Source organism: Pseudomonas sp. CP-1 (genome assembly GCF_021213715.1).
GTDB lineage: Bacteria > Pseudomonadota > Gammaproteobacteria > Pseudomonadales > Pseudomonadaceae > Pseudomonas > Pseudomonas aeruginosa.
This window is the reverse complement of sequence record NZ_JAJQKY010000027.1, coordinates 1-57,671: the sequence shown is the minus strand read 5'-3', so window position 1 is coordinate 57,671 and position 57,671 is coordinate 1. Positions and strand designations below refer to the sequence as shown.

The 57,671-nt window shown below is 68.4% G+C and carries 47 protein-coding genes and 2 pseudogenes (1 of these 49 running past the window's edge); 34 read left to right on the top strand and 15 right to left on the bottom strand.

The features are described from left to right. Positions 1-1,149, bottom strand: the 5' portion of a protein-coding gene (locus tag LT948_RS30540; RefSeq protein WP_016252977.1) for a TonB-dependent receptor. It extends 936 nt beyond the left edge of the window; 1,149 of the gene's 2,085 nt are visible here — the first part of the coding sequence; the start codon lies at positions 1,147-1,149; the stop codon falls past the left edge of the window. 255 nt (positions 1,150-1,404) lie between these two features. On the opposite strand from LT948_RS30540, the gene LT948_RS30535 reads away from it, so the two are divergent. Beyond that, the gene (locus tag LT948_RS30535; protein WP_003119004.1) at positions 1,405-2,193 is read left to right on the top strand and encodes an IclR family transcriptional regulator; all 789 of its coding nucleotides are present in this window, start codon (positions 1,405-1,407) and stop codon (positions 2,191-2,193) included. A gap of 6 nt (positions 2,194-2,199) precedes the next feature. On the opposite strand, the gene LT948_RS30530 is transcribed toward LT948_RS30535, so the two are convergent. After that, the gene (locus tag LT948_RS30530) at positions 2,200-2,997 is read right to left on the bottom strand and encodes an ABC transporter ATP-binding protein (protein WP_003093530.1); all 798 of its coding nucleotides are present in this window, start codon (positions 2,995-2,997) and stop codon (positions 2,200-2,202) included. A 125-nt stretch (positions 2,998-3,122) separates the two neighbouring features. Between LT948_RS30530 and fepB the strand changes: the two genes are divergently transcribed. The 5 genes from fepB to LT948_RS30505 all read left to right on the top strand — a co-directional run bounded on the left by fepB (position 3,123) and on the right by LT948_RS30505 (position 8,407). Further along, positions 3,123-4,028, top strand: coding sequence for a Fe2+-enterobactin ABC transporter substrate-binding protein (fepB, locus tag LT948_RS30525; RefSeq protein WP_003093531.1), 906 nt, complete (start codon positions 3,123-3,125; stop codon positions 4,026-4,028). Between the two features lie 30 nt (positions 4,029-4,058). After that, a complete protein-coding gene (locus LT948_RS30520) occupies positions 4,059-5,081 on the top strand; it encodes a FecCD family ABC transporter permease (RefSeq protein WP_003118181.1) in 1,023 nt (340 codons plus the stop codon). Next, complete coding sequence (locus LT948_RS30515; RefSeq protein WP_003129378.1) at positions 5,078-6,109, top strand: FecCD family ABC transporter permease; 1,032 nt, start codon at positions 5,078-5,080, stop codon at positions 6,107-6,109. Before LT948_RS30520 ends, LT948_RS30515 begins: the two co-directional genes overlap by 4 nt. A 200-nt stretch (positions 6,110-6,309) precedes the next feature. Further along, positions 6,310-8,019: an amidase gene (locus LT948_RS30510; protein ID WP_023092402.1), complete on the top strand. Its 1,710-nt coding sequence runs from the start codon at positions 6,310-6,312 to the stop codon at positions 8,017-8,019. A gap of 61 nt (positions 8,020-8,080) precedes the next feature. Beyond that, complete coding sequence (locus LT948_RS30505; protein ID WP_003093540.1) at positions 8,081-8,407, top strand: gamma-glutamylcyclotransferase family protein; 327 nt, start codon at positions 8,081-8,083, stop codon at positions 8,405-8,407. Positions 8,408-8,422: 15 nt separating this feature from the next. On the opposite strand, the gene pdxR is transcribed toward LT948_RS30505, so the two are convergent. Next, complete coding sequence (gene pdxR, locus LT948_RS30500) at positions 8,423-9,913, bottom strand: MocR-like pyridoxine biosynthesis transcription factor PdxR (RefSeq protein WP_033995791.1); 1,491 nt, start codon at positions 9,911-9,913, stop codon at positions 8,423-8,425. A gap of 131 nt (positions 9,914-10,044) precedes the next feature. Between pdxR and LT948_RS30495 the strand changes: the two genes are divergently transcribed. Next, positions 10,045-10,503, top strand: a complete 459-nt coding sequence (locus LT948_RS30495) for a GNAT family N-acetyltransferase (RefSeq protein ID WP_003110534.1) — start codon at positions 10,045-10,047, stop codon at positions 10,501-10,503. 49 nt (positions 10,504-10,552) lie between these two features. On the opposite strand, the gene dkgB is transcribed toward LT948_RS30495, so the two are convergent. Beyond that, positions 10,553-11,371 carry a 2,5-didehydrogluconate reductase DkgB gene (gene dkgB / locus LT948_RS30490; RefSeq protein WP_019484598.1) on the bottom strand — a complete coding sequence of 273 codons (819 nt, stop codon included), beginning with the start codon at positions 11,369-11,371 and terminating at the stop codon, positions 10,553-10,555. Between the two features lie 342 nt (positions 11,372-11,713). On the opposite strand from dkgB, the gene LT948_RS30485 reads away from it, so the two are divergent. Next, a complete protein-coding gene (locus LT948_RS30485) occupies positions 11,714-14,122 on the top strand; it encodes a TonB-dependent siderophore receptor (protein WP_033995793.1) in 2,409 nt (802 codons plus the stop codon). Between the two features lie 64 nt (positions 14,123-14,186). Here LT948_RS30485 and LT948_RS30480 read toward each other — a convergent pair whose 3' ends face one another. Further along, on the bottom strand, positions 14,187-14,615 hold the full coding sequence (locus tag LT948_RS30480) for an Rrf2 family transcriptional regulator (RefSeq protein ID WP_023092400.1): 429 nt from the start codon (positions 14,613-14,615) through the stop codon (positions 14,187-14,189). 83 nt (positions 14,616-14,698) lie between these two features. On the opposite strand from LT948_RS30480, the gene LT948_RS30475 reads away from it, so the two are divergent. The 3 genes from LT948_RS30475 (at position 14,699) to xth (ending at position 17,153) form a co-directional block, all read left to right on the top strand. Beyond that, complete coding sequence (locus tag LT948_RS30475; protein WP_004346014.1) at positions 14,699-15,631, top strand: NAD(P)/FAD-dependent oxidoreductase; 933 nt, start codon at positions 14,699-14,701, stop codon at positions 15,629-15,631. A 135-nt stretch (positions 15,632-15,766) separates the two neighbouring features. Continuing rightward, complete coding sequence (locus tag LT948_RS30470) at positions 15,767-16,330, top strand: DJ-1/PfpI/YhbO family deglycase/protease (RefSeq protein WP_023092399.1); 564 nt, start codon at positions 15,767-15,769, stop codon at positions 16,328-16,330. 22 nt (positions 16,331-16,352) lie between these two features. After that, positions 16,353-17,153 (top strand): exodeoxyribonuclease III, encoded by an 801-nt coding sequence (xth, locus tag LT948_RS30465; protein WP_003110540.1) that lies wholly within the window; start codon positions 16,353-16,355, stop codon positions 17,151-17,153. A gap of 31 nt (positions 17,154-17,184) precedes the next feature. Here the strand turns inward: xth and LT948_RS30460 are convergent, their stop codons facing one another. Continuing rightward, positions 17,185-17,583: a RidA family protein gene (locus tag LT948_RS30460; protein ID WP_003101334.1), complete on the bottom strand. Its 399-nt coding sequence runs from the start codon at positions 17,581-17,583 to the stop codon at positions 17,185-17,187. A 140-nt stretch (positions 17,584-17,723) separates the two neighbouring features. Here LT948_RS30460 and LT948_RS30455 point away from each other — a divergent pair, with 140 nt between their 5' ends. After that, complete coding sequence (locus LT948_RS30455) at positions 17,724-18,647, top strand: LysR family transcriptional regulator (protein ID WP_023092398.1); 924 nt, start codon at positions 17,724-17,726, stop codon at positions 18,645-18,647. A 532-nt stretch (positions 18,648-19,179) separates the two neighbouring features. After that, positions 19,180-20,568 (top strand): protease IV, encoded by a 1,389-nt coding sequence (gene piv, locus LT948_RS30450; RefSeq protein WP_023092397.1) that lies wholly within the window; start codon positions 19,180-19,182, stop codon positions 20,566-20,568. A gap of 320 nt (positions 20,569-20,888) precedes the next feature. On the opposite strand, the gene LT948_RS30445 is transcribed toward piv, so the two are convergent. Beyond that, the gene (locus LT948_RS30445; protein ID WP_003093561.1) at positions 20,889-21,170 is read right to left on the bottom strand and encodes a peptidylprolyl isomerase; all 282 of its coding nucleotides are present in this window, start codon (positions 21,168-21,170) and stop codon (positions 20,889-20,891) included. A 142-nt stretch (positions 21,171-21,312) separates the two neighbouring features. Here LT948_RS30445 and LT948_RS30440 point away from each other — a divergent pair, with 142 nt between their 5' ends. The 3 genes from LT948_RS30440 (at position 21,313) to LT948_RS30430 (ending at position 24,090) form a co-directional block, all read left to right on the top strand. Continuing rightward, positions 21,313-21,714, top strand: coding sequence for a GFA family protein (locus LT948_RS30440; protein WP_033995796.1), 402 nt, complete (start codon positions 21,313-21,315; stop codon positions 21,712-21,714). 99 nt (positions 21,715-21,813) lie between these two features. Beyond that, positions 21,814-22,557, top strand: a complete 744-nt coding sequence (gene eftM, locus LT948_RS30435; protein WP_003093564.1) for a class I SAM-dependent methyltransferase EftM — start codon at positions 21,814-21,816, stop codon at positions 22,555-22,557. Positions 22,558-22,794: 237 nt separating this feature from the next. After that, positions 22,795-24,090 (top strand): OprD family porin, encoded by a 1,296-nt coding sequence (locus LT948_RS30430; RefSeq protein ID WP_003093566.1) that lies wholly within the window; start codon positions 22,795-22,797, stop codon positions 24,088-24,090. A 42-nt stretch (positions 24,091-24,132) separates the two neighbouring features. Here the strand turns inward: LT948_RS30430 and LT948_RS30425 are convergent, their stop codons facing one another. Then, the gene (locus LT948_RS30425) at positions 24,133-25,776 is read right to left on the bottom strand and encodes an acetolactate synthase large subunit (protein WP_003093568.1); all 1,644 of its coding nucleotides are present in this window, start codon (positions 25,774-25,776) and stop codon (positions 24,133-24,135) included. Between the two features lie 299 nt (positions 25,777-26,075). Here LT948_RS30425 and LT948_RS30420 point away from each other — a divergent pair, with 299 nt between their 5' ends. Both LT948_RS30420 and LT948_RS30415 read left to right on the top strand, forming a co-directional pair. Then, positions 26,076-26,795: a B3/B4 domain-containing protein gene (locus LT948_RS30420; protein WP_003093570.1), complete on the top strand. Its 720-nt coding sequence runs from the start codon at positions 26,076-26,078 to the stop codon at positions 26,793-26,795. A gap of 27 nt (positions 26,796-26,822) precedes the next feature. Beyond that, a complete protein-coding gene (locus LT948_RS30415; protein ID WP_003137510.1) occupies positions 26,823-27,461 on the top strand; it encodes an FMN-binding negative transcriptional regulator in 639 nt (212 codons plus the stop codon). Between the two features lie 3 nt (positions 27,462-27,464). Here LT948_RS30415 and LT948_RS30410 read toward each other — a convergent pair whose 3' ends face one another. Together LT948_RS30410 and LT948_RS30405 are read right to left on the bottom strand one after the other, a co-directional pair. Next, positions 27,465-27,932, bottom strand: coding sequence for a VOC family protein (locus LT948_RS30410; protein ID WP_003118992.1), 468 nt, complete (start codon positions 27,930-27,932; stop codon positions 27,465-27,467). A gap of 25 nt (positions 27,933-27,957) precedes the next feature. After that, a complete protein-coding gene (locus LT948_RS30405; RefSeq protein ID WP_033995798.1) occupies positions 27,958-28,980 on the bottom strand; it encodes a GlxA family transcriptional regulator in 1,023 nt (340 codons plus the stop codon). Between the two features lie 307 nt (positions 28,981-29,287). Between LT948_RS30405 and LT948_RS30400 the strand changes: the two genes are divergently transcribed. From LT948_RS30400 to pqsL, 6 genes are all read left to right on the top strand, one after another. Continuing rightward, positions 29,288-30,016, top strand: coding sequence for a GntR family transcriptional regulator (locus tag LT948_RS30400; RefSeq protein ID WP_033995800.1), 729 nt, complete (start codon positions 29,288-29,290; stop codon positions 30,014-30,016). A 92-nt stretch (positions 30,017-30,108) separates the two neighbouring features. Then, on the top strand, positions 30,109-31,428 hold the full coding sequence (locus LT948_RS30395) for an NAD(P)/FAD-dependent oxidoreductase (protein ID WP_033995801.1): 1,320 nt from the start codon (positions 30,109-30,111) through the stop codon (positions 31,426-31,428). Positions 31,429-31,563: 135 nt separating this feature from the next. Next, the gene (locus tag LT948_RS30390) at positions 31,564-32,892 is read left to right on the top strand and encodes an MFS transporter (RefSeq protein WP_003101374.1); all 1,329 of its coding nucleotides are present in this window, start codon (positions 31,564-31,566) and stop codon (positions 32,890-32,892) included. 64 nt (positions 32,893-32,956) lie between these two features. Beyond that, positions 32,957-33,868: a dihydrodipicolinate synthase family protein gene (locus LT948_RS30385; protein ID WP_033995802.1), complete on the top strand. Its 912-nt coding sequence runs from the start codon at positions 32,957-32,959 to the stop codon at positions 33,866-33,868. Then, positions 33,861-35,351 carry an aldehyde dehydrogenase gene (locus LT948_RS30380; RefSeq protein ID WP_033995804.1) on the top strand — a complete coding sequence of 497 codons (1,491 nt, stop codon included), beginning with the start codon at positions 33,861-33,863 and terminating at the stop codon, positions 35,349-35,351. The genes LT948_RS30385 and LT948_RS30380 overlap by 8 nt, the downstream gene beginning before the upstream one ends. A 167-nt stretch (positions 35,352-35,518) precedes the next feature. After that, a complete protein-coding gene (gene pqsL / locus LT948_RS30375; RefSeq protein ID WP_033995806.1) occupies positions 35,519-36,724 on the top strand; it encodes an FAD-dependent monooxygenase PqsL in 1,206 nt (401 codons plus the stop codon). Between the two features lie 4 nt (positions 36,725-36,728). Here the strand turns inward: pqsL and bfiR are convergent, their stop codons facing one another. Both bfiR and bfiS read right to left on the bottom strand, forming a co-directional pair. After that, positions 36,729-37,373, bottom strand: coding sequence for a two-component system response regulator BfiR (gene bfiR / locus LT948_RS30370; RefSeq protein ID WP_003129339.1), 645 nt, complete (start codon positions 37,371-37,373; stop codon positions 36,729-36,731). 2 nt (positions 37,374-37,375) lie between these two features. After that, a complete protein-coding gene (gene bfiS, locus LT948_RS30365; RefSeq protein ID WP_033995809.1) occupies positions 37,376-39,652 on the bottom strand; it encodes a two-component system sensor histidine kinase BfiS in 2,277 nt (758 codons plus the stop codon). A 245-nt stretch (positions 39,653-39,897) separates the two neighbouring features. Here bfiS and LT948_RS30360 point away from each other — a divergent pair, with 245 nt between their 5' ends. The 3 genes and pseudogenes from LT948_RS30360 (at position 39,898) to LT948_RS30350 (ending at position 44,590) form a co-directional block, all read left to right on the top strand. Continuing rightward, positions 39,898-41,520 (top strand): acyl-CoA synthetase, encoded by a 1,623-nt coding sequence (locus tag LT948_RS30360; protein WP_003093598.1) that lies wholly within the window; start codon positions 39,898-39,900, stop codon positions 41,518-41,520. Between the two features lie 117 nt (positions 41,521-41,637). Next, positions 41,638-43,516 (top strand): annotated as a pseudogene (locus tag LT948_RS30355) (acyl-CoA dehydrogenase C-terminal domain-containing protein). Positions 43,517-43,723: 207 nt separating this feature from the next. Beyond that, on the top strand, positions 43,724-44,590 hold the full coding sequence (locus LT948_RS30350; protein WP_003093600.1) for an MBL fold metallo-hydrolase: 867 nt from the start codon (positions 43,724-43,726) through the stop codon (positions 44,588-44,590). Positions 44,591-44,629: 39 nt separating this feature from the next. On the opposite strand, the gene LT948_RS30345 is transcribed toward LT948_RS30350, so the two are convergent. After that, positions 44,630-45,670, bottom strand: a complete 1,041-nt coding sequence (locus LT948_RS30345; RefSeq protein WP_003093601.1) for a D-alanine--D-alanine ligase — start codon at positions 45,668-45,670, stop codon at positions 44,630-44,632. 95 nt (positions 45,671-45,765) lie between these two features. After that, positions 45,766-46,821, bottom strand: coding sequence for a nitronate monooxygenase (nmoA, locus tag LT948_RS30340; protein WP_033995811.1), 1,056 nt, complete (start codon positions 46,819-46,821; stop codon positions 45,766-45,768). A 107-nt stretch (positions 46,822-46,928) separates the two neighbouring features. On the opposite strand from nmoA, the gene nmoR reads away from it, so the two are divergent. The 6 genes from nmoR (at position 46,929) to opmD (ending at position 55,808) form a co-directional block, all read left to right on the top strand. After that, positions 46,929-47,783 (top strand): LysR family transcriptional regulator NmoR, encoded by an 855-nt coding sequence (gene nmoR, locus LT948_RS30335; protein ID WP_003093603.1) that lies wholly within the window; start codon positions 46,929-46,931, stop codon positions 47,781-47,783. A 79-nt stretch (positions 47,784-47,862) separates the two neighbouring features. After that, complete coding sequence (gene ppgL / locus LT948_RS30330) at positions 47,863-49,029, top strand: gluconolactonase PpgL (RefSeq protein WP_031685331.1); 1,167 nt, start codon at positions 47,863-47,865, stop codon at positions 49,027-49,029. Between the two features lie 650 nt (positions 49,030-49,679). After that, positions 49,680-50,126 carry a multidrug efflux RND transporter inhibitory subunit MexG gene (mexG, locus tag LT948_RS30325; protein ID WP_003093607.1) on the top strand — a complete coding sequence of 149 codons (447 nt, stop codon included), beginning with the start codon at positions 49,680-49,682 and terminating at the stop codon, positions 50,124-50,126. A 7-nt stretch (positions 50,127-50,133) separates the two neighbouring features. Continuing rightward, positions 50,134-51,246, top strand: coding sequence for a multidrug efflux RND transporter periplasmic adaptor MexH (gene mexH, locus LT948_RS30320; RefSeq protein WP_003093609.1), 1,113 nt, complete (start codon positions 50,134-50,136; stop codon positions 51,244-51,246). A 12-nt stretch (positions 51,247-51,258) separates the two neighbouring features. Next, positions 51,259-54,348, top strand: coding sequence for a multidrug efflux RND transporter permease MexI (mexI, locus tag LT948_RS30315; protein WP_003093610.1), 3,090 nt, complete (start codon positions 51,259-51,261; stop codon positions 54,346-54,348). Next, positions 54,345-55,808: a multidrug efflux transporter outer membrane subunit OpmD gene (gene opmD / locus LT948_RS30310; RefSeq protein ID WP_033996266.1), complete on the top strand. Its 1,464-nt coding sequence runs from the start codon at positions 54,345-54,347 to the stop codon at positions 55,806-55,808. The genes mexI and opmD overlap by 4 nt, the downstream gene beginning before the upstream one ends. A gap of 10 nt (positions 55,809-55,818) precedes the next feature. Here the strand turns inward: opmD and phzM are convergent, their stop codons facing one another. Beyond that, positions 55,819-56,823, bottom strand: coding sequence for a phenazine-1-carboxylate N-methyltransferase PhzM (phzM, locus tag LT948_RS30305; protein ID WP_003093617.1), 1,005 nt, complete (start codon positions 56,821-56,823; stop codon positions 55,819-55,821). A gap of 695 nt (positions 56,824-57,518) precedes the next feature. Between phzM and phzA the strand changes: the two are divergent. Next, positions 57,519-57,671, top strand: a pseudogene (gene phzA, locus LT948_RS30300) (phenazine biosynthesis protein PhzA); the annotation flags it as partial.

Below are 57,671 nucleotides of genomic sequence, written 5' to 3'. Positions count from 1 at the left end.
GCGCAGGTGCAGCGTCTCGTCGGTGCGGGTACGGGCGTAGTAGACCCCGCCCATGCCGCTGACCCGGTCCTCCTGCTCGCCGAAGCTGATCCGCGATTCGTTGGAGGCGTTCTTCTGGCGGATGTCGGCGTCGCCCTCGCCGCCCGCGCCGGTGGTGCGGTGCACCGAGGACAGCGAGTACTGCGCCTGGTTGAACAGGCGGATGCCGTTGTCGAGGTCATAGGCGACGTCGAGGATGCTGGTGTTGGTGTCCTGCTCCCAGCTGGGCATGGTGGTCGAGCGATGGTCGAGCTTGTCGAACGGGCGGGTCGCCGCTTCCTGGGTCGGGCGGTTGCTGTCGTTGTGGGAGAAGGTGAACTTGCTCTCCAGGCCCGGAATTCCGCTGGGCAGCCAGAGCAGCTTGGCGCGCGCGTTGAGGGCGCGGAAGTCCTGGTCGGTACCGCTGTCCTGGAACTTCGGGTTGTCGTAGTCGATGAAGGTGTCGCGGCCCGCGTAGTCCACCGCCAGGCGCCCGGCGAAGTCCTGCGCCAGCGGGCCGGACACTGCGATCGAGCTGCGCCGCGAATGGTAGCTGCCGATCTCCGCCTGGTAGGCAGCCTCGGGGCTGAAGGTCGGGTCCTTGGTGTTGACGATGATCGCCCCGGCGATGGCGTTGGCGCCCTGGGAGGTGGTCTGCGGGCCGCGGAACACCTCGATGCTGTCGACGTCCCAGACCGAGGTCGCGCCGAAGAACATCTCGTTGTAGTTCAGGTAGTGGCCATCGAGGTTGATCGTCGCCCGCGGCACGGTGCCGCCCCAGAACACGTTCTGCCCGTTGTTCGGGCCCTGGGTGTCCTGGCCGCGGATGATCGGCGCGCCCACCGAGTCGGTGTAGACCACGTTGGGACTGCCATTGATCACCTCGGCGACCGAGGCGTTGCCGGTCTGCTTGCGGTCGATGTCGCGGGCGCTGGTGAGCGATACCGAGGACGCCGTGTCCTTCAGCGAGCGTTCACGTTTCTCGCCGGTCACGACCAGCGCCTCGAGGGCGGCGGGTTCGTCCTCGGCGGGCGGGTTTTCCCGGGCCAGTGCCGATGGCGAGGCGAGCAGGGTGGACAGCGTGACGACGCCGATTCCCCGGTTGAGCGTGCGGTGCGTGCGGGCGTTCAAGGATCTTCTCCAAATGGGAATGACTCTCTTTTCCATTCAGGCTATCACGCCGCCAGATCATTCCTCAATGGGGAATACATTCCTCATTGCGAAATATGAAATCTCCTACGCCCGTCCCTTCCGCGGCGCCCCACCGCCCCGGGGAATCGGTATCATGGGCGCCGCCCGCGCCACCGCAGCGCGGACCGAAGCCTATGGATCAACCGTGGTGAGGAGACCGAGCCGTTGAATACTTCGCAGCCCCCGGCGGACGAGATGCCGGACGCCCCGGGCGAAAAGCGCTCCGGCACCATCCAGTCGGTGTCCATCGCCGCGCGCTTCCTGAAGACCCTGGCCAACGCCGAAGGCGAGCTGGCCCTCGGCGAAGTGGCCCGGCGCACCGGCACCGGCGGCTCCACCGCGCACCGCTACCTGCAGAGCCTGGTGAAGGAAGGCCTGGCCCGCCAGGACCCGCTCAGCGGTCTCTACGACCTCGGGCCGGCGGCGCTGAGCATCGGCATAGGCGCGCTGAAGCGGATCGACGCGGTGGATATCGCCGCCCGCCACATGAAGGCCCTGGCCCAACGGCATGCCGCCAGCGGCGGGGTGGCGATCTGGACCGAGCGCGGCCCGACCCTGGTGCGCTGGTACCGCAGCGCCTATTTCTCGATCAACCCGCTGGCCCTGGGCGATATCCTGCCCATCGACAATACCGCTTGCGGCCTGGTGTTCCAGGCCTTCCTGCCGAAGGCCGTGGTCGACGCCGCGCGCAAGCAGCAACCGGCGCACTTCCGCGGCAGCCCGCCGAGCCGCGCGCTGCTCGACGAGGTGCGCGAGCGCTGCTGGGCCGAACTGACCAGCCACCTGCTGTCGAACGTCACCGGCCAGGCGGCGCCGGTGTTCGACGCCCAGCAGGAGATCGTCTGCGCCATGACCACGGTGACCGATCTCGGCCAGTTGCAGTCGGCGGAAGACCGCGACGCGCTGTTCCACGAGGCGCTGCAGGTCAACCAGTCCACCGGCGGCCTGGTCCTCCATCCCGGCATGCGGCCGCCGCCGCGCTGAGCCACCTCAGCCCGGCGCGTCGGCGGCGATCCCGCGCGGCACCAGCAGCGGCGTGCCGCTGACCGGGTCGGCGATGATCAACGAGCGCAAGCCGAACACCTCCTCCACCAGACGCTCGGTGAAGATATGCGCCGGCGCGCCCTCGGCGAGGATCGCGCCGTCACGCATGGCGATCAGGTGCGAGGCATAGCGGCAGGCCTGGTTGAGGTCGTGCAGCACGGCGACGATGGTGCGCCCCTGGCGATTCAGCTCGGCGAGCAGTTCGAGCAATTCGATCTGGTGGACGATATCCAGGTAGGTGGTCGGCTCGTCGAGCAGCAGCAACGGGGTTTCCTGCGCCAGCACCATGGCGATCCACACGCGTTGCCGCTGGCCGCCGGAGAGCGCGTCGAGCGGTCGCTCGGCCAGGCCGTCGACCCGCGTGGCGCGTAGCGCCGCCGCTACCGCGCGCTCATCCGCCGGCGACCACTGGCGCAGGAACGACTGGTGCGGATAGCGTCCGCGCGCCACCAGCTCGGCCACCGTGATGCCATCCGGCGCCAGCGCGCTCTGCGGCAGCAGGCCGAGACGCCGCGCCACTTCCCGCCCCGGCAGGCTGTGGATATCCCTGCCATCCAGCACCACCCGGCCCTCGGCCGGCGCCAACAGACGCGACAATGCCGCCAGCAGGGTCGACTTGCCGCAGGCGTTGGGCCCGACGATCACACTGAACGAACCCTCGGGGATGGCCAGCGAGAGATTCCGCGAAACGGTCCGCGCGTCGCGACGCAAGGTCACGGCGTCCGCGTGCAGGCGATGGGTCATGGGAGGTTCCTGGATGAGATGGCTCGAATATGTGGAATCGATTCTACATTATGGAATAGACTGCATGAGAAGCATTATCATATGAATCCGTCCGCCCGGCTTCCCCTACAGCGAAAACAGCCTTCATGCCGACCCGCCGCCGCTCCGCCCTGCCATTACTCGCCCTCGCCCTGAGCCTGTTCGCCACCCTCGCCGCGGCCGGGGAGCCGAAGCCGGCGCGGATCGTCTCCACCACCCCGAGCGTCACCGGCATCCTGCTGGCGATGGACGCGCCGCTGGTGGCCAGCGCCGCCACCACGCCAAGTCGCCTGACCGACGCCAAGGGCTTCTTCTCGCAATGGGCGAAGGTCGCCGACCAGCGTGGCGTCGAGGTGCTCTACCGCAACCTGCGCTTCGACATCGAAGCGGTGATCGCCCAGGATCCGGACCTACTGGTCGCCTCCGCCACCGGCGCCGACAGCGCCGCGCCATACCGTGCGGAGCTGGAGGCGCAGGGCGTACCGACGCTGGTGGTCGACTACTCGAAACACAGCTGGCAGGAACTGGCTACCGAGCTGGGCCGGCACACCGGCCTGGAACGCCAGGCGCAGGCCGCCATCCAGCGCTTCGACGCCTACACCGCCGAAGTCGCCGCGGCCATCGCGCCGCCGCAGGGCCCGGTCAGCGTGGTCGGCTACAACATCGCCGGCAGCTATTCCATCGGCCGCCAGGCCAGCCCCCAGGCACGCCTGCTCGAAGCCCTCGGCTTCCAGGTGGCGGAACTGCCGGAGGCGCTGGCGGGCAAGGTGACGCGCGCCTCGGACTTCCAGTTCATCTCGCGGGAAAACCTGCCCGCCGCCATCGCCGGCGACAGCGTGTTCCTGCTCGGCGCCAGCGACGACGACGTGCAGGCGTTCCTCGCCGACCCGGTGCTGGCCAACCTGTCGGCGGTGCGCGAAAAGCGCGTGTACGCCCTGGGCCCCAGTTCCTTCCGCATCGACTACTACTCGGGGCGGCAGATGATCGACAACGTCGCCCGCCATTTCCGCTGAGCCATGCGCCCGTTCGCCGGAAGTCCGCTCATGCAGGCGTCCCCGATGCGCCGCCGGCGCCTGCGCGCCTGGGGCCTGCTCGCCGGCGCGCTGCTGCTCGCGCTGGCGGCCCTGGCCAGCCTGGCGCTGGGCTCGCGGCCGGTGCCCCTGGCGGTCACCCTGGATGCCCTGCAAGCCGTCGATCCGCACGATGATCGCCACCTGGTGGTACGCGAACTGCGCCTGCCGCGCACCCTGGTGGCGCTGCTGGCCGGTGCAGCACTGGGAGTGGCCGGCGCGCTGATGCAGGCGCTGACGCGCAATCCGCTGGCCGAACCCGGCCTGCTGGGAATCAACGCCGGCGCGGCGCTGGCGGTGATCGTCGGGGTCGCGCTGTTCGACCTGGCGAGCATGGGCCAGTACCTCGGTTGCGCCTTCCTCGGCGCCGGCCTGGCCGGCATCGCCGTATTCCTTCTCGGCCAGGCCCGCGAGACCGGCACCAACCCGGTGCGCCTGGTGCTGGCGGGTGCCGGCTTGTCGGTGATGCTCGCCTCGCTGACCGGGATCATCGTGCTGAACGCCCCGCCGGAAGTCTTCGACCGCTTCCGCCACTGGGCCGCCGGCTCGCTTTCCGGCAGCGGCTTCGCCCTGCTCGGATGGCCGGGCCTGGCCATCGGCGCCGGGCTGGCCGCCGCCTTCGCCCTCGCCGCCAGGCTCAATGCCCTGGCCCTGGGCCAGGAGATCGGCCGGGCGCTCGGCGTCGACCTGCGCCTGACCTGGCTGCTCGCCTGCCTGGCGGTGATGCTGCTGGCCGGCGCGGCCACCGCCCTGGCCGGGCCGATCGCCTTCGTCGGGCTGGTCGCCCCACACCTCGCGCGACTGCTGGCCGGACCGGACCAGCGCTGGATCCTGCCTTTCTCGGCGCTGATCGCCGCCGGCCTGCTGCTCGGCGCCGACATCCTCGGGCGGCTGCTGGCGGCGCCGGCGGAGATCGCCGCCGGAATCGTCGCGTTGCTGCTCGGCGGGCCGGCCTTCATCGTCCTGGTCAGGCGCTTCCGCCTGAGCCGCCTGTGAACGGTCTCCACGCCCTGCGCCTGGGTTCCCTGTCGCTGCGTTGGCGGCCACGGGCGGCGCTGGCCTGCCTGGTCCTCGCGGGGATCGGGCTGGCGCTGGCGGCGGCCCTGCTGGGGACCGGCAGCCTGGCGCTGGGCCCGGCAGAGGTGTTCGCCAGCCTGCTCGGCCAGGGCCAGGACCCCACCGCCCAGCGCATCGTCCAGCGCGTGCGCCTGCCACGGGTGCTCACCGCCTGCCTGGTTGGCGCCGCGCTGGGCATGGCCGGGGCGATCTTCCAGTCGATCTCGCGCAATCCGCTGGGCTCGCCCGACGTCATCGGTTTCACCACCGGCGCCGCCAGCGGCGCCATCGTGCAGATCATCCTGTTCGATGCCGGCCCGCTGGCCACCTCGCTGGCGGCGCTGGCCGCCGGCCTCTGCACGGCGCTGGCGGTGGTGCTGCTGGCGCGCCGGGGCGCCACCGCCGGCGGCTACCGCCTGGTGCTGGTGGGCATCGGTGTCGGCGCCAGCCTGTCGGGCCTGAACAGCCTGCTGCTGGTCACCGGCAACCTCGACCAGGCGATGTACGCCCAGCTCTGGCTGGCCGGCTCGCTGAACACCCGGACCTGGTCGCACGTCGTCCCGGCAGCGCTGGGCCTGCTCGCCAGCGTGCCGCTGGCGCTGTACCACGGTCGTCGCCTGGAAGTGCTGGAGCTGGGCGATGCCAGCGCCGCCCAGCTCGGCGTGGCGGTGGAGCGCGTGCGCTTGCAGATGGTCCTGGTCGCCGTCGGCATGACCGCCATCGCCACCGCCGCGGCCGGCCCCATCGCCTTCATCGCCCTGGCCGGCCCGCAACTGGCCCGGCGCCTGACCCGCTCGGCCGGGGTGCCGTTGCTGTCCGGCGCATTGATGGGCGCGGTCCTGCTGCTGGCCGCCGACCTGCTCGGCCAGCGCCTGGCATACGTCGCCAACCTGCCGATCGGCCTGATGACCGGCCTGCTCGGCGGTTTCTACCTGCTCTGGCTACTGCTGCGCAGCCGCCGGATCTGAGCCCTGGCCTCAACGACCGCCCAGGCTGCCGTTGCCGCGCCCCCGCCAGGGAAGCCGCGAACGCCGGCCAGGATGTACACTGCATCCCCTGTATCGACCCGGCCGCCTCGCGGCCCCCGTCGCAGCAAGCAGAGAACAAGAGGAACGATGATGAGCGTCGCTAACGGTCTCCCCGTCTCCATTCGCCAGGCGGTGACAGCATGATCGAGGTCACCGAGGTTTCCATCGCCGAGCTGCGTGACGCGCTCGAGTCCGGTCGTACCACGGCGGTCGAACTGGTCCAGGCCTACCTGGCGCGGATCGACGCCTACGATGCACCCGGCACGCCCACCGCGCTGAACGCGGTGGTGGTGCGCAATCCCGATGCGCTGGCCGAAGCGCAGGCCTCCGACGCCCGCCGGGCGCGTGGCGAGACCCTCGGTCCGCTGGACGGCATTCCCTACACCGCCAAGGACAGCTACCTGGTCAAGGGCCTCACCGCGGCTTCCGGCAGCCCGGCGTTCAAGGACCTGGTGGCCCAGCGCGATGCCTTCACCGTCGAGCGCCTGCGCACCGCCGGGGCGATCTGCCTGGGCAAGACCAACATGCCGCCCATGGCCAACGGCGGCATGCAGCGCGGCGTCTACGGCCGCGCGGAGAGCCCGTACAATGCCGCCTACCTCACCGCGCCCTTCGCCTCGGGGTCCTCCAATGGCGCCGGCACCGCCACCGCGGCCAGCTTCGCCGCCTTCGGCCTGGCCGAGGAAACCTGGTCGAGCGGGCGCGGCCCGGCGTCGAACAACGGCCTGTGCGCCTACACCCCTTCGCGCGGGGTGATCTCGGTGCGCGGCAACTGGCCGCTGACGCCGACCATGGACGTGGTGGTGCCCTATGCGCGGAGCATGGCCGACCTGCTGGAAATCCTCGACGTAGTGGTCGCCGACGATCCCGATACCCGCGGCGACCTCTGGCGCATGCAGCCCTGGGTGCCGATCCCCAAGGCCTCCGAGGTACGCCCGGCGAGCTACCCGGCCCTGGCCGCAGGCGCCGAGGCCCTGGCCGGCAAGCGCTTCGGCGTGCCGCGCATGTTCATCAACGCCGACCCCGATGCGGGCACCAGCGAGTCCCCCGGGATCGGCGGCCCGACCGGCCAGCGCATCCATACCCGGCCCTCGGTCATCGCCCTCTGGGAACAGGCGCGCAAGGCCCTGGAAGCCGCCGGCGCCGAAGTGATCGAGGTGGACTTCCCGCTGGTGTCGAACTGCGAGGGCGACCGACCCGGCGCGCCCACCGTGTTCAACCGCGGCCTGGTGTCGAAGGAATTCCTCCACGACGAGCTGTGGGAACTCTCGGCCTGGGGCTTCGACGACTTCCTGCGCGCCAATGGCGATCCGAAGCTGAACCGCCTGGCGGATGTCGACGGCCCGCAGATCTTCCCCCACGACCCCGGCACCCTGCCCAACCGCGAGGGCGACCTGGCCGCCGGCATGGACGAATACGTGCGGATGGCCGAGCGCGGCATCAAGCCCTGGGACCGGATCGCGACCCTCCCCGATGGCCTGCGCGGCCTCGAGGAAACCCGGCGGATCGACCTCGAGGAGTGGATGCGACGCCTGCGCCTGGACGCCGTGCTCTTCCCCACCGTCGCCGACGTCGGCCCGGCGGACGCCGACGTCAACCCGGCCTCGGCCGACATCGCCTGGAGCAACGGTGTCTGGGTCGCCAACGGCAACCTCGCCATCCGCCACCTCGGCGTGCCGACGGTCACCGTACCGATGGGGGTGATGGCCGACATCGGCATGCCGGTGGGCCTGACCTTCGCCGGCCGCGCCTACGACGACTCGGCGCTGCTGCGCTTCGCCGCGGCCTTCGAGTCGACCGGCTCGCGGCGTATCGTGCCGCCGCGTACTCCACCGCTGGCAAGCAAGTGAAAGGCGCGGGCGGAAGGCTTCACGTCTTGCGCCCACGCTGTTCCGTTCAAGGGAGTTATCGATGCAGCGACTCTTCGTCTACGGCAGCCTCGGCCCCGGCCGTCCCAACGAACACCTGATGCAGAAGATCGGCGGGCAATGGCAGGCGGCCAGCCTCCGCGGTCGCCTGCTGGAAAAGGGCTGGGGCGCCGGGATGGGCTTTCCGGGCCTGGCGATCGACGCCGACGGCGAGGAAATCCACGGCCATGTGTTCGTCTCCGACCGCCTCGCCGAGCACTGGCCCGCGCTGGATGAATTCGAAGGCACCGAATACCGGCGCGTGGCGACCCGGGTAACGCTGGCCGACGGCGCCCAGGTCGATGCCTACGTCTACGCCCTGCGCGACTGAACGCTTGCCGGCGACCTAGGGATTCGCACGCAAAGCGCGCAGGGTCTTCGCGAGGACCCCGACCGCCGCCTCCAGCTCGTCCGTGGTGTAGGCGGCGAAGCCCATCAGGAAACCCGCTCGCGGTGGCGCGGCGAGATGCAGGGCGCTGAGCCCGACCAGCTCGACACCGGCGCGGTATGCCGCCGCGATGGCGCGCGTTTCGTCGATTTCCGCGCAGAGCAGCCCGGGCATCTGTAGCCCGCCGGCCGGCACGCGCGGCTCGACCAGGCCGCCCAGACGCTTGCCTACCCGCTCCGCGAGGAATCCCAGGCGCTCGCCGTAGAGGTTGCGCATGCCGCGCACGTAGGCGCCGAAGTGGCCGCCGGCGATGAAGCGCGCCAGGGTCAGTTGCGCCAGCGAGGCGTTGTGCCCGTCCTGCAGGGAGCGGGCGACGGTCATCGGTGCCACCAGCGCCGGCGGCAGGACCATGTAGCCGATGCGCAGGCCGGGAAACAGCGACTTGGTGAACGTGCCGATGTAGAGCGTCCGCTCGTGGACGTCCAGGCCTTGCACGCAGGCGGTGGGCCGGCCGGCGTAGTGGAACTCGCTGTCGTAGTCGTCCTCGATGATCCATGCCTGCTGCCGCTGCGCCCATTCGATCAGCGCCAGGCGACGCTCCAGCGACAGGGTCACGCCGGTCGGGTAATGGTGCGACGGGGTCAGGCACAGCGCCCGCGCCGCCTGCGGCTGGGCGAGGATCGGCTCGGGCCGCAGGCCCTGTTCGTCGACCGGGACCGGCAGGCACTCCAGGCCTGCGGCCTCGAAGGCCTTGCGCGCGCCGTAGTAGGCCGGGTCCTCGACGAATATCCGCTCGCCGGCGTCGAGCAGCACGCTGGCGCAAAGACCCAGCGCCTGTTGCGAACTGGTCAGCACCAGTACCCGGTCGGCCGTGGCGCGTGCGCCACGCTCCAGGTTGACGTAGTCGGCGATCGCCTGGCGCAGCGGTTCGGCGCCCTGCGGGTCGCCGTGGGTCAGGGCGCGCGCGCCATATTCCTTGAGGACCTGGCGCTGCAGGCGCTCCCAGGTCGCCAGGGGAAAGGTGCGGGTCTCCGGCACGCCGGGAGCGAAGGGGCGCGGGACGAGCTGCTCGCGAACCCCGCCGCCAGCCTGCATCGCCTCGCCACGCCGGCTCAGTCGCGGCGCGCCGCCGACCCGTCGTGGAGCGCCCGCACCGCGCCGGCCGGGGGACAGCCGGGTAGCCGCGGCCACCACGCTGCCGCTGCCGACCCGACGCTCGATGAAGCCCTCGGCATGCAGGTGCGAATAGGCCGCTTCGACGGTGTCGCGGGATACCCCCAACGACTGCGCCAGCGCCCGCGAGGCCGGCAACGGATTGCCCGGCGCCAGGGCACCGTCGAGGATCAGTTGGCGGATCGCGCGCTGGATTCGCGCATGCAGCGGCAGGGCCTGGAGCTGTGGATGGAGGAGTCGCGCCTTGACCGATTCGAGCAGTGATTGCCTGAACAAATGGTCTGCCCTCGATCATCTAATTGGTGGGATATGGCAAGCCATTAGGCAGCTATAAAAACACCCGGGTCAAGACCCTCGGTCCCGGCCTACGCCGGATCGCCCCATCAAGCCAAAGAAGGAAGCACTGGATGCAATCCCTGCACACACTGGTATCGGTACGCCCCGTGGCACACGAGGACTTCGAGCAGTGGCTCGAACACTGGAAGGCCTACCAGGCGTTCTATGAAGTCGAACTCTCGGCACAGACCACCGAGGCCACCTGGCGGCGCTTCTTCGACGAGGGCGAACCGATGCACTGCGCCGTGGCCAGCGACGGTCGCCGCCTGCATGGCATCGTCAACTTCCTCTACCACCGCTCGACCTGGGCGGCACAGGACGTCTGCTACCTGGAAGACCTCTATGTCTCGCCCGACGTGCGCGGCCAGCAGATCGGCAAGCAGTTGATCGAGTACGTCCGCCGGCAGGCCGAGGAACGTCGCTGCGCGCGGCTCTACTGGCATACCCAGGAAAGCAACCACAGGGCGCAGCGCCTGTACGACTGGGTGGCGGACAAGCCGGGCGTGATCGAATACCGCATCGAGCTCTGAACCGACCGCGCGACCGGAGCCTCGGCGCGGCGGACCCTCGACGCGGTTCTCAGTCCCAGGCCGGCGCCAGGCCCTGCGGACTGACCTCGCGGCCGTTACGCTCGAGGCCGGCGATGCGCGCCATGTCCTCGGCGTCCAGGCGCAGGTCGCGCGCCAGCAGGTTGCTGGCGAGGTTCTCGCGGCGGGTCGAGGACGGAATCACCGCGTAGCCCAGTTGCATCGCCCAGGCCAGCGCCACCTGGGCGACCGTGGCCCGGTGCCTGGCGGCTATCCCGGCCAGCGTCGGGTCCTTCAGCACCTTGCCGTAGGCCAGGGTCATGTACGAGGTGACCGCGATGCCCTGCTCCTCGAGGAAGGCGGTCAGCGCGCGGTTCTGCAAGTAAGGGCTGAGTTCGATCTGGTTGGTGGATATCTCGCCCGCACCGACCGCGGCGATGGCCTGGCGGGTCAGCTCGATGTTGAAGTTGGAGACGCCGATCCGCCGGGTCAGGCCCAGGGACTTGGCTTCCGCCAGCGCCGCCATGTACTCCGCCAGCTCGACGCCGTTGCCGGGTGCCGGCCAATGGATCAGGACCAGGTCCAACCGGTCGGTGCGCAGTTTCTCCAGACTCTCGCGCAGGCTGGCGAGCAGCTTTTCGCGGGCGTAGTTGTCGACCCAGACCTTGGTGGTGAGGAACAGCTCGGAACGCGGTACGCCGCTCTCGGCGATCGCCCGGCCGATATCCGCCTCGTTGCCGTAGATCTGCGCGGTATCGATGGCGCGATAACCCAGCTCGAGGGCGCTGCGCACCGAGTCGACGACGACCTGGCCGGTGAGGCGGAAGGTGCCGAGACCGAAGGACGGGAGGGGGTGGATGGTGGAAGACATGGCTGCGCTCCGTGGGCGGGATGACTCGAAGGAAGCGCAGTGTGGCGGCTTACATCTCTTCGATTAAGACCCGAATCGAGCAAATTCATTTGCGCTGGAATCACGAATCCAGGCGGCCTTCACGGGAGGTATCCAGCGGAAATCCCCGTCAGCCGCTGGCAGGACGCAGTTCATCGGATTTCTACGAATACTACTGATAACGATAATCTCTATCATTTACTCCATTTTTACATTTACATACACTTGCCCCGCCGCGAATTCCTACGCCGGTTTCCCACATAAACAAGAAACGCAGCCGGTCGCGCCAACGGCCTGCCTGCGCCGCCATCCAGGACACTGCAGATGAAATACGTCGTTTCCAGTGCGTTATTGCTCGGTCTCTCCTCGCTTTCCCTGGCCGCCCAGGCCGCTCCCATCGCCCTTGACCTTCCCGCTCAGCCCCTGGCCGCATCCCTCGAGCAATTGCAGGGCGCCAGCGGCCTGCGCATCCGTTTCGACCGCGCGACCGTGGCCGACCGGCGCGCACCGGCCCTACGCGGCACGCTGGAGCCGAGCGAGGCACTGCAGCGTCTGCTCGCAGGTTCCGGACTGAGCGGGGAGGTACGGGGCGGCGACGCCTGGGTCGAGGCCGCTGCGACAGGTGCCGGCATCGCCCCCGGCGACAGCGTCGACCTCGGCGCGCTCAGCGTGGTCGCCACCCAGGACCCGGCCACCGCCGCCATCACCGAAGACAGCGGCTCCTACACCACCCGGGCGATGCGCACCTCGACCAAGCTGGCGATGTCGATCCGCGAGACCCCTCAGTCGGTCAGCGTGGTCACCCGCCAGCGCATGGACGACCAGGGCATGCGCGACCTAAACGACGCGGTGAAGGGCGTCACCGGCCTCACCGTGCAACAGTACGGGCCGGCCCGGGTGAAGTACGCGGCGCGCGGCTTCGACGTCGACAACATCATGTACGACGGCCTGCCGACGAGCATTTCCACCTATACCCAGGACGTCATTTCCGCCGCCGACCTGGCCATGTTCGACCGCGTCGAAGTGGTGCGCGGTGCCACCGGCTTGATGCAGGGCGCAGGCAACCCGGCGGCGGCGATCAACATGGTGCGCAAGCGTCCGACCCAGGACTTCCGCGCCTCCCTGCAAGGCAGCGTCGGCACCTGGGACCGCTATCGCAGCGAGGCCGACGTTTCCGGTCCGCTGAACAGCGAAGGAACCCTGCGCGGCCGCGCGGTGGTCGCCTACCAGAAAGGCAACAGTTTCCAGGACCACGTCAGCAGCGAACGCGGCGTGTTCTACGGAATCGCCGAAGCCGACCTGAGCCCGGACACCACCTTCGCCATCGGCGCCTCGAACCAGAACGACAACCGCAACGACAACTGGGTAGGCCTGCCCAGCCCGCTGGGCGGCCGCCACCTGGACCTCAAGCGCTCGTCCTACTACGGCGCCGACTGGTCCTACTGGGATACCGACACCACCCACCTGTTCAGCGACCTGACCCACCGCTTCGCCAACGGTTGGCAGATGAAGCTGGCCGCCGACAAGCTGTGGGCGCGAATCAACATGCTCGGGCTGTACAACGACTGCTACTACTCGACCACCGGCTGCGCCAGCATGACCCAGAACCCCGGCGACTACAGCTACACCGACGACCACGACAGCTATGACGCCTATGCCAACGGTCCCTTCCAGTTGCTCGGCCGCGAGCACGAGCTGGTGGTCGGCGCCAGCTATCGCCAGGAACGCTTCGACGGCCACGGCGGCTGGGGCAGCCTGTTCAACAAGGACGGCACCCCGACCGGGCCGATGGACCCGACCCAGTGGGACCCGAGTTCGACCCTCAAGCCGAGGCTGAACACCAGCCTGTGGGGCATGAAGCTCGACCAGGAACAGAAAGGCGCCTACCTCACCACCCGGTTGAACCTCGCCGACCCGCTGAAAGTGATCCTCGGCGGGCGCCTGGACTGGTATAAGGCCGACGCCGATACCGACAGCTACAAGGTCACCCGCAACGTCACCCGCTATGCCGGGGTGATCTACGACCTGAACCAGACCTACTCGGTCTACGCCAGCTATACCGACATCTTCAAGCCGCAGAGCAACTTCGACGCCGGCGGCGGCCTGCTCGACCCGATCACCGGCAAGAACTACGAGATCGGCCTGAAGGGCGAACACTTCGGCGGCGCGCTCAATTCGCAGATCGCGCTGTTCCAGATCGACCAGGAAAACCGCGCCACCGAGGACGTCGGCGGCCCCTCGCCATGCCCCTTCAGCCCCACCTCGCGCTATTGCTCGCGCGCTTCGGGCAAGGTCCGCAGCCAGGGCGTCGACCTGGAGCTGAGCGGTGCGCTGAGCGACGACTGGCAGATGATGGCCGGCTATACCTACGTCGACGCCAAGTACAAGCACGACAGCAACAAGGCCAACGAGGGCAAGCCATTCGACGCGGCCAAGCCACGCCACCTGTTCAAGCTCGCCACCAGCTACACGCTACCCGGCGAACTGCACAAATGGCGCGTCGGCGGCGACCTGGCCACCCAGAGCAAGACCGAGGACAGCAGCACCGGTTTCCAGCAGGGCGGCTACACCGTGGTCAACGCCATGCTCGGCTACAAGGTCAGCGAACGGATCGACACACGGCTGAACTTCAACAACCTGTTCGACAAGTACTATTACAGCGGCATCGACTTCGGCAACCTCAACTACGGCGAGCCGCGCAACCTGATGTTCACGGTGAAGTACTCGCTCTGATCCCGGACCGCCGGCGTGCCTCCGCAGGTGCGGCGGCGGTGTCCGAACGGCCCTTCGAGGCGCCTCAGCAGGGCCGATAGCGGCGCTCGAACTCGCTCGCCAACTGCTCCAGCGTGACGCTCCCCAGGCGCTCCAGGAGCAACGCCTGCGCCGCCTCGAACGCCTCGCCGAGCGCTTCGTTGACCGCCTGCTCGACCAGGCATTCCGGATGATCGGTAGACAGGCCGATGGCGAAGATCGAGGACGCTCCCAGCGCCTGGTGGATATCCAGCAAGGTGATGTCCGCCAGCGGCTTGGCCAGCCGCCAACCGCCGCGATGGCCCTTCTCCGAACTCACGTAGCCTTCGTTCTTCAGCAGCGCCATGGTCCGTCGCACCACCACCGGGTTGGTGCCGAGCATCTGCCCGATGGCTTCGGAAGTCGCCGGCCCTTCCTGGCGGGCCATATGGATCAGCACATGGAGCATGCGCGAGAGGCGGGTGTCGTTTCTCATGGACGGCGGACTCGTGGAGACGGAAAAGCCATGAGTATCTCTCGCTACAGAAAAAGTTACGAGAGCGTTGACAAACGCCGTTCATGAAACTTACGTTGTTGCGTGACTATCCGAATGGGAGATACGCCATGACTTTCGACGTGATCATCGTGGGCGGCAGCTACGCCGGCATCTCCGCGGGCATGCAACTGGCGCGGGCGCGGCGCAGGGTGCTGGTGATGGACACGGGACTGCGGCGCAACCGCTTCGCCCGGGCCTCCCACGGCTTTCTCGGCCAGGACGGCCGCGACCCGGCGGCCATCGTCGATGACGCCCGCGCCCAGTTGCTGGCCTATCCCAGCGTCGAGTGGCTGTCCGAAGCCGCCGTCGCGGCGAAGAAGGAGGCTGACGGTTTCGTGGTGAAGGCCGCCAACGGAGAACGCTTCACCGCGCACCGGCTGATCCTCGCCAGCGGGGTCGCCGACGAGCTGCCGGAGATCCCCGGTCTTGCCGAGCGCTGGGGACGGCACGTGTTCCATTGCCCGTATTGCCACGGCTACGAACTGGACGGCGGGCCGATTGGCGTACTGGCGGCCTCACCGCTGGCCATCCACCACGCCCTGATGTTGCCCGACTGGGGAGCGACCACCTTCTTCCTCAACGGCGTCTTCGAACCGGATGCCGAGCAAATGTCCAGGCTGGACCGGCGCGGCGTGGCGATCGAGCGCGAAGCCGTGGTCGCGCTGGGCGGCGCGCGCGCCGACGTGACCCTGGCCAGCGGCCGCACGATTACGCTCGCGGGGTTGTTCACCCAGCCGCGTACGCGCATGGCCAGCCCGCTGGCGGCGTTGCTCGGCTGCGAGTTCGAGGACGGGCCGAGCGGGCCGTTCATCAGGACCGACGGCATGCGCGAAACCAGCGTTCCCGGCGTCTTCGCCTGCGGCGACGCGGCGCTGGCGGCCGGCAACGTCGCCATCGCGGTGGGCGACGGCGCACGCACCGGTGGCGCGGCGCATCATTCGCTGCTGTTCCGCTGACGCCGGAGGCTGACAGGCCAAGGATCCGGCCCACCGCCCGGCAAATCTTTCGAACTCCCCGGCGTTCCGGCTTTCCACTCTCCTGCATGTCACGCCACGGCGCCCGCTACGAGCGCCCCAGCAGAGGAGAAAACCATGAGCGCGAAGCTGCAAGGCAAGAACGTCCTGGTCATCACCGCCAACACCGGCATCGAGCGCGACGAGCTGCTCGAACCGCTGAAGACCCTGAAGCGACAGGGCGCCACGGTCACCCACGCGACCATCGAGGGCGGCGAAGCGCAGACCTGGGTGCACGACAGCGAGAAGGACCTGATCGTCAATTCCGACGCCAGGCTGCAAGGCCTGCGCGCCGAGGACTACGACTTGCTGCTGGTCCCCGGCGGCACGGTGAATGCCGACACCCTGCGCCAGGACAGCGAGGCCCGGCGCCTGGTCAGGGAATTCAGCGACGCAGGCAAGACGGTCGCCGCCATCTGCCACGGCCCCTGGCTGCTGATCGACGCCGGTGTCGCCCGCGGCAAGACCCTGACCTCCTATTCCAGCGTGCGTATCGACCTGACCAACGCCGGCGCGGACTGGGTCGACACGCGGGTGAAAGTCTGCCCGGCGCACGGCTGGACCCTGATCACCTCGCGCAACCCGGGTGACCTGCAGGCGTTCAACGAAGCCATCGGCGAAGCCCTGCAGGCGGCCGCCTGATCGTCATTCGCGGAGACAAGCGGTGGACACCCTGAAGATCGCCACCTTCAACGTCAACGGCATCCAGACCCGGCTGGCCGCGCTGCTGGCCTGGCTGGAGCGGGAAGCGCCGGACATCGTCTGCCTGCAGGAACTGAAGACGCCCGACGCGCGCTTCCCCGCCGCGGCGCTGGAGAGGGCCGGATACGGCGCGATCTGGCAGGGCCAGTCGGCGTGGAACGGCGTCGCCATCCTCGCCCGCGACAGCCAGCCGCTGGAGGTACGCCGCGGCCTGCCGGGCAACGCCAGCGATCCCCACAGCCGCTACCTCGAAGCGGCCGTCGACGGCCTGCTGGTGGCCAGTCTTTACCTGCCCAATGGCAATCCCCAGCCGGGACCGAAGTTCGACTACAAGCTGGCCTGGTTCGAGCACCTCATCCGCCACGCCGCCGAGCTGATGGAGAGCGGCCATCCGGTGGTGCTGGCCGGCGACTTCAACGTGGTGCCCAGCGACTTCGATATCTACGACACCCGCTCCTGGAAAAAGGACGCCCTGCTCCAGCCGGAGTCCCGCGAGTGCTTCGAGCGCCTCCTGCGGCAGGGCTGGGTGGACGCGCTACGCCAGCGTTTCCCCGACCGGCGCCTCTATACCTTCTGGGACTACTTCCGCCAGCACTGGCAACGCGACGCCGGGCTGCGCATCGACCACCTGCTGCTCAGCGCCAGCCTGGCGGACCACCTGGAAGACGCCGGGGTGGATCGCTGGGTGCGCGGCGAGGAGCACGCCAGCGACCACGCGCCGGCCTGGGTAAGCCTGCGGCGTCCCTCAGAGCCCCGGCGCTAGCCGAGCTGGCCCCGGCACTGCGCATCGGCTCTCACCGCCCCTCCGGCAACCTCGCCACCACCTTGATCTCGAAGCTGAAGCCATACAGCCAGTTCACCCCCACCGCCGTCAGCGTGGGGTACGGCGCCTCGCCCCAGTACTCCGGGACGATCTTCCAGATGCGCTCGAAGTTGGCCTCGGCGTCGACCATGAACACGGTGACGTCGAGCACATCGTCGAACCCGCAACCGGCCGCGGCGAGCACCGCATTCAGATTGTCGAAGGCGCGGCGGACCTGGGTCTCCAGCTCGGGTTCGGGAGAGCCGTCGTCGCGGCTGCCGACCTGGCCGGAGACGAACAGCAGGCCGTCGCTGCGGACCGCCGGGGAATAGCGGTTGCGCTCGTAGAGGGCCTGGCGGCCGGCGGGGAAAACCACGTCGCGTACAGTCATGCGATACCTCCATCCTGGGGCTCCCGGCCCCGTCATCGTCGATGGAAGAACGGTAAGGTCGTGCGCGCCGTGGATAAACGCGCAACCCTGGCCATGACTGTTTGTAGAATCCAAACAATCCCCGACGACCCGGAGTCCCGATGGACCGTTTCGATGCGATGCAGGCCTTTGCCCGTGTGGTGGAGACCGGCAGCTTCACCAAGGCGGCGGAGACGCTGCACATGAGCCGCACCAGCGTCACCCAGTTGGTCCAGCAACTGGAAGCGCGGCTGCGGGTACGCCTGCTCAACCGCACCACGCGCAAGCTCAACCTGACCGCCGACGGCACCGCCTACTACGAGCGGGTGATACGCCTGCTGGCGGAACTGGACGATGCCGAGACCAGCCTCTCCAGCGCCGCCCTGGCGCCCCGCGGGCGTCTCCGGATCGACGTGCCGAGCCCGCTGGCGCGGCTGCTGCTGATCCCGGCGTTGCCCGAGTTCCATGCGCGCTATCCGGATATCCAGATCGACCTGGGCGTGAGCGATCGGCTCGTCGACCTGATCGACGAGAACGTCGATTGCGTCATCCGCGGCGGCGAACTGCGCGACCAGTCGCTGATGGCGCGGCGGGTCGGCGACCTGCAACTGGGGGTCTACGCGGCACCGGCCTACTTGCAGCGCGCCGGCGTGCCGAGCCACCCGCGCGAACTGGAGGACAGCCACCAGCGCATCGTCGGCTTCCTCTGGGCGCGCACCGGCAAGGCCCTGCCCTACGCCATGCACAGGGGCGAGGAAAGCCTGCGGGTGGCGGGCCGCCATGTGCTGGCGGTGGACGACGGCAACGCCTACCTGGCGGCCGGGCTGGCCGGCCTGGGCATCCTCTGGCTGCCGCACTACATGGCGCGTGAGCCCCTCGCCCGCGGCGAGCTGCTGCCGCTGTTCGAGGACTGGAGCCTGGAGCCGATGCCGCTGTACCTGGCGTTCCCGCCGAACCGCCACGTCAGCGGCAAGCTGCGGGTGTTCATCGAGTGGGTCGCCGAACTGATCGCGCGGCATGCGCCGCCGTTGCATCCGCCGCTCTGAAACAAAGACGGAGGCGTATCCTGGAAAACCCTGGAGTAATGGTAAGCGGCCAGGGCTCTATATATGCCCCGCGATTATAAAGATGACTGATACGACCATAAGCCGGATATCCTGGAATTCAACCAAGCCGACATCGGAACGGTTTCCGAGCGATGAATGAAAGATTCACTCAGCCTTATATTCAGGACTGGTCAAACCGGATAACTTGAAAATCCGGATTTCGTTAACCCGATCACATCGATAGATGCACCAGCAAAGCACTCGCGCACTACACCCTGCACCTCTCTGAAGCAAGCCGAAGGCTCTATAGCGGCACTCCAGACCAAACTTTAGTTGGTAGATAGAGCACTCCAACATCAATGACAAGTGAGGGGAATAGCTATCTATTCTGCTATCCATAAACGCTTCTTCATATTTAATAGCTAGCAGAAACGAATATAAAAAATATTTGAATGACTCCGTCACCCCTGCATATCTTTCGCCACGCGAACGATTAAGGAAGTTGCCCTCCCCAAACTGAAGGAGTCGATTCATGCATAAGAGAACGTACCTGAATGCATGCCTGGTTCTCGCGCTGGCTGCGGGCGCGAGCCAGGCCTCGGCCGCGCCCGGTGCGAGCGAAATGGCTGGCGACGTCGCCGTGCTCCAGGCTTCTCCGGCGAGCACCGGCCACGCCCGCTTCGCCAACCCCAACGCGGCGACCTCGGCGGCCGGCATTCACTTCGCCGCGCCCCCCGCCCACCGCGTGGCCCGCGCCGCGCCGCTGGCGCCGAAACCGGGTACGCCGCTGCAAGTAGGCGTGGGCCTGAAGACGGCGACTCCGGAAATCGACCTGGCAACCCTCGAATGGATCGACACCCCGGACGGGCGCCACACCGCGCGCTTCCCGATCAGCGCCGCGGGGGCCGCCAGCCTACGCGCCGCGATTCGCCTGGAAACCCGCAGCGGCTCGCTGCCCGACGACGTGCTGCTGCACTTCGCCGGCGCCGGCAAGGAAATCTTCGAGGCCAGCGGCAAGGACCTCTCGCTCAACCGTCCCTACTGGAGCCCGGTCATCGAGGGCGATACCCTGACCGTCGAACTGGTGCTGCCGGCCAACCTGCAACCGGGCGACCTGCGCCTGTCGGTACCCCAGGTATCGTATTTCGCCGACTCCCTGTACAAGGCCGGCTACCGCGACGGCTTCGGCGCCAGCGGCAGTTGCGAGGTGGATGCGGTCTGCGCGACCCAGAGCGGCACGCGGGCCTACGACAACGCCACAGCCGCGGTGGCGAAGATGGTCTTCACCAGCTCGGCGGACGGCGGCAGCTACATCTGCACCGGCACCCTGCTGAACAACGGCAACTCGCCCAAGCGCCAGCTGTTCTGGTCGGCCGCGCACTGCATCGAGGACCAGGCCACCGCCGCGACGCTGCAGACCATCTGGTTCTACAACACCACCCAGTGCTACGGCGACGCCTCGACCATCAACCAGAGCGTCACCGTGCTGACCGGCGGGGCGAATATCCTGCACCGCGACGCGAAGCGCGACACCCTGCTGCTGGAACTCAAGCGTACTCCGCCGGCCGGCGTGTTCTACCAGGGCTGGAGCGCCACGCCGATCGCCAACGGCTCGCTCGGCCATGACATCCACCATCCGCGCGGCGACGCCAAGAAGTACTCGCAGGGCAACGTCTCGGCAGTGGGCGTCACCTACGACGGGCATACCGCCCTGACCCGCGTCGACTGGCCGTCGGCGGTGGTCGAAGGCGGCTCGTCCGGCTCGGGCCTGCTGACCGTCGCCGGCGACGGTTCCTACCAGCTACGCGGTGGCCTGTACGGCGGCCCCTCGTACTGCGGCGCGCCCACCTCTCAGCGCAATGACTACTTCTCCGATTTCAGCGGCGTCTATTCGCAGATCTCCCGCTACTTCGCGCCCTGAGGCCAGCCAGGCTATCGATCGCGCACCGGCGGATAACCGCGCAGCGGTTATTCGCCCTACGCCTGGATCGGCGCGTGAAAGTGCAGCTTCTTTCATCGGTCCGGAACAGGTGCCAACGGCATTATCCGCCGTTTATCCCGCGCAGCGGTTATTCGCCCCACACCCGGATTGGCGCGTGGAAGTGCGGCTTCCTTCATCGGTCCGGGACAGGTAGGGCGCATAACGCCAACGGCGTTATCCGCCGTTTACCCCGTGCAGCGGTTATTCGCCCCACGCCCGGATCGGCGCGTGGAAGAGGGGCGTTATGCGCCGCCGCACGTTCAGTCCTGGCGGCTGGTGACTTCCAGCAGGTGGTAGCCGAACTGGGTCTTCACCGGGCCCTGGACCACGTTCAACGGCGCGCTGAAGACCACCTGGTCGAACTCGCGGACCATCTGGCCAGGACCGAACGAACCCAGGTTGCCGCCGTCGCGGCCGGAGGGGCAGGTGGAATGCTCGCGGGCGACTTCGGCGAAATCCGCACCGCCTTCGATGGCGGTCTTCAGTTCGTTGCACTTGGCTTCGCTGGAAACCAGGATGTGGCGGGCAGTGGCTCGGGCCATGGGGAAATACTCCTAGGGTGAAACGGCAGAGCCTAGCAGACATCGACGCCAGCACCGACAGCCCGCGACCGGAGGAGGCACTCGACAAGCGTGGCGCAGGCTGCTTGACTCGCCGCCTTTGCGAATCCGGGAACGCCTTCCGATGAGCCAGACTTTCCACGGCAGTTGCCTGTGCGGCGCGCTGCGCTACCGCCTGTCGTCGCCCCCGCGGGCGCTCTCCCACTGTCATTGCGGCCAGTGCCGCAAGGCCCATGGAGCGGCATTCGCCAGTTATGGCAGCGTCCCCGTCGCGGACCTGCACATCGACCGCGGCGCCGACCTGCTCGCCACGTTCAGCTCCTCCCCCGCCGTGCTCCGGCGCTTCTGCTCGCGCTGCGGCTCGCCGCTGTTCTGGTCAAGGAGCGAAGGCAAGTTCGCCGACTGGGTATCGGTCGCCCTCGGCAGCCTGGACACGCCCTTCCCGGCGGCGAAACAGAAGCATGTCCAGGTCGCATCGATGGCCTGCTGGTACCGGATCGCCGACGACTGGCCGCGGTTCGACTGAAGTCCGCTCGCGATCCGCCGGCCGGTGCCTGTTTTTTCGCCGGCAAGGCCCGGGCCTGGGGTACCATGCCGCGCCCTTCGCCGCCGGTCCTTGCCGCCCATGTCCGCCACCGCGCTGTACACCGACCTGTCCCACTATTACGACCTGATGTGCGCCGACATCGACTACCAGGCGCAGAGCCACTGCGTGCGTCGCCTGCACCAGTTGTTCGGCAACCAGGGCCGGCGGCACCTGGACCTGGCCTGCGGTACCGGCCCGCACGTGCGGCACTTCCTCGATTTCGGCTATCGCAGCGCCGGTCTGGACATCAACCAGCCGATGCTCGACCTCGCCCGACAGCGCTGCCCCGAAGCGCACTTCAGCCGGCAGGACATGGCCGGCTTCCAGGTGGACGAGCCGCTGGACCTGATCACCTGTTTCCTCTATTCGATCCACTACAACGCAGGGCTGGAGCGCTTGCGCGCATGCCTGGCCAGCGTGCATGGCGCACTGGCGGATGGCGGCGTGTTCTGTTTCAACACGGTGGACAAGGGGCAGATCGACAATCGCTCGTTCGTCCGCCATTCCGTGGAGCATCGAGGCAGCCGCTTCACCTTCGGTTCCGGCTGGTACTACAGCGGCGAGGGCGAGCGCCAGGCGCTGCGCCTCGGTATCGAGAAAACCACGGACGGAACGACCCAGACCTGGGAGGACGAACACCCCATGGTCGCCCTCAGCTTCGCCGAGCTGCAGCACCTGTTGCAGACGCATTTCGAGGTGCAGGTCTTCGAACACGACTACGAACGGATCACGCCCTGGGCCGGCAGCTCCGGGAATGCCCTGTTCGTCTGCGTGAAGCGCTAGCCTCCGGATATCCTGGCGCAAACGTGACGATCAGGCTGGCACGGGCGGGGCAGCGTTTCACAGGGGGCTGCGGAGGATTCTTCGTCGCTTTCGGCACGCTGCGTCCGACCCGCTAGAGGCCTGCCTGGCCGACGATCCGTGCGCGCCTTCTCGGCTAGACCAAGGTCGCAAAGACCCCGCCGACCATCTGTGACACCTTCGCGCGCTTTTTTACCCCCCGCTGTCGAGAGTCACCGCATGTCCGCCCCGTTTTCCCCCCGTTCGCCCCGCACCCTTCGCGGCCTGGGCGCCCTCGCCCTGTGCGGCGGATTCGTCGCCCCGGCCCCTGCCGCCTTCCTCGAGGACGGCAGCGCGCGCCTGGAAGCGCGCACCGTCTACTTCAACCGCGACTTCCGCGACGGCAGCTCGGCCAACCCGCAGGGCGCCTCCAAGCGCGAGGAAGCCGCGCAGGGCTTCATCCTCGACCTGCGCTCGGGCTATACCGAGGGCGCGCTGGGCTTCGGCGTGGATACCCTGGCGATGCTCGGGATCAAGCTCGACTCCAGCCCCGCGGACAGCAACAGCGGCCTGCTGCCTTCCAGCGGCCACGATCCGCGTCGCTCGGTCGACCAGTACGCCAAGGCCGGCGTCGCCGGCAAGATGCGCTTCTCGCAGACACAGTTCAGATACGGCGCGATGCTGCCGGACATGCCGTTGCTGAAATACAACGACGGACGCCTGCTGCCGACCCTGTTCCACGGCGCCCAGCTGACCAGCGAGGAGATCGCCGGGCTCAGGCTCTCCGCCACCCGCCTGGAGCGCTACACCGCGCGGGACTCCAGCGATGCCCAGGACATCCGCCTGCACTGCAAGAACAAACGCTACGCCTGCGACACCACCGGCAACCGCTTCGACGCCTACCAACTCGACTACCAGGTCAACGACGGCCTGCTGTTGCAATACGCCCAGGGCGGCCTGCGCAACGTCTATCGCCAGCGCTACCTCGGTGCCGTGGGCAAGCGGCAGCTCGGCGCCGGCAAGCTGAGCGCCGACCTGCGCTGGTTCGACAGCGAGGACGCCGGCGCGGCCCGCGCCGGCAAGATCGACAACCGCGCCCTCAGCCTGCTGCTCGCCTACGCCCAGGGCGGCCACACGCTCAGCGCCGGCTGGCAGCGGATGAACGGCGCCAGCTCGATGCCCTACCTCGACGGCAGCAATCCGTACCTGGCCAACTACCTGCAGGTGAACGACTTCGCCAACCCCGAGGAACGCTCCTGGCAACTGCGCTACGACTTCGACCTGCGCAGCGTCGGCGTGCCCGGCCTGAGCTTCATGACCCGCTACGTCAACGGCGACCATATCCGCCTGGCCAACGGCGACGAGGGCAAGGAATGGGAGCGCGACATCGAGCTGAAGTACGTGGTGCAGAGCGGCCGCTTCAAGGACCTCAGCCTGCGCCTGCGCAACGCCACCTACCGCACCGACTTCGAGCGCTCGGCGCGCGACGTGGACGAGGTGCGCCTGATCGCCAGCTACAACCTGTCGCTGTTCTGAGCCGTCGCGCCGGAACGCACGCCGGCGCGACGCTCCGGCGGTTCAGACCGCCAGGGCGCGTTCGCGCAGCTCGACGTTGAGGATGCGGTCGTTCTCCGAGTAATCCACCGGGCAATCGATCACATGCACCCCGGGCGTGCCCAGGCAGCGCTCCAGCAACGGCAGGAAGCCCTCGGCACTGTCGACCCGGTGGCCGTGGGCGCCGTAGGCCTCGGCATAGCGCACGAAGTCCGGGTTGCCGTAGTCCAGCCCGAAGTCGGCGAAGCCCATGTTCGATTGCTTCCAGCGGATCATCCCGTAGCCGTTGTCGCGCAGGATGATCACCGTCAGGTTCATCTTCAGCCGCACCGCGGTTTCCAGTTCCTGGCTGTTCATCATGAAGCCGCCATCGCCGCACACCGCGACGATCGGCCGGTCCGGGTAGACCAGGTGCGCGGCCATCGCCGAGGGCAGGCCGGCGCCCATGGTGGCGAGGGCGTTGTCCAGCAGCACGGTGTTGGGCATGTGCGCCTTGTAGTTGCGGGCGAACCAGATCTTGTACATGCCGTTGTCCAGGGCGACTATGCCCTGCGACGGCAACGCCCGGCGCACGTCGGCCACCAGGCGCTGCGGATAGAGCGGGAAGCGCGGGTCGTCGGCGCCTTCGGCGACCTGCGCCTCGTTGGCCTCGCGGATCGCCAGCAGGCGGGTGAAGTCCCAGTGCGCGGTATCGTCCAGCGCCTCGCCGATCTGCCAGATGGCGTTGGCGATGTCGCCCACCACTTCGATCTGCGGGAAATACACCGGGTCCACCTCGGCGGAACGGAAGTTCACGTGGATCACCTCGGTACCGCCGCGAACCATGAAGAACGGCGGCTTCTCGATCACGTCGTGGCCGACGTTGACGATCAGGTCGGCCGCCTCCACCGCGCGATGCACGAAGTCGCCGGCGGACAGCGCGGCGTTGCCGAGGAAGCGCGGGTGACGCTCGTCGACCACGCCCTTGCCCATCTGGGTGGTGACGAAGGGAATGCCGGTCTTGTCGATCAGTTGCTTGAGGACCTTGGCGGTCATCTTGCGGTTGGCCCCGGCGCCGATCACCAGGATCGGGCTGCGCGCGGCGCGCAGCTTCTCCACCGCGGCGCAGATCGCCTTGTATTCCGCCAGCGGCCGGCGGCTCAGGCTCGGCGGGATGGGCAGGCTGTCGGTCTGCTCGGCGGCGATGTCCTCCGGCAGCTCCAGGTGCACCGCGCCGGGCTTCTCTTCCTCGGCCAGGCGGAACGCCTCGCGGACCCGCGAGGGAATGTTGTCGGCGGAGGCCAACTGGTGGGTGTACTTGGTCAGCGGCTGCATCATGCCGACCACGTCGAGGATCTGGAAGCGGCCCTGCTTGGACTTCTTGATCGGCTTCTGCCCGGTGATCATCAGCATCGGCATGCCGCCCAGGTAGGCGTAGGCGCCGGCGGTGACCAGGTTGGTGGCGCCCGGGCCGAGGGTCGACAGGCTGACCCCGGTCTTGCCGGTGAGGCGCCCGTAGGTGGCGGCCATGAAGCCGGCCGATTGTTCGTGGCGGGTGAGCACCAGCCGGATCTGCGACTTGCGCAGGGACTCCAGCAGGTCGAGATTCTCCTCGCCGGGAATTCCGAAGACGTACTGCACGCCCTCGTTTTCCAGGCATTGCACAACCACATCGGCTGCCTTGGCCATCTGCGTTCTACCTCGGGTGGTGGCGGTTCTGACCGCTCGAACACTGCGCCCCTCGCGCCTCCCTGTCCAGCCCCGACCGGCCGGCGGAAGGCTCTGGCGCCGGCTTCGCCGGCAAGCGAACGCCGCCCCGCCATTAGCGCAGCTGAACCCGACCACCCGATCATCAGCACAGCTAATAATTCATTCGCTGATTTCATGGTGAGGGCGGAGCCCGGATGGTAAAAATCCACCTACCGCTTTACGCGCCGGCCAAGCCGAATGCCCCGCCCCCTCCATCTCACCGAACCCTGAAGACGACCATGCCCGAGCACGCCCCGATCCTCCCCGTCATCGCCGCCGAGGTGGCCGCCCTCGCCCCCGGTTTCCGCGCCCTGAGCCTCACCGTCGAGGCGGCGCCGATCGTTCGTCCGGAAATCGCCGGCCGCGCCATGGAGCGCGCCTGCCAGGCGCTGGCGCGTGGCGAACCGGACTGGGCCGAGGCGCACCTGGCAGCCTGGGCCGAGGCGTTCCGCCGCTTCGGCGCCAAGCCGCAGCGTACCCCCTGCTCCGCCGAAGCCCTGCGCAAACGCGCGCTGCGCGACGGCGGGCTGCCGAGCATCGACCCGGTGGTGGACCTGTACAACGCCATCAGCGTGCAATTCGCCATTCCGGTAGGCGGCGAGAATCTCGCCGCCTATGCCGGCCCGCCGCGCCTGGTGGTCGCCGACGGCAGCGAGACCTTCGACACCCTGAAGAACGGCGAGGCGGTCGACGAATCCCCCGACCCCGGCGAGGTGGTCTGGCGCGACGACCTCGGCGTCACCTGCCGCCGCTGGAACTGGCGCCAGGGCGTGCGCACCCGCCTGGACGCCAGCGCCCGGCGCATGTGGTTCATCCTCGAGAGCCTGCCGGAAATGCCGCTGGCGGCCCTGCACGAAGCGGGCGGCCTGCTGCTCGACGAATTGCGCCTGATGATGCCCGGCATGCGCGCCGACTCGCGCCTGCTGTGCGTGGCGACGGTACCCGCCGACAGCGTATAAGGACCCAGTCCCCGAGGAGAACAGAACATGTACCTGCCTTCGCATTTCGAAGAGTCCGACCCGCAGGCGCTGCACGCGCTGATCCGGGACTATCCGCTGGGCCTGCTGGTCAGCCACGGCGAAGCGGGCCTGGACGCCAACCACCTGCCGTTCGAGCTGAGCCCGGCAAAGGGCGCGCAAGGCACCCTGGAAGCCCATGTCGCGCGCAACAACCCGGTTTGGAGCGAGCTGCGCGACGGCGACGAGGTGCTGGTGGTGTTCCGCGCCGGCGATGCCTACATCTCGCCGCAGTGGTACCCGAGCAAGCAGGAGCACCACCGCCAGGTGCCGACCTGGAACTACCGGGTGGTCCACGCCCACGGCCGGGTGCGGATCCGCGACGACGAACGCTATGTGCGCGGACTGGTGGCGCGCCTGACCCGCACCCACGAGGCGACCCAGGAAAAGCCCTGGAAAATGACCGACGGCCCCGCCGACTACATCGACGAGATGCTCCGGCTGATCGTCGGCATCGAAATCGAGATCACCCGCCTGGTCGGCAAGTTCAAGCTCAGCCAGAACAAGGAAGCCCGCGATATCCGCGGCGCCAGCGCAGCGCTGCTGGCCCGCGGCGAACAGGCGATCGGCGCGGCCATGGACGATTGCGCCGCCCGGCGCGAGGGCTGAGGTTCAGGCCTCGCCCGGCTGCGGCCGGTGGTGGACGAACTCGACCACCGTGCCGTCCGGCAGCAGCGCATTGAAGCAGGCACCGGTGGGCGCGCGCGCCGGCCCGAAGATGATCTGCGCGCCGGCAGCCAGCAACCGCCGGTGATAGGGCTCGATGTCGTCCACCAGCAGGGTGCCAGTGGTGCTGCGGAACGGCGCCAGCGCCTCGTCGCTGCCCTCCAGCAGGAGGAAGGCGCCGACTGCGGCGAGTGTCAGGCGTTTCTCGGGAAAGTCGAAGCGCATGTCGTGGGCGACGCCCTGCAGGTCTTCGTAGAAAGCGATGGCCGCATCGATGCTGCCCGGTTCCAGGTAGACACGGATGAACACCCGCGGCTCGGCGAAACCGGACGAGTCGTTGACGCGACGCCAGAGAAAAGGCTGGGACATGGCGCAGGACCTCCGCAGGCCAGGGCGAAAGGTCCGTTCTAGCATGCCGGCCGCGTCCGGCGAAACGCCCTCATTTCGTCGAGCGGACGTTGCCGTAGCGCACTTCTTTCGACGGCGGGTAGCCGTAGAAGGCGGTGTAGCACTTGCTGAAGTGGCTGGGCGAGACGAAGCCGCAGGCGACCAGGACCTCCAGCATGGTCAGGTCGGAATGTTGCAGCAGGCGCCGGCACTCGGTGATCCGCAACTCCAGGTAGTAGCGCACCGGCGTGGTTCCGAGCTGCTGCTGGAACAGCCGCTCGATCTGCCGCCGCGAGCGCCCCACGTAGTGGGCGAGCTGCTCCTGGCTGAGCGGTTCCTCGATATTCGCCGCCATCAGGTTGATCACTTCGCGCAGCGGCTCGCTCATCTTCTCGTGCAGGGCCGGGCGCACCCGTCGGTAGCGCGACTCCTCGAAGGCGAGGATATCCACCACCGCCTCCACCAGGTCGCGCCCGTGGCGCCGGGCGATCCACTCCAGCGCCAGGTTGAAGGCGCCGGTGGGGCTGGCCGCGGTCAGGCGGTCGCGGTCGACCATGTAGCTGTCGCTGGTCACCTGGCTGTTGCGGGCGATCTCGGCGAGGGCGGCGCGGTGCTCGGGATGGATGCAGCAGCGGTAGCCATCCAGCAGGCCGGCGTCGCCGAGGAACCAGGCACCGTTCCACAGCCCGGCCAGGGCGACGCCGCGCGACGCCACGTCCTGCAACGCTTCCCGCAGCGCGGCGGACGAGCGCATGGGCGTGCGCAAGCCGCCGCAGACCACCAGCAGGTCGAGTCCTTGCAGCGCCGCCGAGGCGAGCGCCAGGTCCGGGCAGATCAGCAACCCGAGGTCGCTGGTCACCGGCTCGCCGTTCAGGCTGAAGTTGCTCACCGCGAAGGACTCGCTGCGGATCAGGTTGGCGGTCACCAGGGTGTCCAGCGCCTGGGTGAAGGCCGGCAGGGAAAAGTGTTCGAGCAGCAGGAAGCCCACCCGCGCCCGTGCCGAGCCCCCCTCCCCGGCCCCGGTGAACCTGAGGTTCTGCCCTTGCAGGGCGGCGCTGAAACGCCTTCTTTCCATCGATTCGTGCCTCTTGTTCTTCTTGTTCCCGGCCAGCGGGCCGCGACGCCTGCCGTCGCGGCGAAAACCCCGGGCGCTCCATCATATGCGCAAGCCATGTGACTTGGCGCCTTCCTGGCGCGCCGGGGGAATATGCTCAAATACGCCCTCGGGGGGCTGCCCCTTTCGCACGCCACGGCGTCAGCGGAAACAGCGCGGACGAACGGTACGGAAACGCCCCGAAAAACCTGTAGACATATTGTCTAACAGAATCCTATAGTCATTATACAAACTGTAGACACAGCCCATGACAAGTAGAAAGGCCTCCATGAAAGCCCAACCCGACGTCGACTCGAACAGCACCGATGCCCCCTTCGACCGCAAGGCGGTGCTGGGCGATGCGCTGCGCCGGCGGATCCTGAGCATGGAACTGGCGCCCGGCGCGGTCGTCGACGAACTCGCCCTGTGCGACGAGTTCGGCCTCTCGCGCCCGCCGGTGCGCGAACTGCTGCGGCAGATCGCCGCCGAGGGCTACATCGAACTGGAAGCCAACCGTGCGCCGCGCGTCGCGGCCATGAGCCACGACTCGCTGCACGCCTTCTTTCTCGCCGCGCCGCTGATCTACATCGCCACCACACAACTGGCGGCCACCCATGCCAGCGAAGCGGAGATCGAGACGCTCAAGGCGATCCAGGAAGATTTCCGCAAGGCCATCGAAGAGAAGCATGTGGAAAACCGCGTCATCCACAACGACGCCTTCCACCTGGAGATCGGCAGGATGGCCCACAACGACTACCTCATGCCCAGCCTGCGCCGCTTGCTGATCGACCATGCGCGGCTGGGCAAGATCTTCTACCGCCATCCGACCACCGACGACATGCAACGCGACCTGGAACTCGCCTGCGACCAGCACGACCAGATCGTCGATGCCATCCAGCGGCGCGATCCGGATGCGGCGGCGGAGATCGTCCGTGCGCATTTCGAGCTGTCGCGCCGGCGCATGGCCGAGTACGCGGCGCCGGCCGGAGTAGAGGTGGCGCTGGTCTACGAGGGTTAGCGAGCCCCCGCGCCACGGCCCCGCCCGAGAAGCGGAGGCGGTCACGCAGGGGATGGTTACCGGGTTCCAATAACAAGAGTCAGGTCCCTGCGATGACGAAAGTAACCCACCTTCCGGCCGACGACCGTTCCTGCGGCTGGTATCACCTCAGCCCGCCGCGGCGGCCGAAGCCGGCCCACTACGGCAGGAGCGCCGCCCGTTGGGTGGTGGTCGGCGCCGGCTTCACCGGCCTCGCCGCCGCGCGCCAGCTGGCGCTGCATTTTCCCGACGAGGAGATCGTCCTGGTCGAGGCCCAGGAAGTCGGCTTCGGTACCGCCGGGCGCAACGCCGGCTTCGCCATCGACCTGCCCCACGACATCGGCGCCGACGACTACATCGGCGACATAGCGACCGCCCGGATCGGCCTGAAGCTCAATCTCGCCGGCCAGTCGCTGCTCCGCGAACAGGTGCAGCGCCATGCCATCGACTGCCAGATGAAGGCCTGCGGCAAGTACCAGGCGGCCGTCGAGGCGCGCGGCGTGGCTGTGCTCGACGCCTACCGGCGCGGCCTCGATCGGCTCGGCCAGGCCTACGAGGTGATCGAGGCGGACGACCTCCCGGGACACATCGGCACCGCTTTCTATCGCAAGGCCCTGTTCACCCCCGGTACCCTGCTGGTGCAGCCCTCGGCCCTGGTCAAGGGCCTGGCCGACAGCCTGCCGGGCAACGTCAGCCTCTACGAACACACACCGATCACCGCCGTGGAATATGGCGACAGGACCCTGCTGAGCCATCCCCACGGCAGCATCCTGGCCGACCGCCTGGTCCTCGCCAACAACGCCTTCGGCATGAGCTTCGGCTTCCTCCAGGGGCGGATGCTGCCGATCTTCACCTACGCCAGCCTGACCCGGCCGCTCGATGCCGAGGAGCAGGCCAGCCTCGGCGGGCGCCCCTACTGGGGCGTGATCCCGGCCGACCCTTACGGCACCACGGTGAGGCGTACCCCGGACAACCGTCTGCTGATCCGCAACAGCTTCAGTTTCAACCCTGACGGACGCAGCGCCGGGAAGTACCTTGAGCGCTTCGCCGTACGCCATCGCGCCTCGTTCCGCCAGCGCTTCCCGATGCTCCCGGAAGTCGGCTTCGACTACACCTGGGGCGGCTCGCTGGCGCTGTCGAGGAACCACATGGGGCACTTCGGCGAGCTGGCGCCCAACGTCTATGGCGCCCTGTGCTGCAACGGCCTGGGGGTAACCCGCGGGACCGTCACCGGGAAGCTGCTGGCCGACTGGCTGGCGGGCGAACGCAACGAGCTGATCGACTTCCTGCTGCGCGCGCCCGGTCCCAGCGGCAATCCACCCGAACCACTCCTTTCCCTTGGCGTGAACCTCAACCTGAGGTGGGGGCAGTATCGAGCAGGTAGAGAAAGCTAGGCATCCCTAGTAACGCGCCCACGGGCGCCGACTTCGATTCAGACGGCCATTGAAGACCGGAGCTGGAGAGCGTTCCAGCCTCGCGGATTCGCTCGGCCCGAATTCACCGGCAGCGGTTAGAACCAGGAGACAATAATGACAAATCCTACGACCTCGATCGAAGACGTACCCCTCAACGCCTTCCACCGGCTGTTGACCCTGCGCTCCGGCGGCGGCTCCTTCGTCGACGGCTACGTGCTGAGCATCATCGGCGTGGCGATGCTGCAGATGACCGCGGCATTGCAACTGAGCAGTTTCTGGCAGGGCATGATCGCCGCCTCGGCGCTGGTCGGCATCTTCTTCGGCGGTTTCCTCGGCGGCTGGCTGACCGACCGCCTGGGCCGCCGCAGGCTGTTCTTCGTCGGCCCCAGCCTGTTCGTCCTCGCTTCCCTGGCGCAGTACGGGGTCGACTCGGCGGCGGCGCTGTTCGTCCTGCGCTTCCTGATCGGCGTGGCGGTGGGCATCGAGTACCCGGTCGCCACCGCCTTGCTGGTGGAGTTCCTGCCGAAGAAGTATCGCGGACCGCGCCTGGCCACCCTGACCATCCTCTGGTTCGCCGGCGCCGCCTTCGCCTACCTGGTCGGCGACCTGATCCTGCGCAGCGGCGGCGAGGACGCCTGGCGCCTGGTACTGGCCAGCACCGCGGCGATCGGCGCCGTGCTGTTCCTGCTACGCATCGGCACCCCCGAGTCGCCGCGCTGGCTGCTGAGCAAGGGCCGCGACGCGGACGCAGAACGGGTCATCCGCCAGGTCTACGGCGAAGCCTTCTCGCTGGAGAACCTGCCCGAACAGGCGCTGGAACGGAAGGTCACCATCTGGCACCTGCTCTACGCCGGCTACGGCAAGCGCATGCTCTTCGTCACCCTGTTCTGGACCTGCTCGGTGATCCCCGTGTTCGCCGTCTACGCCTTCGCGCCCAAGGTGCTGCTGGCGCTGAACCTGAAGGGCGACTGGGCCTCCTACGGTTCGGTGGCGATCACCCTGCTGTTCGTCATCGGCTGCATCATCGCCACCCGCCTGATCAACCGCATCGGCCGGCGCTGCATGCTGCTGCACAGCTTCCTCTGGTCCGGCCTGGCGCTGCTCGGGCTGGGCGTCTTCCACGCCGGCTCGGAGGCGACCATCCTCGGCCTGTTCGGTGCCTACGCGCTGTTCATCGGCGGCGCCCAGGTGCTGCAACTGGTCTACCCGAACGAACTGTTCCCCACCGAGATCCGCGCCTTCGCGGTCGGCGTCGGCACCTCGTTGTCGCGCGTCGGCGCCGCGGTGGGCACCTACCTGGTGCCGCTTTCCCTGGAAACCCTGGGTACCGCCCAGACCATGTACGCCGCCGCGCTGGTGACCCTGCTCGGGCTGCTCGTGACCTGGGCCCTGGCGCCGGAAACCCGTTCGCTGAACCTGCAGCAGGCGGCTTCGCTCACCTGAACCACCCGCCGCGGCAGCGTCCGCCGGGTGCGCCGCGGCCCAGCATCCCACAGGAGGAAACCCCGTGAAATTCGAAGGTATCTATACCCCCGCCATCACCCCGCTGAGCGCCGACGGCAGCATCGACACCCAGGCCTTCGCCGAGGTCCTGGAGTTTCTCGTCGAGTCGAAGGTGCACGGCATCGTGATCGGCGGCTCCACCGGCGAGTACTACGCGCACACCGCCGAGGAACGCCTGGCCCTCGCCGCCCACGCCAGCGAAGTCATCGCCGGGCGCCTGCCGCTGGTGGTGGGAACCGGCGCGATCCGCACCGAGGACTCGCTGGCCTACGCCGAAGCCGCCCGCGCCATCGGCGCCGACGCCATCCTGGTCGGCTCGCCGCCCTACGCGCTGCCGACCTCGCGGGAGATCGCCGAGCACGTGCTGGCGGTGGACCGCGCCGCCGGCCTGCCGATCATGCTCTACAACTATCCGGCGCGGATGGGCGTGGAGATGGACGAGGCGTTCTTCGCCGCCGTCGCCGGCTGCCGCAACATCGTCGCGATCAAGGAAAGCTCCGGCTCCACCGCGCAATTGCACCGCCTGGCCTGCCGCCACCCGCGGATCGCCTTGTCCTGCGGCTGGGACGACCAGGCCTTGGAGTTCTTCGCCTGGGGCGCGCGCAGTTGGGTCTGCGCCGGCTCCAACTTCATCCCTGGCGAACACCTCGCCCTGTACCAGGCCTGCGTGGTCGAGAACGACTTCGCCAAGGGCCGGCGCATCATGGCGGCGATGATGCCGCTGATGGACTTTCTCGAAAGCGGTCACTTCGTCCAGTCGATCAAGCACGGCTGCGAGCTGGCCGGCCTGCGCGCCGGCGGCGTACGTGCGCCGCTGAAGGCGCTGGACGAGGCCGGCAAGGCGGCACTGGCGGAGATCGTCGGCAGGCTCAAGGGCGAGGTCGCGCGGATCGTCGAGGGTGGCCGCCATGACTGAGCTGCTGAGCCGGGAGGAATACGCGGCCATCGCCGCGACGCTGGACCTTCCCCAGCGCGCCTTCATCGACGGAGGGTTCCGCGATGCCTGCGGCGGCCGCACCTTCGCCTCGACCAACCCGGCCACCGGCGAGCTGCTGGCGCAGGTCGCCGCCTGCGACGCGGAGGACGTCGGGCACGCCGTGGCCAGCGCGCGGCGGGCGTTCGAGGACGGCCGCTGGCGCTCGCGCACGCCCGCCGAGCGCAAGGCGGCGCTGCTGCGCCTGGCCGAGCTGCTGGAAGAGCACCTGCTGGAACTGGCGGTGATGGAGAGCCTCGACAGCGGCAAGCCGATCCGCGAATGCCAGCACACCGACCTGCCGGAAACCATCAATACCCTGCGCTGGCATGCCGAACTGATCGACAAGATCTACGACAGCACCGCCCCGGTCGGTTCGGCGGCGCTGGCCATGGTGGTGCGCGAGCCGATCGGCGTGGTCGGCCTGGTGCTGCCGTGGAACTTCCCGCTGCTGATGCTCGCCTGGAAGATCGGCCCGGCGCTGGCGGCAGGCTGCTCCGTAGTGGTCAAGCCGGCCCCCGAGACCAGCCTGACCGCCCTGCGCGTCGCCGAACTGGCCAGCCAGGCGGGGATCCCCGCCGGGGTGTTCAACGTGGTCCCCGGCGGCGGCCGCGAGGCCGGCGAACCGCTGGGCCGCCACCCGGACGTGGCGATGGTCAGCTTCACCGGCTCCACCGCGACCGGCCGCCTGTTCCTCAAGTACGCCGCCGAGTCCAACCTCAAGCGGGTGGTACTGGAGTGCGGCGGCAAGAACCCGGCGGTGGTGATGAACGATGTCGAGGACCTCGACCTGGTGGCGCAACACGTGGTCAACGGCGCGTTCTGGAACATGGGCGAGAACTGCTCGGCGTCCTCGCGGCTGATCGTCCATGCCGAGGTCCGCGAGGCGCTGCTCGAACGCATCGGCGCGCAGCTCCGCGAGTGGCGCATGGGCGACCCGCTGGATCCGCGTAATCGCCTCGGCGCGCTGGTCAGCCCGGCGCACTTCGAGAAGGTCCGCGCGTACCTCGACCAGGCCAGGACGGAGCGATTGGTGGTGCGCTTCGGCGGCGCCACCGAGGCTGGCATCTTCGTCGAGCCGACCGTGGTCGATGGCGTCTCGCCGCACAGCCGGCTGTTCCGCGAGGAAATCTTCGGCCCGCTGCTCTCGGTCACCTCTTTCGACGACATCGACGAAGCCATCGCCCTGGCCAACGACACCGTCTACGGCCTCGCCGCCTCGGCCTACACCGGCAGCCTGCGCCACGCACTGCGCCTGTCGCGGGAGATCCGCGCGGGGATCGTCACCGTCAACTGCTTCGGCGAGGGCGACGCCTCGACGCCCTTCGGCGGTTACAAGGAGTCAGGCTTCGGCGGTCGCGACAAGTCGGTCTGGGCACACGACCAGTACACAGAGTTGAAGACCATCTGGATCGACGCTTCCTGAAGCTGTCCGGCCCGCAAGGGCCGGCACTCCCGCCTGGCGGCGAGACCGGACAACCGGGCCGGACAGGCGACCAAGTGCAGACAACACCCATTCTGCATAACGTTCCGTCGCTATGCTGCTGCCTCCACCCTTCCCTTTTCCGCCAGGAACGACACGGAGACTCATCCATGACGGACAACCATATCGATGTACTGATCAACGGCTGCGGCATCGGCGGGGCGATGCTCGCCTACCTGCTCGGCCGCCAGGGCCACCGCGTGGTGGTAGTGGAGCAGGCACGGCGCGAACGCGCGATCAACGGCGCCGACCTGCTCAAGCCGGCCGGCATCCGGGTGGTCGAGGCGGCCGGGCTGTTGGCCGAAGTGACCCGTCGCGGCGGGCGGGTCCGCCATGAGCTGGAGGTCTATCACGACGGCGAGCTGCTTCGCTATTTCAACTATTCCAGCGTCGACGCGCGCGGCTATTTCATCCTCATGCCCTGCGAGTCGCTGCGCCGCCTGGTACTGGAAAAGATCGACGGCGAAGCGACCGTCGAGATGCTGTTCGAGACCCGCATCGAAGCGGTACAGCGCGACGAGCGCCACGCGATCGGCCAGGTGCGCCTGAACGACGGCCGCGTGCTGCGTCCGCGGGTGGTGGTGGGCGCCGACGGTATCGCCTCCTACGTGCGCCGCCGGCTGCTCGATATCGAGGTGGAACGCCGCCCCTACCCGTCGCCGATGCTGGTCGGCACCTTCGCCCTGGCGCCCTGCGTGGCCGAGCGCAACCGCCTGTACGTGGACGCGCAGGGCGGGCTGGCCTATTTCTACCCGATCGGTCTCGACCGCGCGCGACTGGTGGTGAGCTTTCCCAGGGAAGAGTCGCGCGAGCTGATGGCCGACACCCGCGGCGAGTCGCTGCGCCGGCGCTTGCAACGCTTCGTCGGCGACGAGAGCGCCGAGGCGATCGCCGCCGTCACCGGCACTTCGCGCTTCAAGGGCATCCCCATCGGCTACCTGAACCTGGATCGTTACTGGGCGGACAACGTGGCGATGCTCGGCGACGCCATCCACAACGTGCATCCGATCACCGGCCAGGGCATGAACCTGGCCATCGAGGACGCCAGCGCCCTGGCCGACGCCCTCGACCTGGCCTTGCGCGACGCCTGCGCGCTGGAGGATGCCCTGGCCGGCTATCAGGCCGAACGCTTCCCGGTGAACCAGGCGATCGTCTCCTATGGCCATGCGCTGGCCACCAGCCTGGAGGATCGCCAGCGCTTCGCCGGGGTCTTCGACACCGCCCTGCAGGGCAGCAGCCGGGCGCCGGAAGCGCTGGGCGGCGAGCGTTCCTATCAGCCGGTGCGGTCGCCGTCCCTGGAGGCTCCGCGCGGCTGAGCCCTCAGGCGTCCTCGCGCAAGCGCAGCGGGTCCACCAGCCCGGCGGCGATGGCCATGCCCACCAGCTCCGGCAGGGTCTGGGCCTGCATGCGCTTCATCACCCGCGCGCGGTAGAGGTCGACGGTCTTCACGCTGACTTCCAGTTGCTCGGCCACCTCGCGGCTGGTATAGCCGCGCACCAGCGGCAAGAGCACGTCGCGCTCGCGCGGGGTGAGGCTGTCCAGGCGTTCGCGCAACCCGGCGTCGAGATCGCGGTGGCGGCGCCGACGGGCGTGGCGATCGAGGGCCTGCTGCACGCTGTCGAGCAGCAATTGTTCGTTGTAGGGTTTCTCGATGAAATCCACCGCCCCGGCCTTGAAGGCGCGCACCACGATGGGCACGTCGGCATGGCCGCTGACGAAGATCACCGGCAGGTCGATGCCGCGCGCCAGCAGTTCGTCCTGCACGTTCAACCCGCCCATGCCGGGCATCCGCACGTCGAGCAGGACGCAGGCATGGCGGCCGCCCTCGCAGGCGTCGAGGAAGTCCCGGCCCTGGGTGAAGGGCCGTGCCTTGAGGCCGACCGATTCCAGCAGCCAGACCGTCGATTCGAGCATGCCCTGGTCGTCGTCGACCACGTAGACCAGCGCTTCGTCAGGCATAGCCATCGTTAACCTCCCGTGGCGCCGGCGGCGAGCGGCAGCCGGCAGTTCATGAGCAACCCGCCATCCGCCGGCAGCTCGGCTTCGAGGGTGCCGCCGAAGCCCTCGACGATGCTGCGGCTCATCGACAGGCCCAGGCCCAGCCCTTCCGGCTTGCTGGTGTGGAACGGCGTGAAAATGTGTTCCAGCTGATCCGCCGGCACTCCCGGTCCCTGGTCGCGAACCCACAGGCAGAGCAGCCCGCCGGGCTCGACGCGGCTACCGATGACGACCCGCGACGGCGAGCCGGGATGCGCCTCGCGGTTGGCTTCGATGGCGTTGCGCAGCAGATTGAGGAACACCTGTTCGAGCAGCACGCGGTCGGCATACAGCGGCGGCGGATTGTCGGTCATCGCTTCTTCCACCGCCACTTGCCAGTGCCCGGCTTCCCAGGCGCAGAGGCCGATGGCCTCGCGTGCCACCTGGTTGAGGTCGAGCGCCTGCAGGCGCCGCTGGCCCTTGCGCAGGAAGCCGCGCAGGCGCTTGATCACCTCCGCCGCGTGGCCGGCGTGCTCGCCGATCCGCGCCAGCCCCTCGGCCACCCGCCCGGCGGCCTCGGGCTGGCTGCCGAGGACGGCCAGGTAACGCTGGCTGGCGCTGGCGTAGTTCATCACCGCCGCCAGCGGCTGGTTGATCTCGTGGGCGATGCCCGAGGCCAGTTCGCCGAGAGTGACCAGCCGCGCAGTGTGCGCCAGTTCGTCCTGGTGACGGCGCTGCTGGGCCTCGCGCAGTTCGCGTTCGGTCATGTCGCGGGCCACCAGCGAGTAATAGCGCTCCTCGCCGCGGCCGCGATGGGCCAGCAACACCAGCGAGACTGGCAGCGACGGACGCCCGTCCTGCGGTTGCAGGCGCCCCTCGCGGCTCCACACGCCGCCATCGCGCGCCTGTCGCCAACCCTCTTCGGCCAGCCGCGCCGGAGTGTCGCCGGCCAGCAGGTGTTCCAGCGCCGGCGCCTCCTGCCCGTCGGCGATGCCGAGGGCGGCGCGTGCCGAAGGATTGAGGTAGGTGACGCGGCCGCCATGCTCGACGAACAGCACCAGGTCGGTGTTCGCCTCGACCACTTCGGCCAGGCGCCGGCGGTTCTCCTCCGCCTCGACCCGCCGGGTGACATCGCGGGACACGCTGACCACCTCCACCACCGCCCCGGTGTAGGTCTCGCGGATCGCCCGGCTGGCGGTCTCGAACCAGCGGTAGCGGCCGTCGCGGTGGCGGATACGGTAGGTGATGGTCAGGTAGCCGTCCTGCTCCAGCGCTTCGCGCGCGCGCAGCGCCACCTGGCCGCGGTCCTGGGGGTGGAACAACGCCTGCGCCGGACGCCCGCGCAGTTCCTCCGGCCAGTAGCCGAGCAGGGTCCAGGAGGCCGGCGAGGCGTCGAGGAAAATGCCGTCGAGGGTATGCCGGGAAATCAGGTCGGTGGTGTTCTCGGTGATCAGCCGGTACAGCCGGCTGGCCCGCGCCGCCTCGCGCTCGCCGCGCAGGCTGGCGGTGGCGTCGCGGCAGCGCGCCAGCACCCGGGCCTCGGCGCTGTCGGGAATGAACTGCCAGAGCAGGATGCGCCCGTCGCACTCCGCCTCCACCTCGCCGAGGGCCCGCGCCTGCCCCAGGCTGGCGCGCACCAGTTGCCCATGGTTGGCCGGGAGGAAGGCGCGCCAGGCCTCGCGCGGCCGCTCGCCAAGCAAGGCAAGGAAGGCCTGGTTGAATTCCACCGCCTGCGCCTCGCCGTCGAGCAGCAGCGCGGGCTGCGGGTCGGCGGCGAGGAACGGCGCGGCGCGGGTGACGCCACGGGCGGCGGCGAGCAACGGTGCGAGGAGCAGGCCGAGCCAGTCCAGCGCAGCGCTCTGCGGCGTATCGCTGGCCACCAGCAACAGGCCTTCGTCGCCGGCCTGCAGGTCGAGGGCGAAGGCCATGCCATGCTCCACGCCGGCACGCCGCAAGCGCGCGCCGAGCCAGGACGCGGAACGCCGCAATTCGTCCAGAGCCAGCCGGCCGTCGCGCGCCAGGCGCTCGCGCAACGCCAGGTCGCTGGCCCGGTTCGGCTCGCCGGCGCCCGGCGGCAGCGCCGGCGACGGCGGCACCGGGGTATAGGTCTGCGCCTGCGGCTGCCAGGCCAGGTACCAGGCCTGGCGCGTTCCCGGATGTTCGAGCAGCAAGCGGCGCAGTGCACCGACCCGCTCGACCAGCGGCGCGCCCTCGCGCAGCAGGCGCAGGAGGCTGTTGAGGGCAGGCGAAGCGGGAAGCGGACTCATGGGCGGAAGATGATCCTGGGAACTTATATGGTATTTATACTATAAGCTTATGGTTTAACTTCCATATATTTTTCATCGTTGCTATAAATCGCCCCAACCCAAGGAGCGCTTCGCCTGGTCCTTGGAAGCTGTTCACGATCTGCCGAGCGAGAGAAACCAGCCGTTTTCGACGCAGTCTCTCCGCGCGCGGCAGATCGTGACCCTTACCCAGAACAGAGCTAACAATCAGCCACGGGGTACTCTTCATGTCGATCTTCGAACAGGGTCTCGCGCCCGCCGCCGTCAACCACATCGCCCTGACGCCGCTGAGCTTCATCGAGCGCACCGCCAGCGTCTATCCGCACTACCCCGCGGTGATCCACGGCAACATCCGCCGCGACTGGGCGCAGACCTACCAACGCTGCCGACGCCTGGCCTCGGCCCTGGCCGGGCGCGGCATCGGCCAGGGCGACACGGTGGCGGTGATGCTGCCGAACATCCCCGAGATGCTCGAGGCGCACTATGGCGTGCCGATGATCGGCGCGGTGCTGAACACCCTCAACGTACGCCTCGACGCCGAAGCCATCGCCTTCATGCTGCAACACGGCGAAGCCAAGGTGCTGATCACCGACTACGAATTCCACGAGGTGATCCATGCCGCCATCGGTATGCTCGACCACCCGCCGCTGGTGGTCGACGTCAACGACCCCGAGTATGGCGAAGGCCGCCCGGTTGGCGAACTGGACTACGAGGCGCTGCTCGCCGAGGGCGACCCGCAGTTCGCCTGGGAATGGCCCCGGGACGAGTGGCAGGCGATCTCGCTGAACTACACCTCGGGCACCACCGGCAACCCCAAGGGCGTGGTCTACCATCACCGCGGCGCCTACCTGAACGCGCTGGGCAACCAGATGACCTGGTCCATGGGCCAGCACCCGGTGTACCTCTGGACCCTGCCGATGTTCCACTGCAACGGCTGGTGCTATCCGTGGACGGTGACCGCGCTGGCCGGCGTCCACGTCTGCCTGCGGCGGGTCGATCCGCAAAAGGTCCTCACCCTGATCCGCGAGCACCAGGTCAGCCACCTGTGCGGCGCGCCCATCGTGCTCAACGCCCTGATCAACATGCCCGACTCGGCCAAGGCCGCCATCGACCACCCGGTGCATGCCATGGTCGCCGGCGCCGCGCCACCGGCCAAGGTGATCGGCGCGGTGGAAGAGATGGGCATCCGCGTCACCCATGTCTACGGCCTCACCGAGGTCTACGGCCCGGTCACGGTCTGCGCCTGGCACGGCGAGTGGGACGACCTGCCGCTGGAGCGACGCGCCGCGATCAAGTCGCGCCAGGGCGTGCGCTACCCGACCCTCGAAGGGGTGATGGTGGCCGACCCGAAGACCCTCGAGCCGGTGCCGCGCGACGGCCAGTCCATCGGCGAGATCTTCATGCGCGGCAATACCGTGATGAAGGGCTACCTGAAGAATCCCAGCGCCACCGAGGAAGCCTTCGCCGGCGGCTGGTTCCATACCGGCGACCTGGCGGTCTGCCATCCGGACGGCTACATCGAGATCCGCGACCGGCTCAAGGACATCATCATCTCCGGCGGCGAAAACATCTCCACCATCGAACTGGAGGGCGTGCTCTACCGCCACCCGGCGGTGCTGGAGGCGGCGGTGGTGGCGCGGCCCGACGAAAAGTGGGGGGAAACGCCCTGTGCGTTCATTACCCTGAAGAGCGATCATCAGGGGCTCGCCGAGAGCGAGATCGTCGCGTTCTGTCGCGAACACCTGGCCGCGTTCAAGATTCCGCGTACCGTGGTGTTCTCGGAACTGCCGAAGACCTCCACCGGCAAGATCCAGAAATACGTGCTGCGCGAGTGGGCCGCCGCCCTCTGAGCGCCGCCAGCCGAATTGCCCGTGCAGCGGCCGTGCCACGGCGGCCGTAGGCAGGATGCGCACGGGCAACCCTGTACCTGCGGCCGTCCCGCCGGCCGTTCACCGACGAGGTGTGCAATGCCTGAATACAACGCCCCGCTGCGCGACATGCGCTTCCTGCTCAACGACGTGTTCGACGCCCCCGCCCTGTGGCAGCGCCTGCCGCGACTGGCCGAGCGGATCGACGCCGACACCGCCGACGCCATCCTCGAGGAAGCGGCCAAGGTCACCGGCGGCCTGCTCGCGCCGCTCAACCGCAGTGGCGACGAAGAAGGCGCGCAGTGGCAGGACGGCGCCGTGCGCACCCCGGCCGGCTTCCGCGAGGCCTACGCGACCTACGCCGAGGGCGGCTGGGTCGGCCTCACCGGCAATCCGGCCCATGGCGGCATGGGCATGCCGAAGATGCTGGCAGTGCAGTTCGAGGAGATGATGTACGCGGCCAACGCCAGCTTCAGCCTCTACTCGACCCTTTCCGCCGGCGCCTGCCTGGCCCTCGATGCGCACGGCAGCGAGGAGCTGAAGAACAGGTACCTGCCGAACATGTACGCCGGCACCTGGGCCGGCTCCATGTGTCTGACCGAACCGCATGCCGGCACCGACCTGGGCATCATCCGCACCAAGGCCGAGCCGCAGGCCGACGGTTCATACAGGATCAGCGGGACGAAGATCTTCATCACCGGCGGCGAGCAGGACCTCACCGAGAACATCATTCACCTGGTGCTGGCCAAGCTGCCCGACGCGCCGGCCGGTTCGCGCGGCATCTCGCTGTTCCTGGTGCCGAAGTTCCTGGTCGGCGACGACGGCGCGCTCGGCGCACGCAACGCGGTGCACNGACGCGCCGGCCGGTTCGCGCGGCATCTCGCTGTTCCTGGTGCCGAAGTTCCTGGTCGGCGACGACGGCGCGCTCGGCGCACGCAACGCGGTGCACTGCGGCTCCATCGAGCACAAGATGGGGATCAAGGCCTCGGCCACCTGCGTGATGAACTTCGACGGCGCCAGCGGCTGGCTGGTCGGCGAAGTCAACAAGGGCCTGGCGGCGATGTTCACCATGATGAACTACGAGCGCCTGTCCATCGGCATCCAGGGCATCGGCTGCGCCGAGATGTCCTACCAGAGCGCCGTCGCCTACGCCCGCGAGCGCCTGCAAAGCCGCGCGCCGACCGGCCCGGTGGCCAGGGACAAGGCCGCCGACCCGATCATCGTGCACCCCGACGTGCGCCGCATGCTGCTCACCATGAAGGCGCTGACCGAGGGCGGCCGCGCCTTTTCCACCTATGTCGGGCAGCAGCTCGACTTGGCCAAGTACGCCGAGGACCAGGAAGAACGCAGCCAGGCCGAAGCCCTGGTGGCCCTGTTGACCCCGGTGGCCAAGGCCTTCTTCACCGATACCGGCCTGGAGAGCTGCGTGCTCGGCCAGCAGGTGTTCGGCGGCCACGGCTACATCCGCGAATGGGGCCAGGAGCAACTGGTGCGCGACGTACGCATCGCGCAGATCTACGAAGGCACCAACGGCATCCAGGCGCTCGACCTGATGGGCCGCAAGGTGGTCGCCAACGGCGGGCTGTTCCTCTCCATCTTCAGCCGCGAGGTGCGAGCCTTCGCCGCCGGCGCCAACGCCGAACTGGCGGAGTTCGTCACCCCGCTGCTGACCGCCCTGGACCTGCTGGACAACCTCACCCAGGGCATCGTCGCCCGCGCCGGCAACGACCCGCGCGAGATCGGCGCAGCCTCGGTGGAATACCTGCATCTGTTCGGCTATACCGCCTACGCCTACCTCTGGGCGCGCATGGCCGCCGCCGCGCTGCGCCAGCGCGAGGCCGACCCGGCGTTCCACGACGGCAAGCTGGCCACCGCGCGCTTCTACTTCGCCCGCATCCTGCCCCGCGTGCACTCCCTCGCCGCCGCCGTCGAAGCCGGCAGCGAAAGCCTGTACGGCCTGGAGGCGGAACAGTTCTGAAGCTTCCGTCGAGCGTTGTCGCGCGGCCCGTGGGCCGCGTGTTTTTTCCGGGACAGCATGCAACGCGCTGTCCGCCGACAGCCCGCGATAACGGCGGATAATCGCGAAGCGGTTATTCGCCCTACGACGCCCGGGAAGCCGGCCAGGCATTCTTGAAAAACGACGCAACCGCCGGTTATTCGCTAGACCAGGAACAAGGACATATCCATGCGAACCCTCACCACCCTCCTCGGCAACAGCCAGAAACTCGACGGCGGCGCCATGTTCGGCAATGCCCCGCGCGCGCTCTGGTCACGCTGGATGCAGCCCGATGCGGAGAACCGCATCGACCTCGGCTGCCGCGCCCTGCTGGTGCGCGACGGCGAGCGCAACGTACTGGTGGAGACCGGCATCGGCGCGTTCTTCCCGCCCGCCCTGCGCCAGCGCTACGGCGTCCAGGAAGAGCGCCACGTACTGCTCGACAGCCTCGCCGCGGTCGGCCTGGACGACGCCGACATCGACGTGGTGCTGCTCACCCACCTGCACTTCGACCACGCCGGCGGCCTGCTCGCCGCCTGGGAAGAAGGCCAGCCGGCGCGCCTGCTGTTCCCCAACGCGCATTTCGTCAGCGGCCGCCGCCACTGGCAGCGCGCTCGCCAGCCGCACCCGCGCGACCGCGCCTCGTTCGTGCCGGAACTGCTCGACCTGCTGCAGGCCAGCGGACGCCTGGAGCTGCTCGACGACGGCGAGCGCTCGGCGCATCTGGGCGAGGGCTGGCGTTTCCATTTCAGCGAAGGCCATACCCCGGGCCAGATGCTCCCGGAGATCGCCATGCCCGACGGCCCGGTGGTATTCAGCGGCGACCTGATCCCCGGCGCACCCTGGGTACACCTACCGCTGACCATGGGCTACGACCGCTTCCCGGAAGGCCTGATCGAGGAAAAGGAACGCCTGCTGGACAGCCTCATCGCCCGCAACGGCCGACTGGTCTTCACCCATGATCCGTGCGTCGCCATGGGCCGGGTGCGACGCGACGAACAGGAGCGCTACAGCCTCTACGACACCCTCGAGCGGGTCGAGAACCTCGAGGCCTGAGCGAAAGGCGCGGCCCGCCCCGGCGGCGGGCCGCGGGAATCAGGAACGCGCCTTGCGCGCGCCCTTGCAGCGCTCGATGCCGAGCCGGCAGATCCGCTCGCAGAGTTCGGCGAAACCGATCCCGGCCGCCGCCGCGGCCTGCGGCAGCAGGCTGGTGGCGGTCATGCCCGGCAGGGTATTGACCTCCAGGCACCAGAGCCGGCCCTGTTCGTCGAGGCGGAAGTCGGTGCGGCTGTAGCCGCTCAGCTTCAGCGCCCGGTGTACCTTCAGCGCCAGACGCTGGGCCTCGGCGGCGATCGCCGGCGGCAGGTCGGCAGGAAACACCTCGCGCACCGCGCCGGCCTGGTACTTGTGTTCGTAGTCGAAGACTTCCTGGCCACCGAGGAGAATCTCGCCCACCGGCAGCGCCTGGTCGTCGAGCACCCCGACGGTAACCTCGCGGCCGGCGACGAAGCGCTCCAGCATCACCTCGTCGCCATAGCGCCCGGCCAGCTCGATGGCCGGCTGCAATTCGGCCTGGGAATGCACGATGGACAGCCCCACGGTGGAGCCCTGGCTGTTCGGCTTGACCACCAGGGGGAAGCCCAGTTGCTCGCGCACCGCCTCTTCCGAGGCCGGCGCCATCAGCCAACTGGCGGTCTCCACCCCGGCGGCGAGGAACAGGCGCTTGGCCACGTCCTTGTCCATCGCCATGGCGCTGGCCAGGTGGCCGCTGCCGGTATAGGCGAAACCGCCGGCATCCAGCAGCGCCTGCAGGGTGCCGTCCTCGCCGGTGCCGCCGTGCAGGGCGAGGAAGAACACGTCGACCCCAGCCAGTTCGCCGGCGCTCAGCAGGCTCTGCTTGCCGCTGCGGATGATCGCCAGCGAGTCGGAGTCCGGCGGGACCTCCTTGACCTTGCTCGCCAGCAGGCGGCGCTCTTCCTCCGCGCCGAGCAGGCCGCTGGCGGTATCCACCGCCAGCACCTGGTGGCCGGCGCTGCGCAACGCCTGGATCACCTGCGCGCCGCTGGCGATGGAGACGTCCCGTTCCTCACTGCTGCCGCCGAAGAGAACGGCGACCTTCAACTTGTCCTGTCCCATGTTCCACCTGTCGTTCCAGTGCTGGAGGCAGAAAAGCACAACACAGGGGTAACTGAACAGAGACAGTCATCGTCGCGCGCAGCGAACGGCCTCCCTCAGCCGCGCAGTTCCTCGACCAGCGTGCGCAGCAGTTCGGCGGCCGGCAGCTCCCGCGCCAGCGCCGCGCCCTGGCCGGCCCACTGGGCGGCGAAATCATGGTTGCCGCGAGCCAGAGCGGCGGTCTGCAACGCTTTGGTCGCGTCGTAGACGAACGGATAGTCCGGCAAGGGCGGCACTCCAGGCGCGGCGGCATCGAAGAACATCCGGTTGGGCAGGCCGCGGGCGCTGCGCCCGGACATGGTCACGGTCAGCGCGGTGCGCGCCGCGCGCGGCCCCTTCAGCGCCTCGCGGTAGGCGGCGTTGGCCGAGGACTCCGGACAGAGGACGAAGGCGGTGCCCATCTGCACGGCGCTCGCGCCCAGCTCCAGGGCGGCGCGGATGCCCCGTCCGTCCATGATCCCGCCGGCAGCGACCACCGGTAGCGAACCGCGCGCCGCCAGCAGGCGGACCAGCGCCAGGGTGCCGATGGCGGCGTCGCCGCGCTCCGGCTCGAACACCCCGCGATGGCCACCGGCCTCGATGCCCTGGGCGACCACCGCATCGGCGCCGGCGGCCTCCACCAGAGCCGCTTCCTCCGGCGTGGTGGCACTGACCAGTACGCGGATGCCCGCCGCCTGCAACGCGCGAACCTGGTCGCGGGGCGGCGCGCCGAAATGGAAGCTGACCGCCGCCGGCCGCTCTTCCAGCAGCATCGGCAGCAGGGTCGAGTCTTCGAGGAAGCTCAGGTAGATGTTGTTCAGGCGCGCCGGCGGCTCGGCGCCGAACTCGGCGAACAGCGGCTTCAGGTAGTCCAGCCAGGCGCGCTCGCGGGCCGGGTCGGCCTGACCCGGGCGGTGGCAGAACAGATTGACGTTGAACGGCTTGTCGGTCAGCCCGCGCACCTCGCGGATCAGCGCCCGGCCCTTCTCGGCGGCACTACCGGTAATGGCGATCGAACCGAGCCCGCCGGCGTTGGATACGGCGGCGGCCAGCGCCGGCGTGGAGACGCCGAGCATGGGTGCCTGGACGATCGGCTGCTGGATGCCGAGCAGGCGCGTGAAGCGGTCAGTCATGGCGATTCCCTCTCCCGGTCGGACGACACCGCGTCGGCCAACGCTTGACCAATATATCTTCATAAAAGAATATTTTTAACAAATCATTCTCATAAAGAGATAAATCGATGGACCTTTCCTCCCTCGAAATCTTCCGCGCGGTCGCCCACGAAGCCAGCGTCACCCGCGCCGCTCAGCAGTTGCAGCGAGCGCAGTCGAACGTCACCACGCGGATCCGCCAGCTCGAGGAGGACCTGGGCGTCGAACTGTTCCTGCGCGACGGCAAGCGCATGAGCCTGACCGAACGCGGCAGCGAATTCCTCGCCTATGCCGAGCAGTTGCTGGCTCTCGCCGACGAGGCGCGCCAGTCGATGCATCCCGCCGAGCCCGGCGGGCGCCTGCGCCTGGGCAGCATGGAAAGCACCGCGGCCAGCCGCCTGCCGGCGCTGCTGGCGAGCTATCACAAGGCCTGTCCACGGGTCGCCCTGGAAGTCTCCACCGGCACCAGTCGCGCGTTGTTCGATGGGGTGCGGGCGCGGCGCCTGGACTGCGCGCTGGTGGCCGCCGGCCCGGGCTGGGCCGGCGAACTCGATGGCAGCGGCCTGCGCGGCGAGCCGCTGTTCCGCGAGGAACTGCTGATGATCCTGCCGGCCGAACACCCGCCGGTCCACGACGTCGCCGAGGTGCGCCTGCGCACCCTGGCCGGCTTCGCCCGTGGCTGCACCTACCGGCAACTGGCCGAGGACAGCCTGGGCACGCCGCTGACGGTGCAGGAAGTCGGCTCCTACCATGCGATCCTCGCCTGCGTCGCCGCCGGCGCCTGTGTCGGCGTGCTGCCGCGCTCGGTGCTGCAACTGCTCGGCACACCGCCGCTGCGCAGCCTGCCCCTTGCCGAAGTAGACACCTGGCTGGTCTGGCGCGAAGGCTACGCGACCGCCGCCTTCGAACGCTGGCGCGGCCTGCTGGGCCAGGCCGGCGACTGAGCGGCCAGGGGCGAACCCAACGGCCTGGCTCCGGTCCAACCCCGAGCCATCAGAACAATAGCGAGCCAAGGAGTTGCCCATGAGAAGACTGCCCACCCTCTGCCTGCTGGCCCTCGCGCCGCTCACCGGCATGGCGCCCCAGGCCCAGGCCGCCAGCCTCTACAACCTGCTGGTGGGGACCTATACCGAAGGCTCCAGCGAGGGCATCCAGGTATACCGCTTCGACGGCGCCGACGGCTCGGTGAAAGGCCCGCTGCGCGTGGCCCATACCAGCAACCCCTCGTACCTGACTTTCGCCCCGGACCAACGCACTCTGTTCGTGGTCAACGAGAACGGACGGGGCGGCAAGGGCGACACCGTCGGTCGCGCCACGTCCTACCGTTTCGATCCGATCAGCGGCCGCCTGCAACAGATCAGCCAGGTCCAGACCCTCGGCGATCATCCGACCTACAGCAGCCTCAGCCACGACGGTCGCTACCTGTTCGTCGCCAACTACTCGGTACAGCCGGAAGGCTCGGTGGCGGTACTGCCGGTGCGCGCGGACGGCTCGCTGGCGCCGGTGGTGCAGGTGGAGTCGCACCAGGCCAGCAAGGTGCATCCGCGCCAGGTTTCCGGTCATGTGCACTCGGTGGTGTCCTCGCCCGACGGCCAGTACCTGTTCGCCCCCGACCTCGGCGCCGACAAGGTATTCGTCTACCGCTACGCCCCGGAACAGGCCGAACGTCCGCTGCAGGCGGCCGATCCGGCATTCGTCCCGACCCCGCCCGGCAGCGGCCCGCGCCATCTGATCTTCAGCGCCGACGGGCGTTTCGCCTACCTGACCCTGGAACTGAGCGGCCAGGTGATGGTGTTCGCCCATGAGGGCAATGGCCGCCTGCGTCAGTTGCAGACCCACGACCTGGCGCCTGCCGGCTTCCAGGGCAAGGTCGGCGCCGGCGCCCTGCACCTGTCCGCCGACGGCCGCTTCCTCGGCGTGCTCAATCGCGGCGACGACAACCAACTGGTGACCTTCGCCGTCGACCCGGCCAGCGGCCAGTTGCGTTTCGTCGAACGGCGCTCGGTGGAAGGCACCGAGCCGCGCGAATTCGCTTTCTCGCCCGGCGGGCGCTTCGTCCTCGTGGCCAACCAGAACAGCGACCAGTTGCGGGTGTTCGCCCGCGATCCGCAGAGCGGCCAGGTGGGCAAGACTCTGCAAAGCGTCGAGGTGGGGTCACCGAGCGATCTGCGCTTCGTGGCGGTGCCGTGACCTTGCGCTCGGCCATCCGCCGATACGCCGCTGGGCCGGCGGATCGGCGCTAAGCGGTCATCCGCACTACGGAGCCAGAGCCGAAGCCCGCCCTGGCTCCGAGGCCCACAGGCATGGAGCTTCCGCCCACATACGGCAAGTCCTGTAGGGCGGATAACGCCAGGGGCGTTATCCGCCGCTGTCCCGAAGAACCGGCGGATAACCGCAAGCGGTTATTCGCCCTACGGAACCAGGATCCGCCACGTAGAGGTTTGCCATGCTTGCCCTCCAGACGATGGGGTAGCTAACTCGCCCCGGCAGGAGGTCGAATCGTCGCGCAGCGGGTCGAGCGACAGTGATGCCGCGAAGGCGTCTCGCTCCAGGGGGAACCGTCGCGACGGGTTGCCCGCAAGCTACACCCAGCCCCTCCCCCAATAGTCCCCGCGACCAATCGTCAGCCCCTCATCCCACCGTCCCGCGGCACCAACGAATCCACCTGTAATCCACGCCCAGCAAGGCCTACAGCGCTAATCACAGACGCCCTTGACCTCAACTTAACTTGAGGTTTTATAGTCCCCGCTGCGGTCATACCGCCCCGTTTCCCCAGGACCACGAACCGCCCCCACGGCCGCTTCGCGGCGCCGGATGGCGACCAGCACAAGGAACGACCCATGCAGCGCTTCATCGATAACTCGCTCGAAAGCAACTGGCTCTGGCTGACCGCCCGGATCTGCCTGGCCCTGATGTTCGTCGCCTCGGGACTGGCGAAGCTGTTCGACTATCAGGCCAGCCTGGAGGAAATGCGCGCCGCCGGCCTGGAGCCGGCCTGGCTGTTCAACATCGCCACCGCCGTGACCCTGCTGGCCGGCTCCGCGCTGGTCCTGCTGGACCGCAAGCTATGGCTCGGCGCCGGGGCGCTGGCGGTGTTCCTGCTGCTGACCATCCTCATCGTCCACACCTTCTGGAGCAAGACCGGCGTCGAAGCCAAGCTGGCGATGTTCTTCGCCCTCGAGCACATCGCGGTGATCGGCGGCCTGATCGCCACGGCCATCGCCAGCGCGCAACGCCAGCGGCTGCGCCAGGACGTCTCCGTGGCCGCCACCTACCAGAAGGCCTGAGGCGATCATGCAGAAACCCGTCCTGATCGCCAGTGCCGCGCTCATCTGCGCGGCGGTTATCGGCATCGCCGTCTACGCCACCGGCTCGGCGAAGAAAGACGCCGGCGGTTTCGCCGGCTACCCGCCGGTGAAGGTCGCCCTCGCCTCGGTGGAGCGGCGGGTGGTGCCGCGCGTCTTCGATGGCGTCGGCGAGCTGGAGGCCGGTCGCCAGGTCCAGGTGGCCGCCGAAGCGGCAGGACGGATCACCCGCATCGCCTTCGAATCGGGCCAGCAGGTGCAGCAAGGGCAGTTGCTGGTGCAACTCAACGACGCGGTGGAACAGGCCGAGCTGATCCGTCTCAAGGCGCAGTTGCGCAATGCCGAGATCCTCCATGCCCGTGCGCGCAAGCTGGTAGAGCGCAACGTCGCCTCGCAGGAACAGCTGGACAACGCCGTCGCCGCCCGCGACATGGCGCTCGGCGCGGTGCGCCAGACCCAGGCGCTGATCGACCAGAAGGCGATCCGCGCGCCCTTCTCCGGCCAGCTCGGCATCCGCCGCGTGCACCTCGGCCAGTACCTCGGCGTCGCCGAGCCGGTGGCCAGCCTGGTGGATGCGCGGACCCTGAAAAGCAATTTCTCCCTGGACGAAAGCACCAGCCCCGAGCTGAAGCTCGGCCAGCCCCTCGAGGTCCTGGTCGACGCCTATCCGGGGCGCAGCTTCCCGGCGCGCATCAGCGCCATCGACCCGCTGATCGGCAAGTCGCGCACGGTGCAGGTCCAGGCCTTGCTGGACAACCCCGAAGGCCTGCTCGCCGCCGGCATGTTCGCCAGCATCCGGGTCTCGCGCAAAGCCGACGCGCCGTCGCTGAGCGTGCCGGAAACCGCGGTCACCTATACCGCCTACGGCGACACCGTGTTCGTCGCCCACCAGGAAGGCGACCGGCCGCTCAGCGCCAAGCGCGTCTCGGTGCGGATCGGCGAGCGCTGGGACGGTCGCGTGGAAATCCTCCAGGGCCTCGCCGAGGGCGACCGGGTAGTGACTTCCGGGCAGATCAACCTGAGCGACGGGATGGCCGTGGAACCGGTCAAGGAAGACACCCTGAGCAGCGCCGCGCCCCCCGTGCCGGTCGCCGGCCGCTGAAGGAACCCCGCGATGACCTTTACCGACCTGTTCGTCCGCCGGCCGGTGCTGGCGCTGGTGGTCAGCACGCTGATCCTGCTGCTCGGCCTGTTCTCCCTGGGCAAGCTGCCGATCCGCCAGTACCCGCTGCTGGAAAGCTCGACCATCACCGTCACCACCGAGTACCCCGGCGCCTCCGCCGATCTCATGCAGGGCTTCGTCACCCAGCCGATCGCCCAGGCGGTGTCGTCGGTGGAGGGCATCGACTACCTTTCCTCGACCTCGGTGCAGGGGCGTAGCGTGGTGACCATCCGCATGCTGCTCAACCGCGATTCGACCCAGGCGATGACCGAGACCATGGCCAAGGTCAACTCGGTGCGCTACAAGCTGCCCGAGCGTGCCTACGACTCGGTGATCGAACGCTCTTCCGGCGAGACCACCGCGGTAGCCTACGTCGGCTTTTCCAGCAAGACCCTGCCGATCCCGGCGTTGACCGACTACCTGTCGCGGGTGGTCGAGCCGATGTTCTCTTCCATCGACGGCGTGGCCAAGGTCCAGACCTTTGGCGGCCAGCGCCTGGCCATGCGCCTCTGGCTCGACGCCGACCGCCTCGCCGGGCGCGGCCTGACCGCCTCCGACGTGGCCGAGGCGATCCGCCGCAACAACTACCAGGCGGCGCCGGGGATGGTGAAGGGGCAGTACGTGCTGTCCAACGTGCGGGTCAACACCGACCTGACCAACGTCGACGACTTCCGCGAGATGGTCATCCGCAACGATGGCAACGGCCTGGTGCGCCTGCGCGACGTCGGTACCGTCGAACTGGGCGCCGCGGCCACCGAGACCAGCGCACTGATGGACGGCGACCCGGCGGTGCACCTGGGGTTGTTCCCGACGCCCACCGGCAACCCGCTGGTGATCGTCGACGGCATCCGCAAGCTGCTGCCGGAGATCCAGAAGACCCTGCCGCCGGATGTCCGCGTCGACCTCGCCTACGAGACTTCGCGCTTCATCCAGGCCTCCATCGACGAGGTGGTGCGGACCCTGGTGGAAGCGCTGCTGATCGTGGTGCTGGTGATCTACCTCTGCCTCGGCTCGCTGCGCAGCGTGCTGATCCCGGTGGCGACCATTCCCCTGTCGATGCTCGGCGCCGCCGCGCTGATGCTGGCCTTCGGCTTCAGCGTCAACCTGCTGACCCTGCTGGCGATGGTGCTGGCCATCGGGCTGGTGGTGGACGACGCCATCGTGGTGGTGGAGAACGTCCACCGCCACATCGAGGAAGGCAAGTCGCCGGTGGCGGCGGCGCTGATCGGCGCCCGCGAAGTGGCCGGCCCGGTGATCGCCATGACCATCACCCTGGCCGCCGTGTACACCCCCATCGGCCTGATGGGCGGCCTCACCGGCGCGCTGTTCCGCGAGTTCGCCCTGACCCTGGCGGGCGCGGTGATCGTGTCCGGGGTGGTGGCGCTGACCCTGTCGCCGGTGATGAGTTCGCTGCTGCTCCAGGCACACCAGAACGAGGGGCGCATGGGCCGCGCCGCCGAGTGGTTCTTCGGCGGCCTGACGCGGCGCTACGGGCAGGTCCTGGAGTTCTCCCTGGGCCACCGCTGGCTGACCGGCGGCCTGGCATTGCTGGTGTGCATCAGTCTGCCGCTGCTGTATTCGATGCCCAAACGCGAACTGGCGCCGACCGAGGACCAGGCCGCGGTGCTCACCGCGATCAAGGCGCCGCAGCACGCCAACCTCGACTACGTCGAACTGTTCGCGCGCAAGCTCGACCAGGTCTACACCAGCATCCCGGAAACCGTGAGCACCTGGATCATCAACGGCACCGACGGACCGGCGGCGAGCTTCGGCGGGATCAACCTGGCGGCCTGGGAAAAACGCGAGCGCGACGCCTCGGCGATCCAGTCCGAGCTGCAAGGCAAGGTCGGCGACGTCGAGGGCAGCAGCATCTTCGCCTTCCAGTTGGCCGCCCTGCCCGGCTCCACCGGCGGCCTGCCGGTGCAGATGGTGCTGCGCAGCCCGCAGGACTATCCGGTGCTCTACCGGACCATGGAAGAGATCAAGCAGAAGGCCCGACAGAGCGGGCTGTTCGTGGTGGTCGACAGCGACCTCGACTACAACAACCCGGTGGTCCAGGTCCGCATCGACCGCGCCAAGGCCAACAGCCTGGGCATCCGCATGCAGGACATCGGCGAGTCGCTGGCGGTGCTGGTGGGCGAGAACTACGTCAACCGCTTCGGCATGGAAGGCCGCTCCTACGACGTGATCCCGCAGAGCTTGCGCGACCAGCGTTTCACTCCGCAAGCGCTGGCACGACAGTTCGTGCGCACCCAGGACGGCAACCTGGTGCCGCTGTCGACGGTGGTCCGGGTGGAGCTTCAGGTCGAACCGAACAAGCTGATCCAGTTCGACCAGCAGAACGCCGCGACCCTCCAGGCGATCCCCGCGCCCGGCGTCTCCATGGGCCAGGCGGTGGCCTTCCTCGACGACGTGGCGCGCGGCCTGCCGGCCGGCTTCAGCCACGACTGGCAATCCGACTCGCGGCAATACACCCAGGAAGGCAACACCCTGGTGTTCGCCTTCCTCGCCGCCCTGGTGGTGATCTACCTGGTGCTCGCCGCGCAGTACGAGAGCCTGGCCGACCCGCTGATCATCCTGATCACCGTGCCGCTGTCGATCTGCGGCGCGCTGCTGCCGCTGGCGCTGGGCTACGCGACGATGAACATCTATACGCAGATCGGCCTGGTCACCCTGATCGGCCTGATCAGCAAGCACGGCATCCTCATGGTCGAGTTCGCCAACGAACTGCAACTCCACGAGCGCCTCGACCGCCGCGCGGCGATCCTGCGCGCCGCGCAGATCCGCCTGCGGCCGGTGCTGATGACCACCGCGGCAATGGTCTTCGGCCTGGTGCCGCTGCTCTTCGCCAGCGGCGCCGGCGCCGCCAGCCGCTTCGGCCTGGGCGTGGTGATCGTCTCCGGGATGCTGGTCGGCACCCTCTTCACCCTGTTCGTGCTGCCCACCGTCTATACTCTGCTGGCGCGCAACCACGCGGAAGTCGACAAGAGCCCGCGCAGCCGGCAACTGGCCGAGGCCGATCTGCTGGTGAACAAGGCATGAAGCGCTCCTACCCGAACCTTTCGCGCCTGGCGCTGGCCCTGGCGGTCGGCACCGGCCTGGCCGCCTGCAGCGTCGGCCCCGACTACCAGCGTCCGCAGTCGCCGCCGCCACGCGTCGCCAGCGAGCACCTCGGCGAGTTCTCCGGCGAGCGGCGGGAAGCGCCCTGGTGGAGCTTCTTCGACGATCCGCAACTGGTGCGCCTGGTCGACCAGGCGCTGGCGCGCAACCACGACATCCGCGAGGCCCGCGCCAACCTGCGCAGCGCCCGCGCGCTGTTCGACGACCGCTGGCTCGACCAGTTGCCGCAGGTCACCAGCCAGGCCGGCTACAGCCGCAGCATCGAACAACAGCTGGACTACGACGGCGAGCCGCGCCGGCGCCTGGCGGAGAGCTACCGCGCCGGCTTCGACGCGCAGTGGGAAATCGACCTGTTCGGCCGCCTCGGCCGACTTTCCGACGCCGCCCTGGCCCGCGCCGAAGCGGCCGACGCCGACCTCCGGCTGGTACGCCTGAGCATCGCCGCCGACACCGCCCGCGCCTACTTCGAGATCCAGGGCTACCAGCGCCGGCTGGACGTGGCGCGCGCCCAGGTGCGCAGTTGGCGCGACACCCTGGAGCTGACCCGCAGCAGCCTGCAACTGGGCAGCGGCCTGCCGGAGGACGTGGAGAACGCCCAGGCCAACCTGCTGCGCAGCGAAGCGGCGATTCCGCCACTGACGACCGCGCTGGAGAGCGCCCGCTATCGCCTCGACGTGCTGCGCGGCGAGGCACCCGGCAGCGGCGCGCCGATCCTCGACGGCAGCGGCGCCGCGCCATTGGCGAAGAACCTGCCGCTGGGCGACGTCGACCGCCTGATCCTCCAGCGCCCCGACGTAGTCAGCGCCGAGCGGCAACTGGCAGCGAGCACCGAAGACGTCGGCGCGGCCACCGCCGAACTCTATCCGCGCCTCGACCTGGGCGGCTTCATCGGTTTCTTCGCCCTGCGCAGCGGCGACCTCGGCAGCGCCTCGCGCGCCTTCGAACTGGCGCCCAGCGTCAGTTGGCCGGCGTTCCGCCTGGGCAACGTGCGGGCCCGCCTGCGCGCCGTCGAGGCGCAGTCCGACGCCGCGCTGGCGCGCTACCAGCGCTCCCTGCTGCTGGCCCAGGAGGACGTCGGCAACGCGCTCAACCAACTGGCCGAACACCAGCGTCGGCTGGTCGCCCTGTTCCAGTCCGCGACCCATGGCGCGAACGCCCTGGAGATCGCCAACGAACGCTACCGCGCCGGCGCCGGCAGCTACCTGGCGGTGCTGGAGAACCAGCGCGCGCTGTACCAGATCCGCGAGGAACTGGCGCAGGCGGAGACCGCCTCGTTCGTCAACGTCATCGCCCTCTACAAGGCGCTCGGCTGGGGCAGCAGCGACCTGGCGCCGGGCGCCGGCCAACTGGCCGCCGGCGAAACCGCCGGGGCCAACCGTTGAGAGTTCCGATTCAGGCCCTGGCAGCGACGATCATGCGGGTTTCCATCGGCAGGTCGACGATCCGCTCCACCGCGAAGCCGCCGCGCCCGAGCAGGTCGACCACCTCCTCGGTGGTGCGGTGGCGGCCAGCGCAGGCCATGAACAGGTGCACGTCCCAGAGCACCGACATCGGCGACGGCTCGCTGGCCGAGATGGTCCGCTCGATCACCACCACCCGGCCGTCGCCGGCCATCGCCTCGCGGCAATTGCCGAGCAACCTCAGGCTGGCGGCTTCGTCCAGATCGCCGATGATCCGCGACAGCAGGTAGATATCGCCGTTGGACGGCACCTCTTGCAGCATGTCGCCGCCCACCAGGCTGACGCGCTCCCCTGCCAACAGGCTGGAGAGGTTGTCGCGGGCCACGCCGAGGGAACCCTCGCGGTCGAGCATCACGCCCCGGGCGCTGGGCTCGGCCTGCAGGATGGCCTTGGTCAATTCGCCGGAACCGCCACCGACGTCGACGAAGCTACGCCCGCGGAAATCCAGGAGCCTGGGGATCTCATGGAAGGCCAGGTTGCTTGCCTTCATCGCCAGCAGGAAGCGCCGGCCGGCATCCGGGCAGCGCTTCAGGTAGCTGTAGAAGTCTTCGCCGAACGCCAGCTCGAAGCCTGGGGTACCGCTGAGCAGCGCCTCGCAGGCGGGCGTCCAGGCGGCGTGGAACTCCTCGCCGTAGAACAGCACCATGTCGCGGAAGGAGCCCTCGACATCCCTCAGCAGGTGGCTGGTGGGGGTATTGGCGTAGCCGTCGCGGGTATCGCCCTGGAAGATCTCGAAGGCCACCAGCAGGCGCATCAGTCGATGGATGCGCTCGGCATCGGAACCGACCGCGGCGGCCAGCGTCTCGTCGCTGTCGATCCCGCTCTCGATCAGATCGGCCAGCCCGAGGCGCGTAGCGACGTAGACGCAACGGGACTTCCATTCCCCGGTAACAACTTGTATCAAATTACGCGCAGCAGCAAGATTCGAATTATTCATCTTTTATTCTCTCTCGTTACACATTTCCGTAACCCGAGAAGTACCCAAGCGCTCTATTTCGCACTTCTTGCCCGCTCGGCGAGAAATACCGCAGAACACCCCGGTTCATTCGGAACTTTGAGAAAAATGCGCTCATCCCCCGGATCAGCGCTGCCTGGATCTCGTTGCGGAAACAACCCTGGAACTTTCCAACTGCCTGTTCCAGAGCCTTTTCCTGCGTACCGAAAGAATAAAATTACAACTTGGCTACAACCTCCGGCATTGCAGGAAGCATCAGCTTAGCAATCCCGCATACCCTGTCTGGCACCTACCAGATCTTGTAGTTGAGCCGGTACGAGCGTTCTGTGTTTTATGCAATCCACATCAGCGACCAGGGATGCTGGCTATTTGAAACACTTCACGGAATGACGCTGAAAGTCTTCGCGACCTCGTCTGTCGCATCTTAACGAAAGCATTGCGAATCCATTACCGTCAGGTTTCCAAAAGAAACCCGGGATGAAACTCCTATTGCCTTTCGAAAACTGGAAACGACAGGCGAACATATGTAACGCGAAATTTCACCCTACGTATGAACAATGCGCCCAGCGAATATCGCTCCCTTACCGAGCGACGAACTCCTGCGCGCCAGCGAATAACCGATGCCGCGAGGGAAAAGTTTCTCCGGCATACCTGGAGAGCCCTCTCGGAGGCGGCGCATGAACGGTCAGCGGTACAGGGAAACACCCCTCGACATCGAGCGTCTGCGGCGCCTGAATCGCGCCACGGTGGAGCGCTACATGGCCATGAAGGGGGCCGAACGGTTACAGCGGCACAGCCTGTTCGTCGAGGACGGCTGCGCCGGCAACTGG

Coding starts and splice junctions, on each gene's coding strand:
- LT948_RS30440 (WP_033995796.1), top strand. CDS start 21,313: ATGAGCCAGACTTTCCACGGCAGTTGCCTGTGCGGCGCGCTGCGCTAC.
- LT948_RS30350 (WP_003093600.1), top strand. CDS start 43,724: ATGCGAACCCTCACCACCCTCCTCGGCAACAGCCAGAAACTCGACGGC.
- LT948_RS30400 (WP_033995800.1), top strand. CDS start 29,288: ATGAAAGCCCAACCCGACGTCGACTCGAACAGCACCGATGCCCCCTTC.
- LT948_RS30455 (WP_023092398.1), top strand. CDS start 17,724: ATGGACCGTTTCGATGCGATGCAGGCCTTTGCCCGTGTGGTGGAGACC.
- LT948_RS30475 (WP_004346014.1), top strand. CDS start 14,699: ATGAAACTTACGTTGTTGCGTGACTATCCGAATGGGAGATACGCCATG.
- pqsL (WP_033995806.1), top strand. CDS start 35,519: ATGACGGACAACCATATCGATGTACTGATCAACGGCTGCGGCATCGGC.
- opmD (WP_033996266.1), top strand. CDS start 54,345: ATGAAGCGCTCCTACCCGAACCTTTCGCGCCTGGCGCTGGCCCTGGCG.
- LT948_RS30530 (WP_003093530.1), bottom strand. CDS start 2,997: ATGACCCATCGCCTGCACGCGGACGCCGTGACCTTGCGTCGCGACGCG.
- ppgL (WP_031685331.1), top strand. CDS start 47,863: ATGAGAAGACTGCCCACCCTCTGCCTGCTGGCCCTCGCGCCGCTCACC.
- mexI (WP_003093610.1), top strand. CDS start 51,259: ATGACCTTTACCGACCTGTTCGTCCGCCGGCCGGTGCTGGCGCTGGTG.
- LT948_RS30510 (WP_023092402.1), top strand. CDS start 6,310: ATGATCGAGGTCACCGAGGTTTCCATCGCCGAGCTGCGTGACGCGCTC.
- LT948_RS30415 (WP_003137510.1), top strand. CDS start 26,823: ATGTACCTGCCTTCGCATTTCGAAGAGTCCGACCCGCAGGCGCTGCAC.
- fepB (WP_003093531.1), top strand. CDS start 3,123: ATGCCGACCCGCCGCCGCTCCGCCCTGCCATTACTCGCCCTCGCCCTG.
- LT948_RS30425 (WP_003093568.1), bottom strand. CDS start 25,776: ATGGCCAAGGCAGCCGATGTGGTTGTGCAATGCCTGGAAAACGAGGGC.
- LT948_RS30505 (WP_003093540.1), top strand. CDS start 8,081: ATGCAGCGACTCTTCGTCTACGGCAGCCTCGGCCCCGGCCGTCCCAAC.
- LT948_RS30410 (WP_003118992.1), bottom strand. CDS start 27,932: ATGCTAGAACGGACCTTTCGCCCTGGCCTGCGGAGGTCCTGCGCCATG.
- bfiR (WP_003129339.1), bottom strand. CDS start 37,373: ATGGCTATGCCTGACGAAGCGCTGGTCTACGTGGTCGACGACGACCAG.
- LT948_RS30520 (WP_003118181.1), top strand. CDS start 4,059: ATGCAGGCGTCCCCGATGCGCCGCCGGCGCCTGCGCGCCTGGGGCCTG.
- LT948_RS30420 (WP_003093570.1), top strand. CDS start 26,076: ATGCCCGAGCACGCCCCGATCCTCCCCGTCATCGCCGCCGAGGTGGCC.
- LT948_RS30470 (WP_023092399.1), top strand. CDS start 15,767: ATGAGCGCGAAGCTGCAAGGCAAGAACGTCCTGGTCATCACCGCCAAC.
- LT948_RS30360 (WP_003093598.1), top strand. CDS start 39,898: ATGTCGATCTTCGAACAGGGTCTCGCGCCCGCCGCCGTCAACCACATC.
- LT948_RS30485 (WP_033995793.1), top strand. CDS start 11,714: ATGAAATACGTCGTTTCCAGTGCGTTATTGCTCGGTCTCTCCTCGCTT.
- LT948_RS30535 (WP_003119004.1), top strand. CDS start 1,405: ATGCCGGACGCCCCGGGCGAAAAGCGCTCCGGCACCATCCAGTCGGTG.
- LT948_RS30460 (WP_003101334.1), bottom strand. CDS start 17,583: ATGACTGTACGCGACGTGGTTTTCCCCGCCGGCCGCCAGGCCCTCTAC.
- dkgB (WP_019484598.1), bottom strand. CDS start 11,371: ATGTCTTCCACCATCCACCCCCTCCCGTCCTTCGGTCTCGGCACCTTC.
- LT948_RS30430 (WP_003093566.1), top strand. CDS start 22,795: ATGTCCGCCCCGTTTTCCCCCCGTTCGCCCCGCACCCTTCGCGGCCTG.
- LT948_RS30495 (WP_003110534.1), top strand. CDS start 10,045: ATGCAATCCCTGCACACACTGGTATCGGTACGCCCCGTGGCACACGAG.
- bfiS (WP_033995809.1), bottom strand. CDS start 39,652: ATGAGTCCGCTTCCCGCTTCGCCTGCCCTCAACAGCCTCCTGCGCCTG.
- LT948_RS30345 (WP_003093601.1), bottom strand. CDS start 45,670: ATGGGACAGGACAAGTTGAAGGTCGCCGTTCTCTTCGGCGGCAGCAGT.
- LT948_RS30395 (WP_033995801.1), top strand. CDS start 30,109: ATGACGAAAGTAACCCACCTTCCGGCCGACGACCGTTCCTGCGGCTGG.
- piv (WP_023092397.1), top strand. CDS start 19,180: ATGCATAAGAGAACGTACCTGAATGCATGCCTGGTTCTCGCGCTGGCT.
- mexH (WP_003093609.1), top strand. CDS start 50,134: ATGCAGAAACCCGTCCTGATCGCCAGTGCCGCGCTCATCTGCGCGGCG.
- LT948_RS30380 (WP_033995804.1), top strand. CDS start 33,861: ATGACTGAGCTGCTGAGCCGGGAGGAATACGCGGCCATCGCCGCGACG.
- LT948_RS30480 (WP_023092400.1), bottom strand. CDS start 14,615: ATGAGAAACGACACCCGCCTCTCGCGCATGCTCCATGTGCTGATCCAT.
- LT948_RS30390 (WP_003101374.1), top strand. CDS start 31,564: ATGACAAATCCTACGACCTCGATCGAAGACGTACCCCTCAACGCCTTC.
- mexG (WP_003093607.1), top strand. CDS start 49,680: ATGCAGCGCTTCATCGATAACTCGCTCGAAAGCAACTGGCTCTGGCTG.
- LT948_RS30405 (WP_033995798.1), bottom strand. CDS start 28,980: ATGGAAAGAAGGCGTTTCAGCGCCGCCCTGCAAGGGCAGAACCTCAGG.
- eftM (WP_003093564.1), top strand. CDS start 21,814: ATGTCCGCCACCGCGCTGTACACCGACCTGTCCCACTATTACGACCTG.
- nmoR (WP_003093603.1), top strand. CDS start 46,929: ATGGACCTTTCCTCCCTCGAAATCTTCCGCGCGGTCGCCCACGAAGCC.
- phzM (WP_003093617.1), bottom strand. CDS start 56,823: ATGAATAATTCGAATCTTGCTGCTGCGCGTAATTTGATACAAGTTGTT.
- LT948_RS30445 (WP_003093561.1), bottom strand. CDS start 21,170: ATGGCCCGAGCCACTGCCCGCCACATCCTGGTTTCCAGCGAAGCCAAG.
- nmoA (WP_033995811.1), bottom strand. CDS start 46,821: ATGACTGACCGCTTCACGCGCCTGCTCGGCATCCAGCAGCCGATCGTC.